The 54,740-nt window shown below is 58.9% G+C and carries 59 protein-coding genes (2 of these 59 only partly in view); 36 read left to right on the top strand and 23 right to left on the bottom strand.

Going from position 1 to position 54,740, the window contains the following annotated elements; all coding sequences use genetic code 11:
• Positions 1 to 411 carry the start of a formate-dependent phosphoribosylglycinamide formyltransferase gene (gene purT, locus ACJ8QI_RS10110; protein ID WP_442532439.1) on the bottom strand. It extends 768 nt beyond the left edge of the window, so 411 of the gene's 1,179 nt are visible here — the first part of the coding sequence; its start codon is at positions 409 to 411; its stop codon lies beyond the left edge, outside the window.
• A gap of 246 nt (positions 412 to 657) precedes the next feature.
• Here purT and cspE point away from each other — a divergent pair, with 246 nt between their 5' ends.
• From cspE to yebF, 5 genes are all read left to right on the top strand, one after another.
• Positions 658 to 867, top strand: coding sequence for a transcription antiterminator/RNA stability regulator CspE (gene cspE, locus ACJ8QI_RS10105; protein ID WP_004927572.1), 210 nt, complete (start codon positions 658 to 660; stop codon positions 865 to 867).
• Positions 868 to 1,013: 146 nt separating this feature from the next.
• Positions 1,014 to 2,396 (top strand): ATP-dependent RNA helicase DbpA, encoded by a 1,383-nt coding sequence (gene dbpA / locus ACJ8QI_RS10100; RefSeq protein ID WP_060423966.1) that lies wholly within the window; start codon positions 1,014 to 1,016, stop codon positions 2,394 to 2,396.
• An 88-nt stretch (positions 2,397 to 2,484) separates the two neighbouring features.
• On the top strand, positions 2,485 to 2,808 hold the full coding sequence (locus tag ACJ8QI_RS10095; protein ID WP_060423963.1) for a YebG family protein: 324 nt from the start codon (positions 2,485 to 2,487) through the stop codon (positions 2,806 to 2,808).
• Positions 2,809 to 2,847: 39 nt separating this feature from the next.
• Entirely contained in the window at positions 2,848 to 3,156 is a 309-nt protein-coding gene (gene yqfB, locus ACJ8QI_RS10090; RefSeq protein ID WP_060423960.1) for a N(4)-acetylcytidine aminohydrolase, read from the top strand.
• A gap of 70 nt (positions 3,157 to 3,226) precedes the next feature.
• A complete protein-coding gene (gene yebF / locus ACJ8QI_RS10085) occupies positions 3,227 to 3,586 on the top strand; it encodes a protein YebF (RefSeq protein ID WP_060423958.1) in 360 nt (119 codons plus the stop codon).
• A gap of 55 nt (positions 3,587 to 3,641) precedes the next feature.
• On the opposite strand, the gene ACJ8QI_RS10080 is transcribed toward yebF, so the two are convergent.
• The 5 genes from ACJ8QI_RS10080 to mdtH form a co-directional block, all read right to left on the bottom strand.
• On the bottom strand, positions 3,642 to 4,205 hold the full coding sequence (locus ACJ8QI_RS10080) for a lipoprotein (protein WP_004927555.1): 564 nt from the start codon (positions 4,203 to 4,205) through the stop codon (positions 3,642 to 3,644).
• A 152-nt stretch (positions 4,206 to 4,357) separates the two neighbouring features.
• Entirely contained in the window at positions 4,358 to 5,998 is a 1,641-nt protein-coding gene (locus tag ACJ8QI_RS10075; protein WP_070914702.1) for an ABC1 kinase family protein, read from the bottom strand.
• Between the two features lie 35 nt (positions 5,999 to 6,033).
• On the bottom strand, positions 6,034 to 6,681 hold the full coding sequence (gene grxB / locus ACJ8QI_RS10070; RefSeq protein WP_442532438.1) for a glutaredoxin 2: 648 nt from the start codon (positions 6,679 to 6,681) through the stop codon (positions 6,034 to 6,036).
• A 127-nt stretch (positions 6,682 to 6,808) separates the two neighbouring features.
• Positions 6,809 to 7,057 (bottom strand): hypothetical protein, encoded by a 249-nt coding sequence (locus tag ACJ8QI_RS10065; RefSeq protein ID WP_049202450.1) that lies wholly within the window; start codon positions 7,055 to 7,057, stop codon positions 6,809 to 6,811.
• Between the two features lie 72 nt (positions 7,058 to 7,129).
• Positions 7,130 to 8,335, bottom strand: a complete 1,206-nt coding sequence (gene mdtH, locus ACJ8QI_RS10060; protein WP_060423950.1) for a multidrug efflux MFS transporter MdtH — start codon at positions 8,333 to 8,335, stop codon at positions 7,130 to 7,132.
• Between the two features lie 345 nt (positions 8,336 to 8,680).
• On the opposite strand from mdtH, the gene rimJ reads away from it, so the two are divergent.
• From rimJ to murJ, 4 genes are all read left to right on the top strand, one after another.
• Entirely contained in the window at positions 8,681 to 9,265 is a 585-nt protein-coding gene (gene rimJ, locus ACJ8QI_RS10055) for a ribosomal protein S5-alanine N-acetyltransferase (protein ID WP_025159814.1), read from the top strand.
• A 9-nt stretch (positions 9,266 to 9,274) separates the two neighbouring features.
• A complete protein-coding gene (locus ACJ8QI_RS10050; protein ID WP_060439770.1) occupies positions 9,275 to 9,919 on the top strand; it encodes a YceH family protein in 645 nt (214 codons plus the stop codon).
• The gene (locus tag ACJ8QI_RS10045) at positions 9,912 to 10,832 is read left to right on the top strand and encodes a Gfo/Idh/MocA family protein (RefSeq protein ID WP_442532437.1); all 921 of its coding nucleotides are present in this window, start codon (positions 9,912 to 9,914) and stop codon (positions 10,830 to 10,832) included. The genes ACJ8QI_RS10050 and ACJ8QI_RS10045 overlap by 8 nt, the downstream gene beginning before the upstream one ends.
• 106 nt (positions 10,833 to 10,938) lie before the next feature.
• A complete protein-coding gene (gene murJ / locus ACJ8QI_RS10040; RefSeq protein WP_033647656.1) occupies positions 10,939 to 12,474 on the top strand; it encodes a murein biosynthesis integral membrane protein MurJ in 1,536 nt (511 codons plus the stop codon).
• Between the two features lie 62 nt (positions 12,475 to 12,536).
• On the opposite strand, the gene argS is transcribed toward murJ, so the two are convergent.
• The gene (argS, locus tag ACJ8QI_RS10035; RefSeq protein ID WP_060423941.1) at positions 12,537 to 14,267 is read right to left on the bottom strand and encodes an arginine--tRNA ligase; all 1,731 of its coding nucleotides are present in this window, start codon (positions 14,265 to 14,267) and stop codon (positions 12,537 to 12,539) included.
• An 825-nt stretch (positions 14,268 to 15,092) separates the two neighbouring features.
• On the opposite strand from argS, the gene ACJ8QI_RS10030 reads away from it, so the two are divergent.
• The gene (locus ACJ8QI_RS10030; protein ID WP_442532436.1) at positions 15,093 to 15,659 is read left to right on the top strand and encodes a VOC family protein; all 567 of its coding nucleotides are present in this window, start codon (positions 15,093 to 15,095) and stop codon (positions 15,657 to 15,659) included.
• Here the strand turns inward: ACJ8QI_RS10030 and ACJ8QI_RS10025 are convergent.
• Positions 15,656 to 16,804: a MalY/PatB family protein gene (locus tag ACJ8QI_RS10025; RefSeq protein WP_060423937.1), complete on the bottom strand. Its 1,149-nt coding sequence runs from the start codon at positions 16,802 to 16,804 to the stop codon at positions 15,656 to 15,658. The two genes, ACJ8QI_RS10030 and ACJ8QI_RS10025, sit on opposite strands and share 4 nt — an antisense overlap.
• 101 nt (positions 16,805 to 16,905) lie before the next feature.
• On the opposite strand from ACJ8QI_RS10025, the gene cutC reads away from it, so the two are divergent.
• The 3 genes from cutC (at position 16,906) to ACJ8QI_RS10010 (ending at position 20,402) form a co-directional block, all read left to right on the top strand.
• Positions 16,906 to 17,664 (top strand): copper homeostasis protein CutC, encoded by a 759-nt coding sequence (cutC, locus tag ACJ8QI_RS10020; protein WP_038877351.1) that lies wholly within the window; start codon positions 16,906 to 16,908, stop codon positions 17,662 to 17,664.
• Between the two features lie 429 nt (positions 17,665 to 18,093).
• Entirely contained in the window at positions 18,094 to 18,498 is a 405-nt protein-coding gene (locus ACJ8QI_RS10015; protein ID WP_442532435.1) for a hypothetical protein, read from the top strand.
• Positions 18,495 to 20,402, top strand: a complete 1,908-nt coding sequence (locus ACJ8QI_RS10010) for an FKBP-type peptidyl-prolyl cis-trans isomerase N-terminal domain-containing protein (protein ID WP_442532434.1) — start codon at positions 18,495 to 18,497, stop codon at positions 20,400 to 20,402. Before ACJ8QI_RS10015 ends, ACJ8QI_RS10010 begins: the two co-directional genes overlap by 4 nt.
• Positions 20,403 to 20,438: 36 nt before the next feature.
• Here ACJ8QI_RS10010 and cmoB read toward each other — a convergent pair whose 3' ends face one another.
• From cmoB to ACJ8QI_RS09985, 5 genes are all read right to left on the bottom strand, one after another.
• Entirely contained in the window at positions 20,439 to 21,410 is a 972-nt protein-coding gene (gene cmoB, locus ACJ8QI_RS10005; protein WP_060423921.1) for a tRNA 5-methoxyuridine(34)/uridine 5-oxyacetic acid(34) synthase CmoB, read from the bottom strand.
• Positions 21,407 to 22,150 (bottom strand): carboxy-S-adenosyl-L-methionine synthase CmoA, encoded by a 744-nt coding sequence (gene cmoA / locus ACJ8QI_RS10000; RefSeq protein WP_442532433.1) that lies wholly within the window; start codon positions 22,148 to 22,150, stop codon positions 21,407 to 21,409. Before cmoA ends, cmoB begins: the two co-directional genes overlap by 4 nt.
• Positions 22,151 to 22,252: 102 nt before the next feature.
• On the bottom strand, positions 22,253 to 22,648 hold the full coding sequence (locus tag ACJ8QI_RS09995; RefSeq protein ID WP_004932387.1) for an MAPEG family protein: 396 nt from the start codon (positions 22,646 to 22,648) through the stop codon (positions 22,253 to 22,255).
• A gap of 102 nt (positions 22,649 to 22,750) precedes the next feature.
• On the bottom strand, positions 22,751 to 23,566 hold the full coding sequence (locus tag ACJ8QI_RS09990; RefSeq protein WP_089186872.1) for a DUF72 domain-containing protein: 816 nt from the start codon (positions 23,564 to 23,566) through the stop codon (positions 22,751 to 22,753).
• 47 nt (positions 23,567 to 23,613) lie between these two features.
• A complete protein-coding gene (locus tag ACJ8QI_RS09985) occupies positions 23,614 to 24,192 on the bottom strand; it encodes a hydrolase (protein ID WP_060424110.1) in 579 nt (192 codons plus the stop codon).
• 214 nt (positions 24,193 to 24,406) lie between these two features.
• On the opposite strand from ACJ8QI_RS09985, the gene ACJ8QI_RS09980 reads away from it, so the two are divergent.
• The 7 genes from ACJ8QI_RS09980 (at position 24,407) to ruvB (ending at position 30,036) form a co-directional block, all read left to right on the top strand.
• Positions 24,407 to 24,637: an FmdB family zinc ribbon protein gene (locus ACJ8QI_RS09980; RefSeq protein ID WP_320204121.1), complete on the top strand. Its 231-nt coding sequence runs from the start codon at positions 24,407 to 24,409 to the stop codon at positions 24,635 to 24,637.
• A gap of 74 nt (positions 24,638 to 24,711) precedes the next feature.
• On the top strand, positions 24,712 to 26,496 hold the full coding sequence (aspS, locus tag ACJ8QI_RS09975; RefSeq protein WP_060423918.1) for an aspartate--tRNA ligase: 1,785 nt from the start codon (positions 24,712 to 24,714) through the stop codon (positions 26,494 to 26,496).
• Entirely contained in the window at positions 26,496 to 26,942 is a 447-nt protein-coding gene (nudB, locus tag ACJ8QI_RS09970) for a dihydroneopterin triphosphate diphosphatase (RefSeq protein ID WP_019452808.1), read from the top strand. The genes aspS and nudB overlap by 1 nt, the downstream gene beginning before the upstream one ends.
• 20 nt (positions 26,943 to 26,962) lie before the next feature.
• Positions 26,963 to 27,706, top strand: a complete 744-nt coding sequence (locus ACJ8QI_RS09965; RefSeq protein ID WP_033647638.1) for a YebC/PmpR family DNA-binding transcriptional regulator — start codon at positions 26,963 to 26,965, stop codon at positions 27,704 to 27,706.
• A gap of 57 nt (positions 27,707 to 27,763) precedes the next feature.
• Positions 27,764 to 28,285, top strand: a complete 522-nt coding sequence (gene ruvC / locus ACJ8QI_RS09960) for a crossover junction endodeoxyribonuclease RuvC (RefSeq protein ID WP_004932367.1) — start codon at positions 27,764 to 27,766, stop codon at positions 28,283 to 28,285.
• A gap of 112 nt (positions 28,286 to 28,397) precedes the next feature.
• Complete coding sequence (gene ruvA, locus ACJ8QI_RS09955; RefSeq protein WP_060423916.1) at positions 28,398 to 29,012, top strand: Holliday junction branch migration protein RuvA; 615 nt, start codon at positions 28,398 to 28,400, stop codon at positions 29,010 to 29,012.
• A 19-nt stretch (positions 29,013 to 29,031) separates the two neighbouring features.
• Positions 29,032 to 30,036: a Holliday junction branch migration DNA helicase RuvB gene (gene ruvB / locus ACJ8QI_RS09950; protein WP_038877130.1), complete on the top strand. Its 1,005-nt coding sequence runs from the start codon at positions 29,032 to 29,034 to the stop codon at positions 30,034 to 30,036.
• Between the two features lie 222 nt (positions 30,037 to 30,258).
• On the opposite strand, the gene znuB is transcribed toward ruvB, so the two are convergent.
• Together znuB and znuC are read right to left on the bottom strand one after the other, a co-directional pair.
• Positions 30,259 to 31,044, bottom strand: a complete 786-nt coding sequence (gene znuB / locus ACJ8QI_RS09945; protein ID WP_038877132.1) for a zinc ABC transporter permease subunit ZnuB — start codon at positions 31,042 to 31,044, stop codon at positions 30,259 to 30,261.
• Positions 31,041 to 31,799, bottom strand: coding sequence for a zinc ABC transporter ATP-binding protein ZnuC (gene znuC / locus ACJ8QI_RS09940; RefSeq protein WP_004932357.1), 759 nt, complete (start codon positions 31,797 to 31,799; stop codon positions 31,041 to 31,043). Before znuC ends, znuB begins: the two co-directional genes overlap by 4 nt.
• Positions 31,800 to 31,877: 78 nt before the next feature.
• Between znuC and znuA the strand changes: the two genes are divergently transcribed.
• The 3 genes from znuA (at position 31,878) to lpxM (ending at position 35,284) form a co-directional block, all read left to right on the top strand.
• The gene (znuA, locus tag ACJ8QI_RS09935) at positions 31,878 to 32,822 is read left to right on the top strand and encodes a zinc ABC transporter substrate-binding protein ZnuA (RefSeq protein ID WP_060424108.1); all 945 of its coding nucleotides are present in this window, start codon (positions 31,878 to 31,880) and stop codon (positions 32,820 to 32,822) included.
• A gap of 21 nt (positions 32,823 to 32,843) precedes the next feature.
• Complete coding sequence (gene mepM, locus ACJ8QI_RS09930) at positions 32,844 to 34,166, top strand: murein DD-endopeptidase MepM (RefSeq protein ID WP_038877136.1); 1,323 nt, start codon at positions 32,844 to 32,846, stop codon at positions 34,164 to 34,166.
• A gap of 149 nt (positions 34,167 to 34,315) precedes the next feature.
• Positions 34,316 to 35,284: a lauroyl-Kdo(2)-lipid IV(A) myristoyltransferase gene (lpxM, locus tag ACJ8QI_RS09925; protein ID WP_015378127.1), complete on the top strand. Its 969-nt coding sequence runs from the start codon at positions 34,316 to 34,318 to the stop codon at positions 35,282 to 35,284.
• 49 nt (positions 35,285 to 35,333) lie between these two features.
• On the opposite strand, the gene ACJ8QI_RS09920 is transcribed toward lpxM, so the two are convergent.
• From ACJ8QI_RS09920 to ACJ8QI_RS09910, 3 genes are all read right to left on the bottom strand, one after another.
• Positions 35,334 to 36,215, bottom strand: coding sequence for a leucine-rich repeat domain-containing protein (locus ACJ8QI_RS09920; protein WP_442532432.1), 882 nt, complete (start codon positions 36,213 to 36,215; stop codon positions 35,334 to 35,336).
• Positions 36,216 to 36,300: 85 nt separating this feature from the next.
• A complete protein-coding gene (gene pyk, locus ACJ8QI_RS09915) occupies positions 36,301 to 37,743 on the bottom strand; it encodes a pyruvate kinase (RefSeq protein WP_019452801.1) in 1,443 nt (480 codons plus the stop codon).
• Between the two features lie 190 nt (positions 37,744 to 37,933).
• Positions 37,934 to 38,806 carry a MurR/RpiR family transcriptional regulator gene (locus tag ACJ8QI_RS09910; RefSeq protein ID WP_038877144.1) on the bottom strand — a complete coding sequence of 291 codons (873 nt, stop codon included), beginning with the start codon at positions 38,804 to 38,806 and terminating at the stop codon, positions 37,934 to 37,936.
• A gap of 448 nt (positions 38,807 to 39,254) precedes the next feature.
• Here ACJ8QI_RS09910 and zwf point away from each other — a divergent pair, with 448 nt between their 5' ends.
• The 4 genes from zwf to mdtI all read left to right on the top strand — a co-directional run bounded on the left by zwf (position 39,255) and on the right by mdtI (position 42,763).
• Positions 39,255 to 40,730, top strand: coding sequence for a glucose-6-phosphate dehydrogenase (gene zwf / locus ACJ8QI_RS09905; protein ID WP_019452799.1), 1,476 nt, complete (start codon positions 39,255 to 39,257; stop codon positions 40,728 to 40,730).
• A gap of 154 nt (positions 40,731 to 40,884) precedes the next feature.
• A complete protein-coding gene (locus ACJ8QI_RS09900; RefSeq protein ID WP_060439782.1) occupies positions 40,885 to 41,526 on the top strand; it encodes a bifunctional 4-hydroxy-2-oxoglutarate aldolase/2-dehydro-3-deoxy-phosphogluconate aldolase in 642 nt (213 codons plus the stop codon).
• A 552-nt stretch (positions 41,527 to 42,078) separates the two neighbouring features.
• Positions 42,079 to 42,447, top strand: a complete 369-nt coding sequence (gene mdtJ, locus ACJ8QI_RS09895; RefSeq protein WP_004932327.1) for a multidrug/spermidine efflux SMR transporter subunit MdtJ — start codon at positions 42,079 to 42,081, stop codon at positions 42,445 to 42,447.
• Positions 42,434 to 42,763 carry a multidrug/spermidine efflux SMR transporter subunit MdtI gene (gene mdtI, locus ACJ8QI_RS09890; RefSeq protein WP_016927446.1) on the top strand — a complete coding sequence of 110 codons (330 nt, stop codon included), beginning with the start codon at positions 42,434 to 42,436 and terminating at the stop codon, positions 42,761 to 42,763. The genes mdtJ and mdtI overlap by 14 nt, the downstream gene beginning before the upstream one ends.
• Positions 42,764 to 42,826: 63 nt before the next feature.
• Here the strand turns inward: mdtI and ACJ8QI_RS09885 are convergent, their stop codons facing one another.
• Positions 42,827 to 43,171, bottom strand: coding sequence for a RidA family protein (locus ACJ8QI_RS09885; protein WP_015378124.1), 345 nt, complete (start codon positions 43,169 to 43,171; stop codon positions 42,827 to 42,829).
• Positions 43,172 to 43,304: 133 nt separating this feature from the next.
• On the opposite strand from ACJ8QI_RS09885, the gene ACJ8QI_RS09880 reads away from it, so the two are divergent.
• The 5 genes from ACJ8QI_RS09880 to rnd all read left to right on the top strand — a co-directional run bounded on the left by ACJ8QI_RS09880 (position 43,305) and on the right by rnd (position 49,794).
• Positions 43,305 to 45,221 carry an ATP-dependent DNA helicase gene (locus ACJ8QI_RS09880; protein WP_038877150.1) on the top strand — a complete coding sequence of 639 codons (1,917 nt, stop codon included), beginning with the start codon at positions 43,305 to 43,307 and terminating at the stop codon, positions 45,219 to 45,221.
• Between the two features lie 79 nt (positions 45,222 to 45,300).
• Entirely contained in the window at positions 45,301 to 46,002 is a 702-nt protein-coding gene (gene tsaB, locus ACJ8QI_RS09875; RefSeq protein WP_187322489.1) for a tRNA (adenosine(37)-N6)-threonylcarbamoyltransferase complex dimerization subunit type 1 TsaB, read from the top strand.
• Positions 46,003 to 46,102: 100 nt separating this feature from the next.
• Positions 46,103 to 46,693: a Slp family lipoprotein gene (locus ACJ8QI_RS09870; RefSeq protein WP_442532431.1), complete on the top strand. Its 591-nt coding sequence runs from the start codon at positions 46,103 to 46,105 to the stop codon at positions 46,691 to 46,693.
• A gap of 209 nt (positions 46,694 to 46,902) precedes the next feature.
• A complete protein-coding gene (gene fadD, locus ACJ8QI_RS09865; RefSeq protein WP_060439783.1) occupies positions 46,903 to 48,591 on the top strand; it encodes a long-chain-fatty-acid--CoA ligase FadD in 1,689 nt (562 codons plus the stop codon).
• Positions 48,592 to 48,672: 81 nt separating this feature from the next.
• Positions 48,673 to 49,794: a ribonuclease D gene (rnd, locus tag ACJ8QI_RS09860; protein WP_187322488.1), complete on the top strand. Its 1,122-nt coding sequence runs from the start codon at positions 48,673 to 48,675 to the stop codon at positions 49,792 to 49,794.
• Positions 49,795 to 50,031: 237 nt separating this feature from the next.
• Here the strand turns inward: rnd and minE are convergent, their stop codons facing one another.
• The 3 genes from minE to minC are packed head-to-tail and all read right to left on the bottom strand — an operon-like array spanning position 50,032 to position 51,838.
• Positions 50,032 to 50,301, bottom strand: a complete 270-nt coding sequence (gene minE / locus ACJ8QI_RS09855; protein ID WP_004932303.1) for a cell division topological specificity factor MinE — start codon at positions 50,299 to 50,301, stop codon at positions 50,032 to 50,034.
• A 3-nt stretch (positions 50,302 to 50,304) separates the two neighbouring features.
• Positions 50,305 to 51,117: a septum site-determining protein MinD gene (gene minD, locus ACJ8QI_RS09850; protein WP_004932300.1), complete on the bottom strand. Its 813-nt coding sequence runs from the start codon at positions 51,115 to 51,117 to the stop codon at positions 50,305 to 50,307.
• A 25-nt stretch (positions 51,118 to 51,142) separates the two neighbouring features.
• Positions 51,143 to 51,838 carry a septum site-determining protein MinC gene (gene minC / locus ACJ8QI_RS09845; protein WP_084827697.1) on the bottom strand — a complete coding sequence of 232 codons (696 nt, stop codon included), beginning with the start codon at positions 51,836 to 51,838 and terminating at the stop codon, positions 51,143 to 51,145.
• Positions 51,839 to 51,974: 136 nt separating this feature from the next.
• Between minC and ACJ8QI_RS09840 the strand changes: the two genes are divergently transcribed.
• From ACJ8QI_RS09840 to ACJ8QI_RS09825, 4 genes are all read left to right on the top strand, one after another.
• Positions 51,975 to 52,247 carry a YcgL domain-containing protein gene (locus ACJ8QI_RS09840; RefSeq protein WP_004932294.1) on the top strand — a complete coding sequence of 91 codons (273 nt, stop codon included), beginning with the start codon at positions 51,975 to 51,977 and terminating at the stop codon, positions 52,245 to 52,247.
• A gap of 28 nt (positions 52,248 to 52,275) precedes the next feature.
• Positions 52,276 to 53,298 (top strand): lytic murein transglycosylase, encoded by a 1,023-nt coding sequence (locus tag ACJ8QI_RS09835; RefSeq protein ID WP_149571103.1) that lies wholly within the window; start codon positions 52,276 to 52,278, stop codon positions 53,296 to 53,298.
• Between the two features lie 58 nt (positions 53,299 to 53,356).
• Entirely contained in the window at positions 53,357 to 54,013 is a 657-nt protein-coding gene (locus ACJ8QI_RS09830) for a fumarylacetoacetate hydrolase family protein (protein ID WP_004932286.1), read from the top strand.
• A gap of 121 nt (positions 54,014 to 54,134) precedes the next feature.
• A complete protein-coding gene (locus ACJ8QI_RS09825) occupies positions 54,135 to 54,581 on the top strand; it encodes a YcgN family cysteine cluster protein (protein WP_442532430.1) in 447 nt (148 codons plus the stop codon).
• A 104-nt stretch (positions 54,582 to 54,685) separates the two neighbouring features.
• On the opposite strand, the gene ACJ8QI_RS09820 is transcribed toward ACJ8QI_RS09825, so the two are convergent.
• A protein-coding gene (locus ACJ8QI_RS09820; RefSeq protein ID WP_060423885.1) for an aspartyl/asparaginyl beta-hydroxylase domain-containing protein crosses the window boundary here: on the bottom strand, positions 54,686 to 54,740 show its 3' portion. It continues 707 nt past the right edge of the window; the window shows 55 of its 762 coding nt (coding positions 708-762); its start codon lies beyond the right edge, outside the window; it ends in the stop codon at positions 54,686 to 54,688.

Here is a 54,740-nt window from a genome sequence, read left to right as displayed (position 1 = left end):
GCTGTCGGCAAAGCGATAGCTGGAGGTGGGCAGGCCAAGCTCTTCCGCCGCCAGGCGGCGGATGCCTTCACGGTTCATCGTCAGGCGGGTGGCTTCGGCGCAGGGCACTACGCGGTGGCCCTGGCGTTCAAGTTCGACCAGCATGGCGGTGGCGATCGCTTCGATTTCGGGAACGATATAGTCCGGCCGCTCTTGTTCGATAACGGCTTTCAGCGCGTCACCGTCCAGCATATTGATGACGTGGCTGCGGTGCGCCACATGCATGGCGGGGGCGTCGGGATAGCGATCGACGGCGATCACTTCCAGACCGAGGCGCTGGCATTCAATGGCGGCTTCTTTACCCAGCTCCCCGGAGCCGAGCAACATAACGCGGGTGGCGGAAGGGCGCAGGGCGGTTCCAATCGTTAACATAGTTTCGTACCTGGATCGGTGAAAGTAAGCGGATTGATGATCGGCGGGCAGTATATACGAAAACGATTGCGTGCGCAGCCGCCGCGCCAAGTTTGTTGCTAACTGACTGTTTTTATAACAAGCAGAAATATTTGCCCTGCATGGGCGATTGTGCGTTAATAAGCGACGGCGAAAGAAGGCCTACATATAGCAAGGTTTTCGCGTCTCGTGCCGTCAAGGCAGGTTTATCAAGTAAAGGAAACACAAATGAGCAAGATCACTGGTCACGTTAAATGGTTCAACGAAAGCAAAGGTTTCGGCTTCATCACGCCTGCCGACGGCTCTAAAGACGTTTTCGTTCATTTTTCCGCTATCGTTAGCGATGGTTTCAAGACCCTGGCTGAAGGCCAGCAGGTTGAGTTCTCCATCCAGGACAGCCAACGTGGCCCAGCCGCAGCCAACGTCGTTGCTATTTAACGACTGAGCCGCCAAGAAACCCGCCGCCGGCGGGTTTTTTTATGCCCGCTGCCCGTAACGCCGCCCATCTCTGTTATCATTACCGCTGATTCGGCGCCAGCCTGCGGGCGCGCCGCCATTCCATTCGTCATATAAGAGTTATCGCCGTGAGCACAGTTTCTTTTTCTTCCCTGCCGCTGCCAGCCGAACAGTTGGCCAACCTCAACGAACTGGGGTACGCCAAAATGACGCCGGTGCAGGCCGCCGCGTTGCCCGCCATCCTGCAAGGGCGAGACGTGCGCGCCAAGGCGAAAACCGGTAGCGGTAAAACGGCGGCGTTCGGCATTGGTTTGCTGAATAACATCGTCGTTGCTCAGGTTGCCACGCAGGCGCTGGTGCTCTGTCCCACCCGCGAGCTGGCCGATCAGGTGAGCAAAGAACTGCGCCGCCTGGCGCGCTTCACGCAGAACATCAAAATCCTGACGCTGTGCGGCGGCCAACCGATGGGGCCACAGCTCGATTCGCTGGTGCACGCGCCGCATATCGTGGTGGGAACGCCGGGCCGCATCCAGGAACACCTGCGCAAGAAAACGCTGCTGCTGGACGAGCTGAAGGTGCTGGTGCTGGATGAGGCCGACCGTATGCTGGACATGGGCTTCGCCGACGACATCGACGATGTGATCAGCTACACGCCGCCGCAGCGTCAGACGCTGCTGTTTTCCGCTACCTACCCGGCGGGTATCGAACGCATCAGCGAGCGCGTTCAGCGTCAGCCGCTGAGCGTCGAAGTGGACGATGACGAAGCGCAGACCGCCATCGAACAACGTTTCTATGAGACCACGCGCGATCAGCGGCCGGCGCTGCTGGTGTCGGCCATTCGTTATCATCAACCCGCGTCCTGCGTGGTGTTCTGCAATACCAAACGCGATTGCCAAACGGTGCTTGAGGCCCTGGAGGCCCGTGGTATCAGCGCACTGGCGCTGCATGGCGATCTGGAGCAGCGCGACCGCGACCAGGTGTTGGTGCGTTTTGCCAACCGCAGTTGCCGGGTGTTGGTAGCGACCGACGTCGCCGCTCGCGGGCTGGATATCAAAGAGCTGGAGCTGGTGGTTAACTACGAACTGGCGTTCGATCCTGAAGTGCATGTGCACCGTATCGGTCGTACCGGCCGCGCCGGCATGAGCGGGCTGGCGATCAGCCTGTGCACGCCGCAGGAAATGGCGCGGGCGCACGCGATTGAAGACTACCTGCAGATGACCATTGCCTGGGCGCCGGTGTCCGAGCTGAGCGGGGCCGCCAACGGTTCGCTGGAGGCGGAGATGGTGACGCTGTGCATCGATGGCGGCCGTAAGGCGAAGATCCGCCCCGGCGATATCCTTGGCGCGCTGACCGGCGATGCCGGACTGACGGCGGCGGAAGTGGGCAAGATCGACATGTTCCCGGTGCATGCCTACGTCGCGATCCGTAAAGCCAGCGCGCGCAAGGCGCTGCAGCAGCTGCAACAGGGCAAAATCAAAGGCAAGAGCTGCAAGGTGCGGCTGCTGAAATAAGCCGAAGGCGGGTGGCGGTTTGCCTTCCCGCCGCTATCTATTTATACTGTATATAATTACAGTTATTTGAGTATTTGAGGACGCACGCATGGCGGTTGAAGTTAAATATGTGGTGGTGAGAAACGGTGAGGAAAAAATGACTTTCGCGAGCAAGAAAGAAGCCGACGCCTACGACAAAATGCTGGATTTGGCGGATAACCTCGGAGAGTGGCTGCAACAGGCGCCGCTGAACCTGGACGACGAACAGCGCGAAGGGCTGAGCTTCTTCCTGGCAGAGAATAAGGACGCACTGGGTCTGATTCTGCGCGGCGCATCACCGGCGGAAACCGGCAAAAAACCGACGGAAGCGAAAGCGAAAAAAACGGTCTCTAACTCAAAAGAGGGATCTGCGTCAGAAAAGCAAGCGGCATAATGACTTATGTTGCGGTGTTGTGATGAAAAAGGATCTAAAATGAGCCGTGAAATAACTTTCTTCAGCCGCTTTGAGCAAGACATTCTGGCCGGGCGCAAAACCATCACCATTCGGGATGCCAGTGAGTCGCACTTCGAACCGGGCGAGGTATTGCGCGTAAGCCGCAATGAAGACGGCGTATTTTTCTGCTTTATCGAAGTGCTGTCGGTAACGCCGGTGCGCCTGGATGCGCTGACCGAACGCCACGCACAGCAGGAGAACATGTCGCTGAGCGAGCTGAAGCAGGTGATCAAGGAAATCTATCCGGGCCTGGATGCGCTGTTTGTCATCGAGTTCGTCAAACGGTAACTCTTTGCCGAAACCCTGTTGTGAGCCAGGGATGGGCGCCCGGATAGCGCTAATCACAACGGGAGGACATATGAAAAAAACGGGTTTGGCTATCGCCTTGTTGGCCATGATGGGAGCATCGACTGCGGTGTGGGCGCAGGATCAAGAGCAACGCACCGCCAAGGTGGGGCAGTGTGCCGGTCTGCAGCCGGCGGATATTGCCGCTCAGGTCAAGCGTGATTTCTTGCAGAACCGCATCACGCGCTGGGAGGCGGACAAAAAGCTGCTGGGCACCGCAACCCCGATCGCCTGGGTCAGCCCGGATGCCATCACCGGCAAGGATCAGGTGTGGCAGGTGCCGCTGACGGTGCGGGGTACCAAGATGGATAAAACCTACAACGTGACGCTCAACTGCAACACCGGCGAGATTGCCTACAGCGCGCCGCAGTAATACTTTCCCGCAATAAAAGCCCGCCGCTCGGCGGGCTTGATACATCAAGACGCGGTCAGTCGCTAAACGGGATCACTAACTCACCCGGTTTCACTTCCAATCCCTTCGCCAGTTTTTTCGCCAGCGCTTCGGTTTTGCTGTTGTCAGGATTCAGCACATAAGCCGGCTTTTGGTCGAAGTAAGATTTCAGCGACTGGTTCAGGTATGGCGTCAGCGCTTTCATTACCGTCTGCATTTTTTCCGGCTGCACGCTGTAATCGGTCAACTCCATATCCTTCAGGTAAATGGCGCCCTGTGCACGGTCGTAAACCGGCTGTGCTTTCAGCGTCAGCTTCAGGTCCGCCGCCTGCGGGCCGAGAATCGACGTGATGTTGACTTTGGCGTCGCCGGAAAGGGTGACTTTACCCGGCTCGCTGCGGCCGATCTGGCTTTGCAGCTGCGTCAGCACGATGTTGGCGTCCACCAGGCCGGGCACGCCGATCTGCTTCTGATAATCATTGTGTTTCTGCAGGTAATCATTCACTTCCTGCTCGCTCAGGGTGTATTGGGTCAGTTGATTGCAACCGGCCAATACGCCGGCGAACAGCAGGGCGGCTGCGCCCATCAGGATCTTCTTCATTAATGCCTCATTGCGACTGCTGGCGAAAAGTGCTGCAGATAATTGATTAATCATTATAAACGTTCCGCCTGCGCGTGAAAACGGCAGGTGGCGATGTGCAGAGGATAGTGCGCGCAAAAGCGGGCAAGACCTATCGGATAACGCCGAAAGCGTCAGCGCCGCAGCCGCAGCGCCAAGAGAATCACGCCGGCCAGGCAGGCTGCGCCCCCCAACAGCGGGAACAGCGGAATGCCCCACAGTCGCAGCGACGAATGCATCAGATAAGGCGCCAGCCCCAGGGCAAAAGCGGCGGTGACGATGGCGATGGCCAGGGTGACGGCGGCGCGTTCCAGCGCTTTGCTCAGCTGGCCGAGGTTACTGACGTTGATATCGGCATTGAGCCGCCCGCGTTTTAGGCGGCGAACCAATAGCCGCAGCGTTTGCGGCAGCTCTTCTCCGGCATCGAGCGTTTCCCCGCCCAAGGCCAACAGCCGCTGGCGCACGGCGTCGGGGGCGTAGCGCTGCAGCACCGTTTGTTGCAGCATCGGCTTGAGCGTGGCCACGATGTCGAAGTTTGGATCCAGACGATGCAGCACGCCGTCGGCGGTGATTAATGCCTTGAACAGTAGCACCAGATCGGGCGGCAGCGCCAGCTGGTGTTCGCGCGCCATCACCAGCAGGTCGGTCAAGGCTTTACCCAGCGTCAGGGTGGTGGCGGCCTGTTTGTCGAGAAAGTTTTGTGCCGCCAACTCCAGATCCATCAGGTCCAACGGTTCGCTGTCCGACCAGGCGATCAGCGTGTTGACGATGCCTTCGGACTGGCGATCGGCGATGGCCTGCAGCAGCAGGAGCAACTGGTTGCGCCGCCGCTCGGACAGCTGGCCCACCATGCCGAAGTCGATAAAACCGACGCGGTCACCGCTCAGTGCCATGACGTTGCCGGGGTGCGGATCGGCGTGATACAGTCGATGCTCCAGCACCATGCTCATAAAGGCGCGGGCGCCGCGTTGCGCCAGCAGCGGGCCGTCAAAGCCTGCCGCCGCCAGCTGTTCAGGGCTTTCCGGCGCGGTGCCGGGCAAGTATTCCTGCACTAACAGGCGGGGAGAAGAGTATTGCCAATAGATTTTTGGCACCACCACGTCGGGTTGACGCGCGAACATCCCGGCAACGCGGTCGCAGTTATGCCCTTCGTGGGTCAAGTCCAGCTCGTGATTGAGCGCCGTTGCCAACGCTCGGACCATCTGCCGCGGCCGATAGCGCGCCAGCGCCGGGCTCTGCTGCTCCACGGTCTCCGCCAGCGAGGCCAGCAGCCGCAGATCGGCGTGGATGGTTTTCGCCAGACCGGGCCGCAGCACTTTTACCACCACTTGCTCGCCGCTGTGCAAGCGTGCGCGGTAGATTTGCGCCATTGACGCCGCGGCCAGCGGCGTGCGATCGAATTCGGCAAACCGCTGTTCCGGCTCGCCCCCCAGATCGGCGATGATTTGCGGCGCCAGCGTTTCCCATGGCAACACCGCCGCCTGGCTGTGCAGGCGATCCAGTTCGTCGGTCCAGGCCGGGTCCAGCAGATCAGAGCGCGTGGCCAGGATCTGACCGAATTTGACGAAGGTGGGGCCCAGCGCTTCGAGCGCTTCGCGCAGCCGCTCAGGCAGGGTTTGTGCATCCTGCGGGGCAGATTCACCGCGGGCGCCGCGCAACAAGGCTCCCAGGCCCAGCAGGCGCAGAACGTCTTGCAGACCATAACGAATCAGAACGGAGGTTATTTCCTTCAGCCGCGCCCGGTCGCGAGCGGTGGCGAGCACCATTTTCAACATCAGTACGCCATGTCCTTATTTGTCATTCTCGAACGTTATTGTTCCATATCCAGCAGCAACGGCACCTCGCTGCGCTGCGCCATGTGGTTGCGGTAGGCTTCCACGTTGTCCGGCAGCGCAACCCCGGCGACGATCGATAACGAGCGCAACAGCGGGAACAGGTGAATGTCGTCCTCGGACAGCTCGCCGTTTACCGCGTCGGCGGAGACGATCAGCGGCGACAGCGCTTGCAGGTCGGCTTCCAGTTCGGCGATCAGATCGGCACTGTTGGCGAGATGTTCGGCAAAATCACCGATAGCCGCCTGTTTTTTATCGATAAAGTAACGGCGGGCGCTGTCGGTGGCGAACTCTTCGAAATCGGCATGCGCAATACGCGGCAGCAGCAATTTGGCGCTGTAACTGCCGACCCGCTGCAGCCACTCGGCAATGGCCGGGTTGGTGCTACCGGTCAGCACCGGCTTGCCGTCCAGGCTATCGACATAGCGCACGATATCCAGGCTTTCCGGCATCGCTTCGCCGTCGTCTTTGATCAGAATTGGCACCATTTTTGTGCCAATCAGGTTGAATGGGGTCGTCTCGTCGTCGTTGAGCAAGGTGACCAGCCGAATCGGCTGGCGCTTCAGGCCGAAAATCATACGGGCTTTAACGCAGAAGGGGCAATGATCGTAAATGAACAGTTTCATGCTTGCTCCGGGTTGTCAGGTTTTAACAGCAATAGTTACCACAGCTTACCGAGGCTGTCTTGAAGCGCGTGTGTTGGATGGTGCGTTATTGCGACATTGCCCGCGCAACAGGCGCGGGCGAGGGGCGTTATTTCTTGGCCGGTACCGAATTGAGCACATCGATCAGGTGAATGCGGGCCTGTTCCAGATCGACCTGATCGCGCTCGTTGGCGGCGGAGACGACCTGCAGCTGTTTGATGATATCGCTTTTCAGCGCGCTGTCGCCGGCGATGATGTGGGCCAGCGCTTTTTCCACCAGGGTGGAGCGCGCATAAATCATGCGCAGGTTCAGTATCATATGTTCGAGCAGTTGCGGTAACTTCGCTTCTTCAATCATGCCGACGGGCTCCTGTGGGGTTTTTACTAACAGGATAGCAGCTGTTGCCGATTCGGCCGGATTTCTATGGCGTTAACCGCCGCGCAGCATCATCGACGCGTTGCGCCGCGGGCTGAATTGCCAGTACAGCGCCAGCAGCGTGGCAAAACCGACGGCCCCGAGCAGCAACCAGGGCAGTTCCGGCATATTCATCGCCCGTCCGGTATCGTACATCCAGCCGCCGCCGGTATAGCCCAATGCGCCGCCCAGCGCCAAACCGAGGCGGCTGAAGCCCATGTAGCTGCCGCGCGCACGCGGATCGGCCAGCGAAGCGCTCAGCGTTTCGCGCGCCGGCTCGGCGATGATCGAGCCCAGATAGAAGCAGCAGATCAGCGTGAAGACCCCCTGCAGGCTGGTGGCGAGACCGATCGGCAGCAGGCTGAGCGTCATCAGCAGCAGACCCGCCATCAGGCGCTGTTCAAGCCGGAAGTGTTTTTCACCCCAACGCGCCAACGGATAGAGCAGCGACAGCGACAGCGCCGCTTCGATCGCGTACATCCATTTCACCGCCGCCGGTGAACCGGCAATTTCGTTGACCACGATAGGCATCATCAGCATCACCTGCACCGCCAGCATGTAGTAACCGGTCAGCGTCAGGACATAGGTGAGGAAGCGGCGATCGCGCAGAACCCGCAACAGGCCTTCTTTCATCGGCACGCGTACGGTGGAGATGCGATAAGCCGGCAGTAACCAGGCATTCCAACCGGCAGCCAGCACGAAGATCGCCGCCCCGACCCAGCAGACAAAGTGAAAGTCGTACTGCAGCAGCCAACTGCCGATCAGCGCGCCGACCACCGCGCCGGCGCTGTCCTGCATCATTAGCAGCGAGAAAAAGCGGCCGCGCTCGTGCGGACGGGTCAGTTTGATCACCAAAGCGGTGCGCGGCGGATCGAATAACGTGCCGCCGAGGGCGGAAAGTGCGCAGGAGAACCACAGGATCCAGGGCTCATCGGCCATCGCCATGGTGGCGAACCCGGCGGCGCGCAGCAACATGCCGGTGACGATCATCGGCTTGGCGCCGAAACGATCGGCAATGGCGCCGCCAAAGATGCCGAGCCCTTGTTGCAACAGCTGGCGCAAACCCAGCGCGATGCCGACGATCAGCGCCGCCCAGCCCAGCTGATCGACGAAGCGGATCGAAATAAGCGGAAAGACGACAAAGAAGCCTAACACCACCAGCAGGTTATCGAGCAACAGAAAATATTTACCCAAGCTGCGCGCTTGCGACACCAGAGACATGCTTCACCATGAGCAATTAAGAAAGAAGGGGAGACAGCCGTTCCATTCTCTACCCAATTCCCGTACGGCAACAGGGGCGGCATAGATAATATTTTTTTATCGTCAAGGTGTTACCTGAGCTGCAAAATTGGCGGAAAAACGCCGTAAAACGCGTATTCGGCGATTTACTGAGCGGCCGGGATTTTACCTCGGGGGCGGGCTACGGTTATATTGAATGCAGGGAAGCGCAGTTCTGCGGCGCTATTGGCAAAATAAAACCATGGCGAAAGATCGGCACAGGATAATGATCCGCTCGGCTTCCTAATAAATACTTCTTATCGAACCGTTTTGACTGCGGGGGAAATGATGTTCGGCTATCGCTCTGCATCGCCAAAAGTACGTCTTACAACCGACCGGATGGTGGTCCGTTTAGTGCATGAACGGGATGCCTATCGCCTGGCGGATTATTATGCTGAGAACCGGACCTTTCTCAAACCCTGGGAGCCGGTGCGCGACGAAAGCCACTGTTATCCTTCCGGCTGGCAGGCGCGCCTGGGCATGATCACCGAAATGCAAAAGCAGGGCAGCGCCTACTATTTTATCCTGCTCGATCCGGAAGAGCAGGAAGTGCGCGGCGTGGCGAACTTCAGCAACGTGCTGCGCGGTTCGTTTCACGCCTGTTTCCTCGGTTATTCGCTGGGGGAGAAATGGCAGGGGCAAGGGTTGATGTTCGAAGCCTTGCAGTCCGCTATCCGCTATATGCTGCGCCAACAGCGCATGCACCGCATCATGGCCAACTATATGCCTCACAACCAGCGCAGCGGCGCACTGCTGACGCGTCTGGGATTCGAACGTGAAGGTTACGCCAAGGATTACCTGCTGATCGACGGCAAGTGGCAAGACCACGTTTTGACGGCATACACCAATAAAGAGTGGTTACCCCCACGTTGAGGCCAAACGATGAAATATGAATTGAACGCCAAAGAGGCGCGGGTCATCGGCTGCCTGTTGGAAAAACAGGTCACGACCCCTGACCAATACCCGCTTTCGCTTAACGCCATTACCCTGGCGTGCAACCAAAAAACCAACCGCGAGCCGGTAATGGATCTGAGCGAAAGTGAAGTGCAGCAACTGCTCGATCTGTTGCTGCGCAAACATTTCCTGCGCACCCTCAGCGGGTTCGGCAACCGGGTAGTCAAGTATGAACAGCGGTTTTGCAACTCCGAGTTCGGCCAACTGAAACTCTCGCCCGCCGAACTGGCGGTGATCGCCACCTTATTGCTGCGCGGCGCGCAAACGCCGGGCGAGCTGCGCACCCGCACCAACCGGATGCACGAGTTCAACGATGTCAGCGAGGTCGAACAGGTGCTGCAGCAGCTGGCTACGCGCGAAGATGGCCCGTTCGTGGTGCGCCTGGCGCGTGAGCCGGGCAAACGCGAAAGCCGGTTCATGCATCTGTTCAGCGGCCAGATTGATGAAGTGCCGGCGGCGCTTGAGTCTGAGGTCGACGGCGACCTGAGCGCCAGGGTCAGCGCATTGGAAAACGAAGTATCGGAATTGAAACGGCTGGTGCAACATCTGTTGGCGAGGGAAGCGAATGACTAAATTGCGTGTGGGCGTGGTGGGATTGGGCAGTATTGCGCAGAAGGCTTACCTGCCAATCCTCGGCCAGGCGGCGGATTGGACGCTGGTGGGCGGTTTTTCGCCCAATCAGCAAAAAGCGCAGCCGCTGTGCAACAGCTACCGCATGGCCTGTTTCTCCCGTCTGGACAGCCTGGCCGAACAGTGCGACGCGGTTTTTGTCCACAGCAGCACCGCCAGCCATTTTTCCGTGATAGGCGAGCTGCTGAACCGCGGCGTGCACGTTTACGTCGATAAGCCGCTGGCGGAAACGCTGGAGCAGGGCGAGCAGTTGCTCGAGTTGGCCGAGCGGCGAGGCAAAACGCTGATGGTGGGGTTCAACCGCCGTTTCGCGCCGCTTTACCGGCAGCTCAAACAGCAAATGAACCAGCCGGCTTCCATTCGTATGGACAAGCATCGGACGGACAGCGTCGGCCCGCACGATCTGCGTTTTACCCTGTTGGATGACTATCTGCACGTGGTGGACACCGCGCTGTGGCTGGCGGGCGGGCACGAGCAACTGCTGAGCGGCCGTTTGCAGGCCAACGCCGCCGGTGAAATGCTGTATGCCGAACACCACTTCGCCTGCGGCGACACGCAGGTGACGACCAGCATGCATCGCCGGGGCGGCAGCCAGCGTGAAAGCGTGCAGGCGGTGACCGACGGTGCGCTGTATCAGTTGACCGACATGCGCCACTGGCGGCGTGAAGATGCGCAGGGCGAGTTGGAACAGCCGGTGCCGGGCTGGCAAAGCACGCTGGTGCAACGCGGCTTCGACGGGGCGGTGCGGCATTTCCTCAGCGCCGTCGCCAACCAGAGCGCGCCGGAAACCGGCGGCGAACAGGCGCTGGTCGCCCAGCGGATGGTCGAGCGTTTGCTGCGGGATAACTCTATGTAACATATGGCGGTAGCTATTCTTTTCCGGATGCGTAAACTGAGCCGATTGTTTCACTGACGCCTGCTGTTGCAGGCGTTGATATTTACGGTACCTATCAGACAACCACATGAACCTACTCAAATCCTTGGCTGCCGTCAGCTCGATGACGATGTTTTCGCGGGTGTTGGGCTTTGCCCGCGATGCAATCGTCGCGCGCGTGTTCGGGGCCGGCATGGCAACGGACGCCTTCTTCGTGGCGTTCAAACTCCCTAATCTGTTACGCCGTATCTTTGCCGAAGGGGCATTTTCGCAGGCCTTCGTGCCGATCCTGGCCGAATACAAGAGCCAGCAGGGTGAAGAAGCGACGCGCACTTTTATCGCCTATGTCTCCGGGCTGTTGACGCTGGTGCTGGCGGTGGTGACGGTGCTGGGGATGCTGGCCGCGCCCTGGGTGATCTATATCACTGCGCCGGGCTTTACCGATACGCCCGACAAGTTTGCCCTGACGTCGGCGCTGTTGCGCATCACATTCCCCTATATTCTGTTGATCTCACTGGCGTCGCTGGTGGGGGCGATCCTCAATACCTGGAACCGCTTCTCGATCCCGGCCTTTGCGCCAACGCTGCTTAACGTCAGCATGATCGGCTTCGCGCTGTTCGCGGCCCCGTATTTCAATCCGCCGGTGCTGGCGCTGGCCTGGGCGGTGGTGGTGGGCGGCGTGCTGCAGCTGGGGTATCAGCTGCCGCACCTGCGCAAGATCGGCATGCTGGTATTGCCGCGCCTCAAGCTGGGCGATGCCGGGGTCTGGCGCGTGATGCGCCAGATGGGGCCGGCGATCCTCGGGGTGTCGGTCAGCCAAATCTCGCTGATCATCAACACCATTTTCGCTTCGTTCCTGGTGTCCGGCTCGGTGTCCTGGATGTACTACGCCGACCGCCTGATGGAGTTTCCTTCCGGCGTGCTGGGCGTGGCCTTGGGCACCATCCTGCTGCCGTCGCTGGCCAAAAGCTTCTCGAGCGGCAACCACGACGAGTATTCGCGCCTGATGGATTGGGGGCTGCGCCTGTGCTTCCTGCTGGCGTTGCCGAGCGCCATTGCGCTCGGCATTTTGGCCAAGCCGCTGACCGTTTCGCTGTTCCAGTATGGCAAATTCAGCGCCTTTGACGCGGCGATGACGCAGCGTGCGCTGGTGGCTTACTCGGTAGGGCTGATGGGGCTGATCGTGGTTAAAGTGCTGGCGCCGGGCTTCTATTCGCGGCAGGACATCAAAACGCCGGTCAAGATCGCCATCATTACGCTGATTATGACGCAGGTGATGAACCTGGCGTTTATTGGCCCGCTGAAGCATGCCGGCCTGGCGCTGTCGATCGGTTTGGCGGCATGTCTGAACGCCTCGCTGCTGTATTGGCAACTGCGCAAGCAGAAGATTTTCCAGCCACAGCCGGGGTGGGCGCTATTCCTCACCAAGCTGGTGATCGCCGTGCTGGTGATGTCGGCCGTGTTGATTGGCGCGATGTGGCTGATGCCTGCCTGGGATCAGGGCAACATGCTGGAGCGTTTGCTGCGCTTGGCTGCGGTGGTGGTGGCCGGTGTGGTGGCGTACTTTGGCGTGCTGGCCGGGTTGGGCTTCCGCCCGCGTGATTTTGCGCGCCGGGTCGCCTGAGCCAAAGGCAAGCGTAAAAAAAGGTCGCCTGGGCGACCTTTTTGCTTTCTGGGCGGCGCAGTTTACATGCGTTCGACGGTTTCGATGCCCAGCGTATCCAGACCAGTTTTCAGCGTTTTTGAGGTCAGCAGCGCCAGCTTCAGGCGGCTCTGACGCACTTCTTCGCTGTCGGCGTTCAGGATCTGGCAGTGCTCGTAGAAACCGGAGAACAGGCCGGCCAGATCGTACAGGTAGCTGCACATGACGTGAGGCGTGCCTTCACGCGCGACGGTGGTGAGCACTTCTTCGAACTGCAGCAGGCGGGTGGCCAGCGCAATTTCGCGCTCTTCGGTCAGCGTCAGCGGCAGCGTCAGGCTGGTTTCGTCGATGCCGGCGCGTTTGAATACCGATGCCACACGGGTATAGGCGTATTGCATATAAGGCGCGGTATTGCCTTCGAAGGCCAGCATGTTATCCCAGTCGAAGACATAGTCGGTGGTGCGGCTTTTCGACAGATCGGCGTATTTCACCGCGCCGATGCCGACCACGCGGGCCACGGTTTTCATTTCGTCTTCCGGCATATCCGGGTTTTTGCCGGCGATCAGCTGTTCGGCGCGTTCGATGGCCTCATCCAGCAGGTCGGAGAGCTTCACCGTACCGCCCGAGCGGGTTTTGAACGGCTTGCCGTCTTTGCCCAGCATCATGCCGAACATGTGGTGTTCCAGCGAGACGGACTCCGGCACGTAACCGGCCTTGCGCACGATGGTCCAGGCCTGCATCAGGTGCTGATGCTGACGGGAGTCGATGTAATACAGGACGCGATTGGCACCCAGGGTTTCGTAGCGATACTTGGCGCAGGCGATGTCGGTGGTGGTGTAGAGGTAGCCGCCATCCTTTTTCTGGATGATGACGCCCATCGGATCGCCGTCCTTGTTCTGGTATTCATCAAGGAACACCACGGTAGCGCCTTCGCTTTCCACCGCCAGCCCTTTGGCTTTCAGGTCGGCGACGATGCCCGGCAGCATCGCGTTATACAGGCTTTCGCCCATCACGTCGTCTTCGGTCAGCGTGACGTTCAGGCGGTTATAGGTCAGCTGGTTTTGCGCCATGGTGATGTCGACCAGCTTGCGCCACATTTTCAGACAGTACTGATCGCCGCCCTGCAGCTTCACGACGTAAGCGCGCGCGCGTTCGGCGAACTCGGCATCTTCGTCGTAATGCTTCTTGGCTTCGCGGTAGAACTGTTCCAGATCGGACAGGCCCATGTCGCTGGCGTTTTCATTCTGCATTTTTTCCAGGTAGGCAATCAGCATGCCGAACTGGGTGCCCCAGTCGCCGACGTGGTTGGCGCGGATCACTTTATGGCCCAGAAACTCCTGGGTACGTGCCGCGGCGTCGCCGATGATGGTGGAGCGCAGGTGGCCGACGTGCATCTCTTTCGCCACGTTCGGCGCGGAGTAGTCGATAACGATAGTTTGCGGCTCAACCGGTGCGATGCCCAGTTTCGGTGCGTTCAGCACCCGATCGGCCTGGCGCGCGACCCAGTCGCTGTTCAGGAAAATGTTGATAAAGCCGGGGCCGGCGATTTCCACTTTAGCGGCGACGTCGCCGAGATCCAGCAGTTGCACCACTTTTTCCGCCAGTTGACGGGGTGGCATGCCCAGCTTTTTGGCGACGGACATCACGCCATTGGCCTGGTAATCACCAAACTGCGCCTTGGCGGATGGGCGGACCTGCGCTTCGCAATCGGCTGGCGCGCCAGCGGCGATCAGCGCCTGGCTGACTTTATCTGAAAGAAGAACCTGAATATTCACCGGGTTACCTTAATGACGAACGAGGGGCTGAAGCCAACCCCTGTGGGATTCAACGGTGGCGGGCGCGATGGGCGGCCTCCACAAAACAGCCTGCAATTGTAACCGATCTGACGGAGCCCGTCAGCAGTTGGCGCGGCCGCAGCGATGAAACTGTTGTCGGGTGCGGCGCGTTGATGGCCGGAAGGTGAAAGCAGAATGACCTGACAGAATGTACGAAGGGGAGAGTTGCAAAGCTAGCGCTTTTTATTGCGACGACCGGCATCCAGCGTGTTGCCGCTGCGTGATTTGAAATGACGGTAGATGGCGTATACGGCGATAATTATCAACACCAAGGATATCGTCAGCAATAACATAATGATCATCTCGAATTTAAATTTCCTCCAAAGTAGCCGAGTTATCTTGGTGAATCAATTGTTCGGGGTTAAATTAAGATAATCCTTAGTTTTTCATCAATTAATTTTGTTTATTTTCTTCTTTTACAATGGGTTGTGATTGTTTTTTGTGTGGGTTTGATAAGTGGATCAGGGTTGATTAAACCAGACTATTCAATCGGATTGGCCAATGGGCTGCAGAGGGTTTTGTGCAAAATAACTTAAATCATAGCGTCATGAAGAAAAGGTATAATGGATTGCGAAGATTCTTATTTTTTATTTATCTGTTGATTTAATAAGCTGTCATCTTAATAAAAAGCTGGTTTTTATTCTCCCGGTCCGCAACCAAAAATCATTCTGAACGGCTGCTGAAAAACCTCGCAATGCTGGCGAGCGCTGTCGCCACCGTGTAAATTACGGCGTTTCACATGCGTTCCGTTGTTTTGAGGTTTCTATGACCCCCCCCTTGCAGGCCATTGCCGAGCTGGACGACCTGGTGCTCGACCTGCCGCGTTTCGAGCAGGCATTGCATCAATTTGCCGCCAAATTGCGGCTTGATCTGACCGCGTTTACCGCCGATCACATCTCTCTACGCTGTCATCAGAACGCCACTGCCGAACGCTGGCGCCAGGGGCTGATGCAGTGCGGGACTCTGCTGTCCGAGTCGATGATCAACGGGCGACCTATCTGTCTGTTCGATTTGTCGCAGCCGCTGGCCGTGGGGCCGTGGCAGATAGACTGCGTCGAGCTGCCGTATCCCGGGGAGAAACGCTATCCGCACGAAGGTTGGGAACACGTCGAATTAGTGCTCAGTGGCGATCCGCAGACGCTGTACGCCCGGGCGTTGAGCCACCTTGCCGATGAAGCGCTGCTGGCGCCGGGGATCAAACTGAAGCAAAGCTCGCCAAAAGGCGAGGGCGAGCGGCTACCGAACCCGACGCTGGCCATCACCGACGGAACGGTGACGATAAAGTTTCATCCTTATTCCATTCGAGATATCGTCGCCAGCGAACAAGGTTAGCCAGGCAGTGCCGCACAGGCTCGCGCCATGCGATCGAGCGCTTCATCGAGCAGGGCCCACCGGCAACCAAAGTTAAGCCGCACAAAGCGCCGATCGCCGAAATCCAAACCGGCGCTTAATCCTACGCCCGCGCGTTCGAAGAACTGATGCGGGTTGTCCACCGGTAAAGCGCTGCAATCTATCCACGCCAGGTAGGTGGCTTCGATTGGCAAAACCGTCAACCCCGGCATGGCGTTGATGCGCTCGATCAGCCGATCGCGATTGGCACGTAGATAAATCAGCTGCTCGTCCAGCCAGGGCTGCCCGTATTGATAAGCCGCCTGCGCTGCCACCAGCGCCAGCAGATTGACCTCCGGCACGATGCCGCTGCGCGCGCGTTTCAGCCTTTGTCGCAGCGCTTCGTTGGGAACGATCGCCAGTGAAGCGCCCAGCCCGGCAAGATTAAACGTTTTTGACGGCGACATCAGCGTCACGCTGCGTTGGGCCGCATCGTCATTCAGGGTAGCGAAAGGGGTATGCCGCACGCCGGGTTCAAGCAGCAGCTCGCAGTGGATTTCATCGGAACAGACGATTAAATCGTGCTCGCGAGCGAACTGATGGTGCTGCAACAGCTCATCCCGGCGATAAACGGTGCCACCGGGATTCTGCGGGTTGCACAGCAACAGGAGCTTCTCGTTGCCGCTAAGCCGATCACGCATCGCGGGGAAGTCCAACACCCAGCGTTGGCCTACCGCCGTTAGCGGCACCGAGAGGTGTTTACGCCCGGCGAATTTGGCCGCTTTGCGGAACGGCGGATAAATGGGAGAGGGGGCCAGCGTGCTCTGGTGTTCTTCGGTGCAGGCTCGCACGCACAGGTTCAGGCCGCACACCAGCCCAGGCAGGAAAATGATCCATTCAGGCTTGATGTGCCAGCCGTAGCGCTCTACCATGCGGCGGGTAAAAACCTCAATAAGATCAGGGGATGGGTGAGTGTAGCCGAATACGCCGTGCGCCACGCGACGCTGCAAGGCTTCGATCACCGCCGGCGGTGAGGTGAAATCGCTGTCGGCGACCCAAAGCGGAATAATGTCGCGGTCGCGATATTTATCCCACTTAACGCTGTCACTGTGACTGCGGTCTACCCATTGATCAAAATTGAATGCCATAGTTACAACCCTGAGCCGGTTTATGCCTAAGCATGAGCCTACGTGAGAAATGAAGAAATGAACAATTGCCGCCGTATGTTGGCCGTTATCTGGGGGTGACAATGATAAAACTGGAAGTTTGTTGCTTTAGCGTCGACTGCGCGCTGACGGCCGAACGGGCAGGCGCCGATCGTATCGAGTTGTGCGCCAGCCAGAGCGAGGGGGGATTGACGCCGAGTTATGGCACGCTGCGTCTGGCGCGCGAGCGGGTGGCGATCCCGGTGCATCCGATCGTTCGTCCTCGCGGTGGCGATTTCTGCTACGGCGCGGTGGATTTCGAGGTGATCAAACAGGATCTCCGCCAGATCCGCGAGATGGGGTTCCCCGGCGTAGTGGTCGGCATGCTGGACGAAGAAGGGCACATCGATCTGCCGCGCATGCGCGAAGTGATGAAGCTGTGCGAGGGCATGGCGGTGACGTTCCATCGCGCGTTCGACATGTGCCAAAACCCGATGGTGGCGTTGGAACAACTGACCGAGCTGGGCGTAGCGCGCATTCTAACCTCCGGCCAACAGCAGAGCGCCGAACTGGGCCTGCCGCTGCTGCGAGATTTGCGCCAGGCCAGTCACGGCCCGGTGATCATGGCGGGTGCCGGCGTGCGCCTCAGCAATCTGCACAAGTTTGTCGACATCGGTCTGCATGAACTGCACAGCTCTTCCGGCCATCTGGTACCGTCGACCATGCGTTACCGCAAGGCGGGCGTCACCATGTGCTCCGATAACGAGTTTGACGAATTTAGCCATTATTGCGTGGATGGCGAAATGGTGGAGGCGATGAAAAACGCGCTGGCCTTGGTTGATCCCCTGGCGCAAAGCGCATAATCACGCAGCTAACCGCGTTTGAAAACCGGTTTCCGGGCCGTAAGACCCCTTTGCGTGTCACTGAGCCCTCGGCGATCGCGCAAGTACCAGGCCCCGGCGTTTTGCCGGGGCTTTTTTTATGTCTTGCAAAGACGCGGTGTCCGTTTCAAGGCGGTTTCTCGGTCGAACTGCCCCCATCTCTTCTTGCGATCGCCATGCCCTGCTGATAAGTTTGTGAGTTAAAATCCTTTAAATATCATAATATTAAATGATTTTTTTGGTATGTATTGCCGTGGTGAATGGTTTGCGTTCTGCCGCTCGTCACCGCGCCGGTATTTTTACCTGTTCATCGCCTGCCTTATGGCCGGAACATCACAGCATCAATTGGGGAGAGCCGTCGGCGCAGCCGCAGGGCGCGTTAACGGCGGACTAAACAAGGAGATAACGATAATGACCCGAACGGTACACTGTTTGAGCGCGGCGCTTTTACTGACGTTGGCCCTGACCGGCTGCCAGACCGCCAAGCGACCTGTTTCTACATTAAGCCAGCCGCCCAGCGCAGAAGAAATTGCGGAACAAGACAAACGGCAGCGTGAGGCCGAGCGCATGCAGCAGTGCCAGCGCGAGTTGGATGCCATGCGCGGCATGGATAACGAAAAATACGAAAAATTCAAACGCGAATTCGATACCTTGATGGGCGGCGCCGCGCAGTATGCCGGGGTACGCCAGCGGGTCAACACGGGCACGCAGGAAACCGTCGACGCCCTGTATCGTTATCGCACCAGCCGTCTTTGCGCGGACATCAGTTCTGCCATGATGACCGGCCTGGCTGAGCGCGGAGAACGCGCCCAATGACCCCTCGTGCAAGAAAGGCCTTACTGAGCCTGATGATACCGCTGGCGTTTGCGCCGGCGGTGGCCGGGGCGGATGACGACGTGCCGGCATTATTGCAGTTTGCCGAGCGTTACCAGCGGCAGGACGCGCCGGCAGCCGAGACTGTGGTTACCCCATCCCAGGAAAGCCAAAAGCCGGCGTCCCGGCCGGTTCAAGCTCGTGAAACGAGCTCACAGAGAAAGCAACTGGCTCAGTTGCAAAAGACGCTGCGCGAGAAAGAGACTCGCTTGGAGCAACAGCAAGCCGCTCTTCAATCCCTGCAACAGGAGTTGACCGCGTTGCGGGTTGCGTCGTCCCTGACCGCTGCCGATAAACCGATACCGGCGCCTGATTTGAGCGCGTTGAGCGACTTCGCCAGCGGCGTACGACAGGCGCTGAACCTGACGCCGCAGGAGCGCAAGGCTCAGGCGCAGATCGCCGAAGCGCAGGCGGCGTTAGCGCGGCAAAAGCAGCAAACCGAGGAGCGCGACCGGCGCATTGCCTTGCTGGAACAACGGCTGGCGGCGTTGCCTGAACAGGCGGATAAGGCTTGGCAGGAGAAACTGGCGGCGGCCCAGACCACCAACGATAAAGCGCGCCAGCGTTATGAGCAGGATAAAAAAGCGGCCGCCGCTGAGCTGGAACAGCAGAAGGCCGAGGCTGCCAGGCTGACGGGCGAACTGCAGCAGCAGCTGGCGCAGCTGCAAAAAGAGCAGGAGGGCCAACGGCAGCAGGGTGGGCAGCAAGAGAAAAGCCTGAAGACAGCGCTGGCGCAGCAAAAGGCCGAAGCCGCCAAGGCGGCGGGTGAACTTCAGCAGCAGCTGGCGCAGCTGCAGAAAGAACGTGATGGTCAACGCCAACAGGCCGAGCAGCAAGAGAAAAACCTGAAGATTGCGCTGGAACAGCAAAAGGCCGAAGCCGCCAAGGCGGCGGGTGAACTTCAGCAGCAGCTGGCGCAGCTACAGAAAGAGCGTGATGGTCAACGCCAACAGGCCGAGCAGCAAGAGAAAAGCCTGAAGACGGCGCTGGCGCAGCTGCAGGAAAAAAACAAGACGCAAACCGAACAAGCTAAAGCGTTGGAACAACGTTTGGCGGTGGTAACGGCGGAAAGCGCGCAGGCTGCGCAGCAGCGGGATAAAGCGACACTGCAGGCGGATAAAACGGCAACGGAGCTGGCGGCCGCCCATCAGGCGCAGCAAGCTTTGCAAGACGAGCTGAGCGGGCTGAGATCGCGGGCCAAATGGCTGCCGGATGCGCAGGCGCTCAAGAAAAAGCCGGAACAGCAGAGCTATGCTGCCGGTGTCGCTTTGGGACGCGATATTCAAACGATGCTGGCGGAGCGTAAAAATTGGGGCATCAATCCCGATAAAACCGTGCTGCTGGCGGGCGTGATCGATACCTTCAACGGCCATTACCAACTAAGCGATGCACAGTTGACCCGCGCGCTGTCGGAGTCGGAAAAAGCGGTGAACGACGCCAGAAACCAGGCGGCGAAGGTGCAGACCAGCAAGGGCGAGGCGTTCGTCACCGAGTTTAAAAAGAAGAAAGGCACGCAGAAGTCGCCTGCCGGTTTCTGGTATCGCATCGATTATGTGGGTGATGAAGCCATTAAGGAAAACGCACGGGTAGACATTGTGGTGAAAGAGAGCTTAACCGACGGCAGCGTGATTCAGGATATGGATCGCAGTGGGAAGGTGATGTCACAGCCACTCTCTGCCTATCCGCCGTTGTTCCGCGAGGCGATCGGCCATCTGAAAAATCATGGCTCTCTGACAATGGTGGTGCCGCCGGCGTTGGCGTACGGAGAAACGGGCTATGCGCCGCAGATCCCGCCGAACGCGACCATGGTGTATGAGCTGCGGATTGTCGATGTCGACAACGGGTAAATTCGGGCCGGCTCAGGCCGGCCCGATTAGCGAACGCTAGGGTTTTTTGGCGGTCAGCACGGCGCGCAGGGGCGCCGGATAGCCTTCGATCGTTTTGCTGCGATCGTTCGGATCGAGGAATTCGGCCAGTGACTCGCTGGTCATCCAGTCGGTGCGGCGCTGCTCTTCGAGGCTGGTGACGCACATATCGGCGATCTTCACGTCGACGAAACCGCACTTCTCCAGCCAGCATTTCAGCGCTTCGGCGGAAGGAATGAAATACACGTTGCGCATCTGTGCATAACGATCGCCCGGCACCAGCACCTGGTGGCGATCGCCTTCCACCACCAGCGTTTCCAGCACCAGCTCCCCTTCAGCCACCAGCTGATTTTTCAGCTGATAGAGATGATCGAGCGGCGAGCGGCGGTGATATAGCACCCCCATTGAGAACACGGTGTCGAACGCCGCCAGATCCGGCAACTGCTCGATGCCGAGCGGCAGCAGGTGGGCGCGTTGATCGCCACCCAACAGCTTGCGCACCGCTTCGAACTGGCACAGGAACAGCTGCATCGGATCGATGCCTACGGCAAAGTGTGCGCCGGCGCCGATCATGCGCCACAGGTGATAGCCGCTGCCGCAGCCGACGTCGAGAATGGTGCGGCCGGCCAGCGGAGAAATGTGCGGCAGCACGCGATCCCACTTCCAGTCGGAATGCCATTCGGTATCGATATCGATGCCATACAGCGAGAACGGCCCTTTACGCCATGGCATCAGGGTGCGCAGCATTTTCTCGATGCCCTCGAGCTGGCCCGGCGACAGGCCGGGCTCCATCTCGGCGCGCACGCCGTGCAGCAGATCGAGGCGGGTTGGGGTCAGCGTCGGCAAATGTTCTACCGAGTTAAACCACTGTTTGAATTTGCCGTGCAGCGATTCGCGTTGCCAGGCGCTGAGCTGCGCAGGCAGGGTGTCCAGCCAATGGCTGAGGGGGCTTTTGGCGATGCGCTGATAGAAATCACCGAACTCGATCATTGCGCATCCCCCGCTTTCAGGGCGATCAGCGAACCGAAGTTGAAGCATTGGAACCACACTTCGGCATGCTCGAACCCGGCTTGATGCAGGCGCGCCTTATGTGCCTCTACCGAGTCGGTCAGCATCACGTTTTCCAGCATGCTGCGTTTTTGGCTGATCTCCAGCTCGCTGTACCCATTGGCGCGTTTGAAATCGTGATGCATGTTGAACAGCAGTTCGCCGACTTCGGCGTCTTCAAAGCTGAACTTCTCCGACAGCACCAGTGCGCCGCCCGGGCGCAGGCCGCGATAAACTTTCTCCAGCAGGCGCAGGCGATCGGCCGGTTCGAGGAACTGCAGCGTAAAGTTCAGCACCACCATCGAGGCGTTCTCGATGTCGATGTCGCGAATGTCGGCTTCGATGACGTCAACCGGCGTGTCGGCGCGGAAGGCGTCAATATGGCGGCGACAACGTTCCACCATCGCCGGCGAATTGTCGACGGCGACGATATTGCAGCCGGGCACCTTGATATTCCGCCGCATCGACAGCGTTGCCGCGCCCAGCGAGCAGCCCAGGTCATACACCCGGCTGTCGGGTTGCACAAAGCGTTCGGCCAGCATGCCGATCATCGAGATGATGTTGGAATAGCCGGGAACGGAGCGTTGGATCATGTCGGGGAACACTTCGGCAACGCGTTCGTCGAAGGTCCAGTCGCCCAATTTGGCGATGGGGGCGGAGAAAAGGGTATCGCGGTTTGGCATAGCGGCAAATCAGTTCAGAATTCGAAGCTGCGTAGTCTAACAGAAAAGCGTAAAAAAGCGGAGCGGAAGCAGGCGGCGCGGCCGCCTGATGATAAAACGGGATCAATGCAGACTGAAAATCAGATCCCAGGGCAGATAGAAGATATTTGCCAGAACCATCAACAGCAAAGAGATATAGGTCGCGGCCATGCCTGAACGGCGCCAGCGAACCTCGCGGTTGCGCAAACCGTAGTAATGCACCAGCCGCCCGGCCATCAGCATTAGGCCGCAGAGGTGAATCATCCAGATTTCCGCGCCGTTCATCTCCATGATCACCAGCAATACGGCAGCGATCGGAATGTATTCAACGGCGTTGCCATGCACGCGGATGGCGGTCTGCAATTCGTAGAACCCGCCGTCGCCGTAGGCTACGCGGTACTGCATCCTTAATCTGACTACGTCATAAGAGAGTTTGATCAACAACAATGCGCCGAGCACCACATAAAGCGCGCTTACCATTTTTAACTCCGTTCCCTAACCAAAACTGGCAGCCAGCATCATAGCCGTCATTGTATTCACTGTCGCGGGGAAATATTTGATGTTATTAGTCAGATTAATAGGTCAAAACAGTGCATCCTGTTCCGGCCAGTCCGGCGGCGCAGGCAAATCGGGGATCGCCAGGCGTAGCTGCTGCCAAATTTTTTGCGCCTGCTGGGGCGAATCGCCGTTGTCCGGCGTATGAATAAACAGATAAGGCTGATGCTGTTGCTGCCACAGCGGCAGTTTTTGCTGCCAGGCTTCGAACCAGCGCAGGTTGTCGGCCAGCTGATCGCCGCCGATAAAGCGCACCAGCGGCTGGTCGGCGGTGACCAGGGCATGCACCGGCAGCTTCGGTTTTTTCTGCTGCGCATCGCGCACGGCGGCGGTATGGGGGGCGGCGTGATGCACCGGGCGGCTGTCGAGGATCACCCGATTGATGCCGCGCTGGTGCAACCCCTGATTCAGCGCACGCTCTGCCTCGCCCTTGGCGAAAAACGCCGGATGACGCACTTCAACACCGTAGGTGAATTCCTTCGGCAGGCTTTCGAAGAATTGCCACATGCGCGGCAGCTCGTCAGGGCCGAAGGCGGCGGGCAACTGCAGCCACAGTTGGCCGATGCGCTGATGCACTGGGCTCAGGCAGTGGTAAAACGCCTGCAGCTCGGCGGCGCAGTTACGCAGGGCAGCCTTGTGGCTGATGTCCGACGGGAATTTGAAGCAGAAGCGAAAATCGTCGCCGGTCATGTCGCGCCAGCGCTGCACGATTTCCAGCTTCGGCAGCGCGTAGAAGGTGGTGTTACCCTCTACGCAGTTGAAGTAGCGGCTGTAATCCGCCAAGTCACGCAGCCCGATGCGGTTCCAGGCCACATGTTGCCACTGCGGCAATCCGATGTAGATCACGGCGTCGTCTTCCTTTACTGAGATCATCAGGCTACAACTTAACGTTACCGCTCGAGCGCGGCAAGAATTTCGCCGGTGTCGCGCACCCGCGCCAGACGTGGGAAGATGTGTTCGAACGCGAAGCGGTGCATTTCCGCGTTCTGCGCGCTGCAGACGTCTTCGGCGATCACCAGTTCATAGCCGTGTTCCCAGGCGGCGCGCGCGGTGGACTCTACGCCAATATTGGTGGAGATGCCGCCCAGCACCACGGATTTGATGCCGCGGCGGCGCAGCTGTAAATCCAGATCGGTGCCGTAGAAGGCGCCCCATTGGCGTTTGGTGACCAGAATATCGCTGTCATTGACCGCCAGCGGTGCGGGGAACTCCCACCAACTGACCGGCAAGCCGCCGGCGGGCGCGGGAGCCGGTTTGTCCACCGGCTGTTTCAGCGCTTCGGCGAAGGTGTCGGACCAGCCGACGCGCACCAGCAGCACCGGCGCGCCCAGCAGACGAAAACGCGCGGCCAGCAGGGCGGCGTTCGCCACTACCTGGTCGGCGCTGTGCGGGCCGCCGGCGTAGGGCAGAATGCCGTTTTGCAAATCGATCAGCACCAGAGCGGTGGTTTGGGCGTCAAGTTTCAGCATGGATTTCATCTCGTTGCGAAGTGGATAAAAACTGTTCGGCGCGCCAGGCGAGCAGCGTACGGCGCAAACCGGGGGAGAATCAGGCTACGTGAAAAAACTGTCGCAGGTTAATGGGAAATTTGTTAATCGATGTGTTGATTCGAACGAAAACGCGCCATTTAGTGCAGTAACAATGCTGTGTTCGCACTTATCGGGCGGATGAATTTCCTTTATAATGACTCCCTTTTTTCAACACTCTTTAATCCAACGACCTATGCCGATTTATGAATATGCATGTGGTGCTTGCAACCATCGGTTAGAGAAATTGCAAAAATTTTCCGATGCGCCGCTGGCAGACTGCCCGGCGTGTGGGCAGCCCGCGTTGACCAAGTTGATCTCGTCCTCCGGTTTCCAGCTTAAGGGTACCGGCTGGTATGCGACGGATTTTAAACCGGGTAACAAGTAGAATTTATCAGATAACAGCCGCGCGACAGGGGCGCAGTAGCCCGGCGCGGCATCGGCTGTGTAAAAGGATAGCGTATGCGTACTGAATATTGCGGGCAGTTGAATCTGTCCCACGTGGGCCAGGAAGTCACTCTGTGTGGTTGGGTCAATCGTCGTCGCGATCTCGGCGGCCTGATCTTTATTGATATGCGCGACCGCGAAGGCATCGTGCAGGTGTTCTTCGATCCGGACCAGAAAGTGGCGTTCGACAAGGCCTACGACCTGCGCAATGAGTTCTGCATCCAGATCGTCGGCACCGTGCGTGCGCGTCCGGACAGCCAGATCAATAAAGATATGGCCACCGGCGAAGTGGAAGTGTTCGCCCACGCGCTGGAAATCATCAACCGCTCCGAGCCGCTGCCGCTGGACTCCAACCAAGTCAACAGCGAAGAAGCGCGCCTGAAATACCGCTACCTGGACCTGCGTCGCCCGGAAATGGCCGAGCGTCTGAAGACCCGCGCCAAAATCACCAGCTTCGTTCGCCGCTTCATGGACAGCCACGGCTTCCTCGATATCGAAACGCCGATGCTGACCAAGGCGACGCCGGAAGGCGCCCGCGATTACCTGGTGCCGAGCCGCGTGCACAAGGGCAAATTCTACGCGCTGCCGCAGTCCCCACAGCTGTTCAAACAGCTGCTGATGATGTCCGGCTTCGATCGTTACTACCAGATCGTCAAATGCTTCCGTGACGAAGACCTGCGTGCGGACCGTCAGCCTGAATTCACCCAGATCGACGTCGAAACCTCCTTCATGACCGCCGATCAGGTACGTGAAGTGATGGAGAAACTGGCGCGCGAACTGTGGCTGGACGTGAAGGGCGTGGATCTGGGCGATTTCCCGGTCATGACTTTCGCCGAAGCGATGCGTCGCTTTGGCTCTGACAAGCCGGACCTGCGTAACCCGCTGGAGCTGGTGGACGTGGCTGACCTGGTCAAAGACGTCGAGTTTAAAGTCTTCTCCGGCCCGGCCAACGACGCCAAAGGCCGCGTGGCGGCGATCCGCGTACCGGGCGGCGCACAGCTGACCCGCAAGCAGATCGACGAGTACGGCGCTTTCGTCAACATCTACGGCGCCAAAGGCCTGGCGTGGCTGAAAGTCAACGACCGCGCCGCCGGCATGGAAGGCGTGCAGAGCCCGATCGCCAAATTCCTCAGCGCGGACGTGCTGGAAGCGGTCCTGGCGCGCACCGATGCGCAGACCGGCGATATCCTGTTCTTCGGCGCCGACAGCTTCAAGATTGTCACCGATGCGATGGGCGCGCTGCGTCTGAAGCTGGGTCGCGATCTGGCGCTGACCCAACTCGACAGCTGGGCACCGCTGTGGGTGGTTGACTTCCCGATGTTCGAAGAAGACGAAGAGGGCGGCCTGGCGGCCATGCACCACCCGTTCACTTCGCCGCGCGACATGAGCCCGGAAGAGCTGGCGGCAGCGCCGGTCAACGCCATCGCCAACGCCTATGACATGGTGATCAACGGTTACGAAGTGGGCGGCGGTTCGGTGCGTATTCACCGCAGCGAAATGCAGCAAACGGTGTTCAGTATTCTGGGCATCAATGAACACGAACAGCGCGAGAAGTTCGGCTTCCTGCTGGACGCGTTGAAGTACGGTACGCCGCCGCACGCCGGCCTGGCTTTCGGCCTGGATCGTCTGGTGATGCTGTTGACCGGCACCGACAACATCCGCGACGTCATCGCCTTCCCGAAAACCACCGCGGCGGCCTGTCTGATGACCGACGCACCGAGCTTCGCCAACCCGGCGTCGCTGCAGGAGCTGGCGATCAGCGTGGTAAAGAAAGCCGGTGCGGAACAAGAGAGCGAGTGATGAGTTACAAGCGCCCTGAATCTATCCTGGTAGTGATTTACGCGAAATCCAGTGGTCGGGTGCTGATGTTACAGCGGCGCGACGATACCGAGTTCTGGCAGTCGGTCACCGGCAGCCTGGAACAGGATGAGTCGCCGCCGCATGCCGCGCAGCGTGAAGTCATGGAAGAAGTCGGCATCGATATCGAAGCAGAGCACCTGCCGTTGTTCGATTGCCAGCGCTGCGTGGAGTTTGAACTCTTTGTCCATTTGCGACATCGCTATGCGCCGGGAACCACGCGCAATAAAGAGCACTGGTTCTGTCTGGCGTTGCCCGAGGAGCGCGATCCGGTGATTACCGAGCATCACGCTTACCAATGGCTTGAGGCGGCCGAGGCCGTGAAGTTAACCAAGTCATGGAGCAATCAGCAGGCGATTGAAGAGTTCGTGATCAATTCAGTCCAGTAGTTTTTTTCGGAGATTTTTTTATGGCAGGTCATAGTAAGTGGGCCAACACAAAGCACCGTAAAGCGGCGCAGGACGCCAAGCGCGGTAAAATTTTCACCAAGATTATTCGTGAGCTGGTCACGGCCGCCAAGCTGGGCGGCGGCGATCCGGATTCCAACCCGCGTCTGCGCGCGGCGATGGACAAGGCGCTGTCGAACAACATGACGCGCGACACCATGAACCGTGCCATCGCGCGCGGGGTGGGCGGCGATGATGATACCAACATGGAAACCATCATCTATGAAGGTTACGGCCCTGGCGGCACCGCCGTGATGATCGAATGCCTGAGCGACAACCGCAACCGCACCGTGGCGGAAGTGCGCCACGCCTTCACCAAATGCGGCGGCAACCTCGGCACCGACGGTTCCGTGGCTTACCTGTTCACCAAGAAGGGCGTGATCACCTACGCACCGGGCCTGGATGAAGACACCGTGATGGAAGCGGCGCTGGAAGCCGGTGCGGAAGACATCGTGACCTATGACGATGGCGCGATCGACGTGTTCACCGCCTGGGAAAGCCTGGGCGCGGTGAAAGACGCGCTGACCGCGGCGGGCTTCGAAGCCGAAGCGGCGGAAGTGTCGATGATCCCATCGACCAAGGCCGACATGGACGCGGAAACCGCGCCTAAGCTGTTGCGCCTGATCGATATGCTGGAAGACTGCGACGACGTGCAGGAAGTTTACCATAACGGTGAAATCTCCGACGAAGTGGCGGCGACGCTGTAATCCGGTAAAACGGGCGCCGCCGTTCGGCGGCGCCGTGCATGCAAGGTGGATGTAGATATGGCGATCATACTCGGTATCGATCCCGGCTCACGCGTCACCGGCTATGGCCTTATCCGCCAGCAGGGGCGTCAGTTGAGCTATATCGCCAGCGGCTGCATCCGCACGGTGGTGGACGACATGCCGACGCGGCTGAAGCTGATTTACGCCGGCGTCAGTGAGATCATCACCCAGTTTCAGCCCGATTTCTTCGCCATCGAACAGGTGTTTATGGCCAAGAACCCGGATTCGGCGCTTAAGCTCGGCCAGGCGCGCGGCGTCGCGATCGTGGCGGCGGTGAATCAGAATCTGGAAGTGTTCGAGTATGCGGCGCGGCAGGTCAAACAGACCGTGGTCGGCACCGGCGCGGCCGAAAAGGCGCAGGTACAGCACATGGTGCGCTCGCTGCTCAAACTCTCGGCCAACCCGCAGGCGGACGCCGCCGATGCCCTGGCCATCGCCATCACCCACTGCCACCTCAGCCAGAACGTGCTGCGGATGAGCGAAGGGCGGTTGAACCTGGCGCGCGGGCGTTTGCGCTGACGCAAAGCGATGATTGCTCAGGCTGGATATTCATCCAGCCTTTTTTATGTTATAAGCTTTACCAGCAACGGCATGGCAGGGCGCCATGCCCGGTCATTCTGCAGGAGGGTAAATGATAGGTCGTCTCAGAGGAAATATTCTGGAAAAGCAGCCGCCGCTGGTGTTACTGGAGGCGAACGGCGTGGGCTATGAGGTACACATGCCGATGACCTGCTTTTACGAGCTGCCGGAACTGGGGCAAGAGGCCATCGTGTTTACCCACTTCGTGGTGCGTGAAGACGCGCAGCTGCTGTACGGTTTCAACGACAAGCAGGAGCGCGCGCTGTTCCGCGAGCTGATCAAGGTCAACGGCGTCGGGCCCAAGCTGGCGCTGGCGATCCTGTCGGGCATGTCCGCGCAGCAGTTCGTCAGCGCGGTGGAGCGCGAAGAGATCACTGCACTGGTCAAGCTGCCGGGCGTGGGCAAAAAAACCGCCGAGCGCCTGGTGGTAGAGATGAAAGACCGTTTCAAAGGGCTTAACGGCGACCTGTTCAACAGCAGCAGCGAGATCAGCCTGCCGTCTGCCACCGACAAAGCGCCGGATGTGGACGCGGAAGCCGAGGCCGTTTCGGCGCTGGTGGCGCTGGGCTATAAGCCGCAGGAAGCCAGCCGTATGGTCAGCAAGATTGCCAAGCCGGGCGCCGACTGCGAAACCCTGATCCGCGACGCGCTGCGCGCCGCCCTGTAAGGCCGAAAAGGGGTAGATAATGATTGAAGCCGATCGCCTGATTTCCGCCGAACCGATCAACGAAGAAGAGATCCTCGATCGCGCCATTCGTCCCAAGCTGCTGACCGAATACGTCGGCCAGCCGCACGTGCGCGAGCAGATGGAGATCTTCATTCAGGCGGCCAAGCAGCGCGGCGACGCGCTCGACCATCTGCTGATCTTTGGCCCGCCAGGGTTGGGGAAAACCACCCTGGCCAACATCGTGGCCAACGAAATGGGCGTGAATTTGCGCACCACTTCCGGCCCGGTGCTGGAGAAGGCGGGCGATTTGGCGGCGATGCTGACCAACCTCGAACCGCACGACGTCTTGTTCATCGACGAAATTCACCGCTTGTCACCGGTGGTGGAAGAAGTGCTGTATCCGGCGATGGAAGACTACCAGCTGGATATCATGATCGGCGAAGGGCCGGCGGCGCGTTCGATTAAGCTCGATTTGCCGCCGTTCACGCTGGTGGGTGCCACCACCCGCGCCGGCTCGCTGACCTCGCCGCTGCGCGATCGCTTCGGCATTGTCCAGCGGCTGGAGTTTTATCAGGTGGCGGATTTGCAGCACATCGTCTCGCGCAGCGCCGGGTGCCTGGGGTTGGAACTGTCCGACGAGGGTGCCCATGAAGTGGCCCGCCGTGCGCGGGGGACGCCACGTATCGCCAACCGCCTGTTGCGCCGGGTGCGCGACTTCGCCGAAGTGCGCGCCAACGGGGTGATCAGCGGTTCGGTGGCGGCGCAGGCGCTCGATATGCTCAACGTCGATGCCGAAGGCTTCGACTATATGGATCGCAAACTGCTGCTGGCGATTATCGACAAGTTCACCGGTGGTCCGGTCGGGCTGGACAACCTGGCGGCGGCGATCGGCGAAGAGCGCGAAACCATTGAGGACGTGATCGAGCCGTTCCTGATCCAGCAGGGCTTTATCCAGCGCACGCCGCGCGGCCGCCTGGCGACGCAGCATGCCTACCGGCATTTCGGGCTCGAGCGCGAAGCATAAGTTTTCCACCCATCATAAAAAAGGGCCGCATCTGCGGCCCTTGACGTTAATATTGAACTTGATGACGTTATCGGATTAATAGAAGGCGCATATAAAAAATAAGGAAAATCAATTCATTGATTTTCGGCTGCTCACCACAGAGGAGGAAAAACCGCGTTTTTTCTTCCTCTGTCAGCAGTAGAAAGGGCCGCATCTGCGGCCCTTGTCATATCCCGGCTTTAATCAGGCCTGCTGTTTTTTGAACAGGCTCAGCGTGAACAGCACGGCGGCGCAGAGCACCACCGAAGGGCCGGCCGGCGTATCGTAAAACGCCGAGAAGGTCAGGCCGCCGGTGACGGCCACCATGCCGAGCAGTACCGCGACGCCGGCCATCTGTTCCGGCGTGCGCGCGAAGCGGCGAGCGGTGGCGGCCGGAATGATCAGCAGTGAGGTGATGATCAGCGCGCCGACGAATTTCATCGCCAGACCGATAGTCAAGGCGGTGACCAGCATCAACACGGTGCGTGCGCGCACCAGGTTAACGCCGTCGACGTGCGCCAGCTCCGGGCTGATGGTCATCGACAGCAGATCGCGCCACTGCCACCATAGCACCAGCAGCACCACGGCGACGCCGCCGGCGATCATCAGGATATCGCTCAGCGTGACCGACAGCAGATCGCCGAACAGGTAGGCCATCAGATCGACCCGCACGTTAGACATCAACGCCACCACCACCAGCCCGAGCGACAGGGCGCTGTGGGCCAGAATGCCGAGCAGGGTATCCACTGAAAGCTGCGGGCGGCGTTCCAGCCACACCAGGGCCAGAGCCAGCAGCAGCGTAATGGCGATCACCGCATAGAAGGGATTGATGTCCAGCAGCAGACCAAAGGCGACGCCGAGCAGCGAGGCGTGCGCCAGGGTATCGCCAAAGTAGGACATGCGACGCCAGACCACGAAGGAACCCAGCGGCCCGGCGGCGCCAGCCAACAACACGCCAGCCAGCCAGCCGGGAAGTAACAGTTCAATCATGCTTCGCGGCTCCCGGTTTTCTTCAAGACAATTCTTCCCTGCAGGTCGTGACGGTGGTTGTGATGGTGGCGATACACCGCCAGTTGCTCTGCGCCGCGGTTGCCGAACATGGCGATGAATTCGGGATGCATCGACACCACCTCCGGTGCCCCGGAGCAGCAGATGTGCTGATTGAGGCACAAGACCTCGTCGGTTTTCGCCATCACCAGATGCAGATCGTGCGAGACCATCAGCACGGCGCAGCCCAGCTCTTTACGTAGCTGATCGATGAGATCGTACAGCGCCAGCTGGCCGTTGACGTCCACCCCTTGCGTGGGTTCGTCCAGCACCAGCAACTGCGGTTTGTTCAGCAGCGCTCGCGCCAGCAGCACGCGTTGGTTTTCGCCCCCGGAGAGCTTTTGCATCGGCTGGTCGAGCAGGTGAGCGGCGTGCACGCGCTTGAGCGCCGGCAGAATGTCGGCTTTCTTTACGCCGGGCTTGAGACGCATAAAGCGGCTGACGGTCAACGGCAGGGTGGCGTCGAGGTGCAGCTTTTGCGGCACGTAGCCAATGCGCAGATCGGGCTCACGCTCCAGCGTGCCGGCGGTCGGTTTGACCAATCCCAGCACCACGCGCACCAACGTAGACTTGCCCGCGCCGTTCGGGCCCAGCAGCGTGAGAATACGGCCGGGTTGCAGGCTGAGGGAAATGTTCGACAGCACCTTGCGGCTGCCGAAGGCGACGGAGATATTTTTTAGCGTTATCAGTGTAGACATCTCGAGATTACAGGTTGCAGAACGAAGCGAATGTTATAATATCACGCCTTGTTGATGAAAACGATGGGATTACTGATGATGGCAAAGAAAAATAAATGGCTGCAGCGCACGCTGCTGGCCAGCGCACTGTTGATGGCCGGCCCGCTGAGCAGCGCTTCCGCTGCGGTGGTGACCTCGATTCGTCCGCTAGGCTTTATCGCATCGGCCATCGCCGACGGCGTGACGCCGACCGAGGTGTTGCTGCCGGACGGCGCTTCACCGCACGATTTTGCGCTGCGCCCTTCCGATATCCAGCGTTTGCGCTCTGCGGACCTGGTGCTGTGGGTTGGGCCGGACATGGAGGCGTTCCTGAACAAGGCGCTGGTGCCGATCTCGGCAACCCGCAAACTGGCCATCAGCGAACTGCCGGCGGTGAAGCCGTTGCTGATGAAAGGCGAAGATGACGACGATCATGATCATGCAGGCGAAGCGCATAACCATGCCGATGACGATCATGGGCATCATCACGGCGAGTACAATATGCACGTTTGGCTGTCGCCGGAGATAGCAAAAGTGACCGCGATCGCGATTCACGACAGATTGTTGGAACTTATGCCGCAAAATAAGGACAAATTAGACGCAAACCTGCGCCAGTTCGAGAATCTGCTGACGCAAACTGACAAAAATGTTGGTAACATGCTTACGCCTGTGCAAGGTAAGGGTTATTTTGTTTTTCATGATGCTTACGGCTACTTTGAGAAACACTACGGTTTGAGTCCGCTGGGCCATTTCACCGTCAATCCCGAAATTCAGCCTGGAGCACAGCGCCTACACCAAATTCGAACACAGTTGGTTGAGCAGAAAGCGGTATGCGTTTTTGCTGAGCCACAATTCAGGCCGGCCGTAATCAATGCCGTCGCCAAGGGTACCAAAGTGCGTTCCGGAACGCTGGACCCGCTGGGCATCGGCATCGCGCTGGGGAAGGACAGCTACGGGAAATTCCTGACTCAGCTGTCAAACCAGTACGTGAGCTGCCTGAAGTAAAGCTTATGAGGATAATATCGAGTGCAGCAGATAGTCCGAACTATCGCTCTGGCGTATAACAACCTGCCACGGCCCCACCGCGTCATGCTGGGGTCGCTGACAGTCGTCACATTGGCCGTCGCTGTTTGGCGGCCTTTTGTTTACCACCCAGAACACAACCCCATTGCCAAGAGCGTCGAGTTAGAATCCAGCCAGATGCGGTCATTGCTCCCTGAAGCCAGTGAACCGATTGATGCCGACCAACCCACCCCCGATGACGAAATCCCGCAGGATGAGCTGGATCAAAAAGATGCCGGCGACGATGGCGTGCATGAATATGTGGTTTCCACCGGCGACACCCTCGGCAGCATTCTGACGCAGTACGGCATCGATATGTCGGATGTCACCTTGTTGGCTTCGCAAAACCGCGATCTGCGTAATCTGAAGATCGGCCAACAGCTGTCGTGGACCGTCAATGATGCGGGCGATCTGCAGCAGTTGACCTGGGAAGTTTCCCGCCGCGAAACCCGCACCTATGACCGCGTCGGCAATAGCTTCAAAGAGTCGAAAGAGGCGCAGCAGGGTGAATGGCGCAACAACGTGATCAGCGGCCGGGTCAACGGCAGCTTCGTCAGCAGCGCCGGCGACGCCGGGCTGAGCCGTAACGAAATCAATGCGGTGATCAAGGCGCTGCAGTGGCAGCTCGATTTCCGCAAGCTGCGCAAAGGCGACCAGTTCTCCGTGCTGATGTCGCGCGAGCATTTCGACGGTAAGAAATCGCAAAGCCAGCTGTTGGGCGTGCGTCTGCGCACCGGCGGCAAAGATTACTATGCGATCCGCGCCGAAGACGGCAAATTCTACGATCGCCAGGGCTCTGGCCTGGCGCGCGGCTTCATGCGTTTCCCGACCATGAAACAGTTCCGCATCTCCTCCAACTTCAACCCGCGTCGCGTGAACCCGGTGACCGGCCGCGTGGCGCCGCACAAGGGCGTCGATTTTGCCATGCCGGTCGGCACGCCGGTGCTGGCGGTCGGCGACGGTGAGGTGGTGATCGCCAAACGCAGCGGCGCGGCGGGCAACTATGTGGCGATCCGTCACGGTCGCCAGTACACCACGCGCTATATGCACCTGAAAAAACTGCTGGTGAAACCGGGCCAGAAGGTGAAACGCGGCGATCGCATTGCGCTTTCCGGCAACACCGGGCGCTCCACCGGGCCGCACCTGCACTTTGAACTGTGGACCGGCCAACAGGCGGTGAACCCGCTGACGGCCAAGCTGCCGCGTTCCGAAGGGCTGAGCGGCAAAGACCGCAGCGATTATCTGGCGCAGGTGAAGGAAGTGGTTCCTCAGCTGCAGCTGGATTAATACCCCCTTTTTCCGGCGCTTCGGCGCCGTCAATTTCATCGGCCTGATTGCGGGCCGATGCTGTTTTATCTGGGCGGTTCGCGGTTGTTAATTGCAAAATCGGTGATGGCAATTATGATTAGCCGAATCGCTAAGCAAAGAGCATGTGCATGCAAAACGAGAAGAAATCGAACGTAGAGTTCATCCCGCAGTTTCAGAAAGCCTTTTTATATCCGCGCTACTGGGGCGTGTGGTTGGGAACCGGCCTGATGGCCGGCATTTCGCTGGTGCCTGCGCGCCTGCGCGATCCGGTGCTGGGGGCGGTCGGCAAACTGGCCGGCAAGCTGGCGAAGGGCGCACGCCGTCGTGCCCGCATCAATTTGCTTTATTGCTTGCCGGAGCTGCCGGAAAGCGAACGTGAGCACATCATCGACCAGATGTTCGCCTGCGCGCCGCAGTCGATGGTGCTGATGGCGGAACTGGCCTGCACCAAGCCGGAGAAAGTGCTCAAGCGCGTGCGTTGGCACGGTGAAGAGGTGCTGGACAAGATCCGGGCGGAAGGGCGCAACGTCATTTTCCTGGTGCCTCACGGCTGGGCGGTGGATGTGCCGGCGATGCTGATGGCCGCGCGCGGCCAACCGATGGCCGCGATGTTCCACAATCAGCGTAATCAGCTTATCGACTACCTGTGGAATGCCGTGCGGCGTAAATTCGGTGGCCGCATGCACGCGCGCAACGACGGCATCAAACCGTTTATCAGTTCGGTGCGGCAGGGTTATTGGGGCTACTACCTGCCCGATCAGGATCATGGCGCGGAGCACAGCGAGTTCGTCGATTTCTTCGCGACCTATAAGGCGACGCTGCCGGCGGTAGGCCGGTTGATGAAAGTGTGTCGTGCGGCGATCGTGCCTTTATTCCCGGTGTACGACGGCAAAACCAGCATGCTGGACATTTATATCCGCGAGCCGATGGATGACCTGGCCGAAGCCGACGATCCGCGCATTGCCCGCCGCATGAACGAAGAGGTGGAAAATCTGGTGGGCCCGAACCCGGAGCAGTACACCTGGATCCTCAAACTGCTGAAGACGCGCAAGGAAGGGGAGATTGAACCTTACTCGCGCGACGATCTGTATCGTTAATCCTGTCTACCGCTAACGCCGGCCGGGCCACAACCCGGCCGGCGTCTCTTCAGATGTGCACCATACAGCCGCGAGCCCGCAGGATGTCGACGACTTTAGGCGTGCGGGTGAAATCATTCCAGCGCAGGTCCAGCTTGCGCAGGCGGCTCAGTTCGCCGAGGCTTTCCGGTAGGTCGCTCAGGCGGTTGGCGCGCAGGTCCAGACTTCTCAGCGCCGTCAGCTCGCCGATATTTTCCGGCAGACGCGTCAGCTGATTGAAACGCAGGTTCAGCTCGCTCAACCGCGGCAGCCGGCAGAAGGCCAGCGGCAGCTCGGCGATGGCATTGTTAGCCGCATCGAGTATCTCCAGCTCACCGAGCTGAGCCATTTCCGCCGGCAGCGAAGTCAGGGCATTTTTCATGATATGCAGTTCGCGCAGCGCGCGCAGTTGCCCGATCTCGGCGGACAGGCTGCCGATGCGGTTGTTGTATAAACGCAGCTCCTGCAATGCCGCAAGCCTCGGTATTGCCTGTGGTAAAGCGGTTAAATGGTTGTCGGTCGCGTTGAGGTAAACCAGCTGCTGCAGCTGCGCCAGCGAGCGCGGCAGCTCGCTAAAGCCGTTATCGCTCAGATAGAGGTATTTCAACCGATGCAGCTGCCCCAGTTCTTCGGGGAGTTCGCTTGCGCGATTGTGGCCAAAATCGAACATCTCGAGCTGTTGCAGCTGGCCAATCTCCGGCGGCAGGCGGTCGAGCCGATTACAGGAGATATTCAGCACCCGCAGATTTCGATGCTGGAAGATCGAGGCGGGGAAGGCCGTCAGCTGATTGTCGTACAGGCTAATCTTGCGCAGCGCGTGGCCGGCTAACGGCGACTCGTCGAGCTGCGTCAGGCCGTGGCCGTCGAGATCGAGCTCATCACCGCTCGCTGCGGGAGTGTGTTGGTGGAGCATGGCGTTCTCCGTCTTTTATGGCGGTGTCAGGGCAAAAAAAATGCCGGCCAACGTGAGCCGGCCGGCATTTCGTCTGCGGCGTGGATTACTCGACGCGCAGGATACGGCTGGTATTGGTGGTGCCGACGGTTTCCATCACGTCGCCCTGGGTGACGATCACCAGATCGCCGGAGACCAGGAAGCCTTTGTCGCGCAGGCGATTGACGGCTTCATTGGCGGCGATCACGCCGTCTTTGTGGCTGTCGAAATACACAGGCGTCACGCCGCGATACAGCGCGGTCAGGTTCAGCGTGTGTTCATGACGCGACATGGCGAAAATCGGCAGGCCGGAGCTGATGCGCGACATCATCAGCGCGGTGCGGCCGGACTCGGTCATGGCGATCAGCGCGGTAACGCCTTTCAGGTGGTTAGCGGCATACATCGAAGACATGGCAATCGCTTCTTCGATGTTGTCGAACTGCACGTCCAGGCGGTGTTTGGAGACGTTGATGCTTGGGATCTTCTCGGCGCCCAGACAAACGCGCGCCATCGCCGCCACGGTTTCCGCCGGGTATTGGCCAGCGGCGGTTTCCGCCGACAGCATGACGGCGTCGGTGCCGTCCAGCACGGCGTTGGCCACGTCCATAACTTCGGCGCGAGTCGGCATCGGGTTGGTGATCATCGACTCCATCATCTGGGTCGCGGTGATCACCGCGCGGTTCAGGGTACGGGCGCGGCGGATCAGTTTCTTCTGAATGCCGACCAGTTCCGGATCGCCGATTTCAACGCCGAGGTCGCCACGGGCAACCATGACCACGTCGGAGGCCAGAATGATGTCGTCCATCGCTTCGTCGCTGCAGACCGCTTCGGCGCGCTCAACCTTGGACACGATCTTGGCGTTGCAGCCGGCGTCGCGCGCCAGGCGGCGAGCATAGTTCAGGTCTTCACCGGTACGCGGGAAGGAGACCGCCAGGTAATCGACGCCAATCTTGGCGGCGGTCACGATGTCTGCCTTGTCTTTCTCGGTCAGCGCTTCGGCCGACAGGCCACCGCCGAGTTTGTTGATGCCCTTGTTGTTGGACAGCGGGCCGCCGACGGTGACTTCGGTAAACACTTTCATGCCCTGAACTTCGAGCACTTTCAGCTGAACGCGGCCGTCGTCGAGCAGCAGGACATCGCCCGGCACCACGTCGGCAGGCAGGCCTTTATAGTCGATACCGACTTTTTCTTTATCGCCTTCGCCTTTTGACAGGTTGGCGTCCAGCAGGAATTTATCGCCCACGTTGAGGAAGATTTTGCCTTCCTTGAAGGTGGATACGCGGATTTTCGGCCCTTGCAGATCGCCGAGGATAGCGACGTGACGTCCCAGTTTGGCGGCGATTTCACGCACTTTGTCAGCGCGAGCCTGGTGGTCTTCCGGGCTGCCGTGGGAGAAGTTAAGCCGAACTACGTTGGCGCCGGCGGCAATGATCTTTTCCAGATTATTGTCGCGGTCTGTAGCCGGACCCAGGGTGGTAACGATTTTGGTTCTTCTGAGCCGTCTGGACATGTATTACTCCGTTGACTGGTGAAGCAAATATTGGTGTTGCGATAAACGTCGGATAACGAAACCAGGCGTGAAATGTAATTTTACAACACTGATATTTCACCCGGGTTACCCGCATGAGCATATTAACAGGGTACAGCCTCTGATGCCGTCATTCAAATGTCTGTTGAACGGCGATTTTTTCTTCGTCAGGTCACGAGTCAAAACTGTTGGGAATGACCACCCCTTTATCAAAGCGCGATTCTTTGAGCGCTTCTTTGACCCGCTTCAAGTTATCTCTGAATTTAGCCCCTCTGCGCAAGGTAAATCCGGTGGCGAGCACGTCAATGAGCGTTAATTGCGCGATCCGCGACACCATCGGCATGTAAACGTCGGTGTCTTCGGGCACATCGAGCAGCAAAGGAAGGGTCGCCGCCTGAGCGAGCGGGGTGTCGCGCGAGGTGATAGCCAATACCGTGGCGTCGTTTTCTCGCGCCAGGTGGGCCATCTCCACCAGATTTTTGGTGCGGCCGGTGTGTGAGATCAACACCACCACGTCGCCTTCGCCGGAGTTCATGCAGCTCATGCGTTGCATGACGATGTCATCGAAGTAGACCACCGGGATATTGAAGCGGAAAAATTTGTTCATCGCGTCGTGCGCCACCGCCGCGGAGGCGCCCAGGCCGAAGAAAGAGATCTTTTTTGCCTGGGTGAGCAGGTCAACCGCACGATTGATTGCGGCAATATCCAAATTTGCCTTTACTGTATCCAGGCTGGCCATGACCGATTCGAAGATCTTGCTGGTATAGGAATCGACGCTGTCGTCTTCCTCAACGTTACGGTTTACGTAGGGCGTGCCGTTAGCCAGGCTTTGGGCGAGGTGCAGTTTGAAATCGGGAAAGCCTTTGGTATCAAGGCGGCGGCAAAAGCGGTTGACGGTAGGTTCGCTGACGTCGGCCATGCGCGCCAGCGTGGCAATGCTGGAGTGAATGGCCGTCTGTGGGGAGGCCAGGATCACCTCGGCGACTTTCCTTTCAGATTTGCTCAGGAGTTCCAGATGGCTCTGGATTTTGTCCAGCGTATTCATATAACGAGAGTCACTCATGGTTTTATCCCTGTGGCTTTCAAGCAACAGCGCCGAATTTCGCCCGTGTTCGCCGCGCACGCAGACGCCAAACGAGCGGCTGTAACCTGGAATCGATAGGGTATGTCGATTTCAAACAAAGGAGAAATCAATGCCGGTTTAGTGAAAATATACTACGTGCTGGTAACCGTTGGCAGTCTCGACAGGGCGTATGCAGGCTTTTTTCACCAGAATATGACCTGTGTCTAACTTTCATAATGGTAACAGAGCGTCAAAAAAGACGAAAAATTACAGTTTTGCCCGCCTGTGCGGGCTCTGGCGCGCATTGGCGCTACCACTGGAATCTTGAGGTCTTTTTTCCTGCTTCTGCACCGGGTTTGCTGGCCGTAGTCAAACAGAGTACATTAGTAATGTAAGAAAATTACAAATATCCTGCAACGAGGAGATGAACATGGCGGTAACCTCTACAGCCCAGGCGTGTGACCTGGTTATTTTCGGCGCGAAAGGTGATTTGGCGCGCCGTAAGCTGCTGCCTTCCCTGTACCAGTTAGAGAAAGCCGGACACATCCACCCGGATACGCGGATCATCGGCGTCGGCCGCGCGGAGTGGGATAAAAAAGCGTATACCGAAGTGGTCAAGGAAGCGCTTGGCACCTTCATGAAAGAAAAACTGGATGACGAACTCTGGGCCACGCTGAGCGCACGCCTGGACTTCTGCAATCTGGACGTCAACGACAGCAAGAACTTTACCAAACTGGGTAAAATGCTGGATCAGAAACACCGCACCACCATCAACTACTTCGCCATGCCGCCAAGCACCTTCGGCGCCATCTGCAAAGGGTTGGGCGAAGCCAAGCTGAATCATGAGCCGGCGCGCGTGGTAATGGAAAAACCGTTGGGCACCGATCTGGCGTCCTCCCGCGTGATCAACGATCAGGTGGCGGAGTACTTCAACGAATCCCAGGTTTACCGTATCGACCACTATCTCGGCAAAGAAACGGTGCTGAACCTGTTGGCGCTGCGTTTCGCCAACTCGCTGTTCGCCTCCAACTGGGATAACCGCACCATCGATTCGGTGCAGATCACCGTGGCGGAAGAGGTGGGTATCGAAGGGCGTTGGGGTTACTTCGACCAGGCCGGCCAGATGCGCGACATGATCCAGAACCACCTGCTGCAGATCCTGACCATGATCGCCATGTCGCCGCCGGCGGATCTGACCACCGACCGTATCCGCGACGAAAAGGTGAAGGTGCTGCGCTCGCTGCGCCGTATCGATCAGACCAATGTACGGGAAACCACCGTGCGCGGTCAGTACACCGCCGGTTTCGTCCAGGGCAAGAAAGTGCCGGGTTATCTGGAAGAGGAAGGGGCGAACAAGAGCAGCAGCACCGAAACCTTCGTCTCCATCCGCGTGGATATCGACAACTGGCAGTGGGCCGGGGTGCCGTTCTACCTGCGTACCGGTAAACGTCTGCCGACCAAATGCTCGGAAGTGGTGGTGTACTTCAAAAACCCGCCGCTTAACCTGTTCAGCGATTCTTACCAGCAGCTGCCGCAGAACAAGCTGACCATCCGCCTGCAGCCGGACGAAGGCATCGAAATTCAGGTGCTGAACAAGGTGCCGGGGCTGGATCACAAGCACCGTCTGCAGACCACCAAGCTGGACCTGAGCTTCTCGGAAACCTTCAACCAGGAGCACGTGGCGGACGCCTACGAGCGCCTGCTGCTGGAGACCATGCGCGGCATTCAGGCGCTGTTTGTGCGCCGCGATGAAGTGGAAGAAGCCTGGAAGTGGGTCGACTCCATCATGGACGCATGGAAAGCCGACAACGAGGCGCCTAAGCCTTATCAGGCGGGCACCTGGGGGCCGGTGGCCTCGGTGGCGATGATCACCCGCGACGGCCGTTCCTGGAACGAGTTCGAGTAATGCGCAATGCCGGCAGCCTGTCTGCCGGCTTTTTTTTGCCTGCGATCTGCGCGTGGGCCACATCACTTACGGTACGGCCGGACGTCCGCGCATTTGCGCGGAGCCCTGTGGCAGGGGCGTGCCATTGTTAACCGCGAGTAATGGAGAAATAACGATGAAAAACTGGAAAACCAGCGCCGAGCAGATCCTGACGGCGGGGCCGGTGGTGCCTGTTATCGTGATCAACAAGCTGGAGCAGGCGGTGCCGCTGGCGAAAGCGCTGGTTGCCGGCGGCGTGCGGGTGCTGGAGGTGACGCTGCGCACCGCCTGCGGGCTGGAGGCTATCCGCGCTATTGCCAACGAGGTGCCGGAGGCCATCATCGGCGCCGGTACGGTGATCAATCCGCAGCAGCTGCGGGAGGTGACCGAGGCGGGGGCGCAGTTCGCCATCAGCCCGGGGCTGACCGAAGCCTTGCTGCAGGCGGCGACGGCGGGGCCTATCCCGCTGATCCCGGGCATCAGCACCGTTTCCGAGCTGATGCAGGGTATGGATCACGGCCTGCGCGAATTCAAATTCTTCCCGGCGGAAGCCAACGGCGGCGTGAAGGCGCTGCAGGCTATCGGCGGCCCGTTCCCGCAGGTGCGTTTTTGCCCGACCGGTGGCATTACGCCAAACAACTACCGCGATTATTTGGCGTTGAAGAGCGTGCTTTGCATCGGCGGTTCCTGGCTGGTGCCGGCGGATGCGCTCGAAAACGGCGACTATGCGCGCATCACTGAACTGGCGCGCAGCGCCGTCAGCGGGGCTGCGTTGTAACCCGCACCGCGCCTGGGATTGGCGCATATTTGCGCACCCGCGAATATCGCAAGGCTCGACGCTTCGTTGAGCCTTTTTTAATTTTTATCGTGATTAACTTTCTTATTTTTAACCCGTTTTTTTCTGCTTTTTTATGAAAACGGCAGTTTGCTTTCTCATTTTGGCTGTGGTAAAAATATCTCAGTCGAAAATTTTACTTTTATGAGGATATTGGGCAAATCGCACGGTGTGCGGCTGATAATAGAGAACTATTATGATGACTATTAACGGAACTACCCTCAGAACCTCTACTTGCCAACTCTTCCTGTCTGCGATCCTTGCCAGTGAGCATCACTGGTGCAGCGAGCTATAGCGTCTTTCTCCCTTAACCGGTGCAGGTGGCGGGCTTAGGCCTTCGCGCTACCGTTCAGCCGGGCAAACATTCTTTTTGCGTTTGGGTCAGTTTATCCCCAGGGATCTCTGCGTCTTGCGCGCCGCAATACGGCCGTTCGACGAGATAAATCGGGATAAATATGCCTTGGCGCGCGTTATTCGCCGTTTGGGAGAAAAATTATGATTTATTGGATCTTTTTAGGTTTGGCCATCATGACCGAAATCATCGGCACCTTGTCGATGAAATACGCCAGCGTCAATGGCGGCATGATCGGGCACATCGTGATGTACGTGATGATCACCGCGTCTTATGTGTTGCTGTCGGTGGCGGTAAAACGCGTGGCGCTGGGCGTGGCCTATGCGCTGTGGGAAGGCATCGGCATTCTGTTCATTACCCTGTTCAGCGTGCTGTGGTTCGACGAGCCGATCTCGGCGCTGAAGGTGCTGGGCCTGGCTACGCTGATCGCCGGCATCATGCTGGTGAAATCCGGCACCCGCAAAGAGCGAAAACAGGTCAGCCCGCGAGGTGACAACCATGCAACAGTTTGAGTTGTACCACATTGGGTTCCTGGGACTGGCGATCGTGCTGGAAATCATCGCCAACATCTTCCTGAAGATGTCGGACGGCTTCCGTAAAATTTGGCTGGGGCTGTTGTCGCTGCTGTCGGTACTCGGTGCGTTCAGCGCCCTGGCGCAGGCGGTGAAGGGCATCGATCTGTCGATCGCTTATGCGCTGTGGGGCGGTTTCGGTATCGCCGCCACCATCGCCGCAGGCTGGATCATGTTCGGCCAGCGGCTGAACGCCAAAGGCTGGATTGGCCTGGCGCTGCTGCTGACGGGGATGGTGATCCTCAAACTGTCCTGATAGCCGGCAATAAAAAAACCGCAGGCGTAGCCGTCTGCGGTTTTTTTTCGTCTGCGCTCAGGCTTACAGCGCGGCGATGATTTTGATTTCCACCTTGTACTTCGGATTCATCAGCTGCGCCTGCACCGTGCAGCGCACCGGCGCGCTGCCGGCGACCACCCAGGCGTCCCAGGCGGCGTTCATCGCGGCGAAGTCGGCGGTGTTGGCCAGGAAGATGGTGGCATCCAGAATACGGCTTTTATCCGAACCGACGCGCGCCAGCAGCACGTCGATGGCGGCGAGGGCGTTGGCGGTCTGCGCGGTCGCGTCGTCGTCCAGGTTTTCCGGCACGCTGGTGTAGTAAACGGTCTCGTTGTGCACTACGGCCTCGGACCAGCGCTGATCGGGATCAATTCTTTCGATATTCATTTGCTTATCTCCATATCATAGTCGTGCTAAGGGTAGCACAGCCGGTCATGAAAATGCGCGGCGATAAAGTGGGTGGTAGCCGGGCGGCAGGCTTGGCATAATCACCGCTGAATGACACCGGCAGAGAGACAGCGTGACAGACGATTTTGCAACAGACGGCGCCTTGGCGCAGGCTATCAAGGGATTCAAACCGCGTGAGCCGCAGCGGCAGATGGCGCAAGCCGTTACCGAGGCGATCAATTTCAAGCAGGAGCTGGTGGTCGAAGCCGGCACCGGTACCGGCAAGACCTTCGCTTATTTGGCGCCGGCGCTGCGCGCCGATCGTAAAGTGATCATCTCGACCGGTTCGAAAGCGTTGCAGGATCAGCTGTATGCGCGCGATCTGCCTACCGTCGCCAAGGCGTTGAAGTACAAAGGCAAGCTGGCGCTGCTGAAGGGGCGCTCCAACTACCTGTGTCTGGAACGGCTGGAGCAGCAGTCGATGGCCGGCGGCGAACTGGCGGGGCAGACGCTGATCGATCTGGTGCAGCTGCGCAAGTGGTCGTCGCAGACCAAAGAGGGCGACATCAGCACCTGCAGCGAAGTGGCGGAAGACAGCTTCGTCTGGCCATTGGTGACCAGCACCAATGACAACTGCCTGGGCAGCGACTGCCCGCTGTATCAGGATTGCTTCGTGGTCAAGGCGCGTCGCCGCGCGATGGATGCGGATGTGGTGGTGGTGAACCATCACCTGTTCCTGGCGGATATGGTGGTGAAAGAGGGCGGTTTCGCCGAGCTGATCCCGGAAGCCGAGGTGATGATTTTCGACGAGGCGCACCAAATCCCCGACATCGCCAGCCAGTATTTCGGCCAGCAGCTCACCAGCCGCCAACTGTTGGATCTGGCGAAGGACATCACCATCGCCTACCGCACCGAGGTACGCGACGCCGCTCAACTGCAAAAAAGCGCCGACCGTCTCAGCCTGAGCACGCAAGATTTTCGTCTGAATCTGGGCGAGCCGGGTTTTCGCGGCAATCTGCGCGACGTGCTCGGCGAACCCAACGTGCAGCGCGCCCTGTTGCTGCTCGATGATGCGCTGGAGCTGTGTTATGACGTGATGAAGCTATCGCTGGGGCGTTCGGCGCTGCTGGACGCCGCCTTTGAACGCGCCACGCTGTACCGCGCGCGGCTCAAGCGGCTGAAGGCGGTGACGGAGCCGGGCTACAGCTATTGGTATGAATGCAACTCGCGCCACTTCGTGCTGGCGCTGACGCCGCTGACGGTGGCCGATCGGTTCCGCGAAATGCTGGACGACAAGCCGGGCAGTTGGATCTTTACCTCGGCCACGCTGTCGGTCAACGACCAGCTGGGTCATTTCACCGAGCGGCTTGGGCTGACCAAGGCCAAAACGCTGCTGTTGCCGAGCCCGTTCGACTATGCCAAACAGGCGTTGCTGTGCGTGCCGCGCTTTTTGCCTTCGCCGAATCAGCCCGGCGGGGCCCGCCAGCTGGCGCGCATGCTGCGGCCATTAATCGAAGCCAACAACGGCCGCTGCTTCTTCTTATGCACCTCGCACCAGATGATGCGCGAGTTGGCGGAAGAGTTCCGCGCCACCATGACGCTGCCGGTGCTGTTGCAAGGGGAAACCAGCAAAGGGCAGCTGCTGGCGCAGTTCGTCGCCGCCGGTAACGCGCTGCTGGTGGCGACCAGCAGCTTCTGGGAGGGGGTGGACGTGCGCGGCGATGCGCTGTCCTGCGTCATCATCGATAAACTGCCGTTTACTTCACCGGACGATCCGCTGCTGAAGGCGCGCATTGAAGATTGCCGCCTGCGCGGCGGTGACCCGTTCAATGACGTGCAGTTGCCGGATGCGGTCATCACCCTGAAACAGGGCGTCGGCCGCTTGATCCGCGACACCGACGACCGCGGCGTGCTGGTGATTTGCGATAACCGTCTGGTAATGCGGCCTTATGGCGAGGTGTTTCTCAACAGCCTGCCGCCCACGCCGCGCACCCGCGATCTGAAGCAGGCCATCGCCTTCCTGCAGGCCGCCGATGCGTCGGCCACGTGAAAGATGAAGGGCTTACGGGGCTGTGCTACAATGCGCGCCCTGTATGAAAAACCCAGTTTTATTCCCGCCAGAGGTTGGCATGTCCACGCGAATTTTAGCGATCGATACCGCGACGGAAGCCTGTTCCGTCGCCGTCTGGAATCAAGGCGAAATCCACGCCTTGTTTGAGCTGTGCCCACGCGAGCATACGCAACGAATTTTACCTATGGTGCAGCAGGTGCTGGCGGAATCCGGTCTGGCACTCAACCAGCTCGATGCGCTGGCCTTCGGTCGCGGCCCCGGCAGCTTTACCGGGGTGCGCATCGGCATCGGCATCGCTCAGGGCCTGGCGCTGGGTGCCGATCTGCCGATGATTGGCGTTTCTACGCTGCAAACCATGGCGCAGGGCGCCTGGCGCGTCAGCGGCGCGGAGCGCGTGCTGGCGGCGATCGATGCGCGTATGGGGGAAGTCTACTGGGGGCAGTTCGAACGCCAGGTGGACGGCAGCTGGTTGGAAAGCGAAGGCGAGGCCGTGCTGTCGCCGGCGCAGGCGCTGGAGCGTGCGCAGCGCCTGCAGGGCGAATGGGCCTACGTCGGCACCGGCTGGCAAACCTATCCCGACCTGGTCAACGGTTCAACCCTGAGCGTACGCGACGGCCAAATGCTGTTGCCGCAGGCGCAAGACATGCTGCCGCTGGCGCTATACGCCTGGCAACAGGGGTTGGCGGTGGCGGTGGAAAACGCCGAGCCCACCTATCTGCGCAATGAAGTGACCTGGAAAAAACTGCCGGGCCGCGAGTAATCGCGGCGTATTGTGCTGTTGTTGATGCCGGGCGACGAAAGCCTGCAACTTGAACGATGAAACGCGGTCAAAGTTACAGGCATTTCAGGAGATTGCGACCATGTTAATCCGCACTGCAAGTAAAAAGCTGTCGCTGCTGGCCGTCGCCTGCGGCGCGCTGGTTCTTACCGGGTGCGTCACCGTACCGGATGCGATCAAAGGCTCCAGCCCCTCGCCGGTGACTCAGCTTTCCTCGGTACAAAATGCACCGAACCTGTTTACCGGCGCGGAAGCCCGCTTCGGCGGCACCGTGGTCAACGTCGCCAACGAGCAAGGGCGCACGGTGCTGGAGATTGCGGCGGTGCCGCTCGACAGCGGTGCGCGGCCGATACTGGGCGAACCGTCGCGCGGCCGCTTGCTGGCCACGGTAAACGGCTTCCTCGAACCGGTTGATTTCAAAGGCCAGTTGGTGACCGTCGTCGGCCCTATTACCGGGCTGAAAGAGGGGCGGATCGGCATGACGCCGTATCGCTTCGTGACGATGAACGTGAGCGGTTTCAAACGCTGGCATCTGGTGCAGCAGGTGGTGATGCCGCCGGCGCCGATGGGCCCCTGGGGCTGGCGTGGTGGCCCGTGGGGACCCGGTTGGGGGGCAGGCTATGGCTGGTACAACCCTGGCCCGGCACAGGTGCAAACCATCGTAACCGAGTAGCATACGCTTGATGTGAACAAATTTGACAGGGCGGCTCAGGCCGCCTTTTTGTTTTTTGGGATAAGGAATATCCGACAATTAGTGACGTACATCGCAACCTGAATAATGTTTAAAACCCGAACTGGTCTGCTGAGTTAAAATATTGTTATGGTTAGGCTGCGAGTTTGAGGGCTGCGATGATAATTAGTAATGATTTCAGGAGTAATACCTTGGATAAGGTCTGGTTAAAACGGTATCCGGCAGATGTGCCCGCAGAGATTGATGCCGATCGCTATTCGTCGTTGATCGAAATGTTTGAGCATGCCGTGCAGCGCTATGCCGATCAGCCCGCCTTTATCAACATGGGTGAGGTGATGACCTTCCGCAAACTGGAAGAACGCAGCCGCGCTTTCGCGGCTTACCTGCAAAATGAACTGGGCCTGAAGAAGGGCGACCGCGTCGCGCTGATGATGCCAAACCTGTTGCAATACCCCATCGCGCTGTTCGGCATTCTGCGCGCCGGCATGGTGGTGGTCAACGTCAACCCGCTGTATACCCCGCGCGAGCTGGAGCACCAGTTGAACGACAGCGGTGCCAGCGCCATCGTCATCGTCTCCAACTTTGCCCATACGCTGGAAAAAGTGGTGTTCAACACCCAGGTCAAACACGTGATCCTGACGCGCATGGGCGATCAGCTTTCGGCCGCCAAAGGCACGCTGGTCAACTTCGTGGTCAAGTACGTTAAGCGCCTGGTACCGAAATACAACCTGCCGGACGCCATTTCATTCCGCAGCGCGCTGCAGCGCGGCCGGCGTCTGCAATATGTGAAACCGGACATCATTAATGCCGATCTGGCCTTCCTGCAATACACCGGTGGCACCACCGGGGTGGCAAAGGGCGCGATGCTGACGCACCGCAACATGCAGGCCAACCTCGAGCAGGCCAAAGCCGCCTATTCGCCGCTGTTCCGTGAAGGGCAGGAACTGGTGGTGACGGCGTTGCCGCTCTACCATATTTTCGCGCTGACGGTGAACTGCCTGCTGTTTATCGACCTGGGCGGGCGCAATTTGCTGATCACCAACCCGCGCGATATTCCGGGGCTGGTGAAAGAACTCGGCAAATATCCGTTCACCGCCATGAGCGGGGTCAATACCTTGTTCAACGCGTTGCTGAACAACGAAGATTTCCACAAGCTCGATTTCTCTACGCTGCGTTTCTCGGTCGGCGGCGGCATGTCGGTGCAAAAAGCGGTGGCCGAGAAGTGGGAGAAAACCACCGGCAAACACCTGCTGGAAGGCTATGGCCTGACGGAGTGCGCGCCGCTGGTGGCCGGTAACCCCTACGATCTGAAACACTACAGCGGCAGTATCGGTTTGCCGGTGCCGTCGACGGACATTCGGCTGGTGGACGACAACGGTCACGATGTGCCGCCGGGTGAACCCGGCGAACTGTGGGTCAAAGGGCCGCAAGTTATGTTAGGCTATTGGCAGCGCCCGGAAGCCACCGATGAAGTGCTGAAAGACGGCTGGCTGGCGACCGGTGATGTGGTGACCGTAGACGAACAAGGATTTGTGCGCATCGTCGATCGTAAGAAAGACATGATCCTGGTCTCCGGTTTCAACGTTTACCCGAACGAAATCGAGGACGTGGTCAGCCAGCATCCGAAGGTGCTGGAATGTGCGGCGATCGGCGTGCCCAGCGAAGTCTCCGGCGAAACGGTGAAGATCTGCGTGGTGAAGAAAGACGCTTCGCTGACCAAGGAAGAGCTGTTGACCCATTGCCGTCGCCACCTGACCGGGTATAAAGTGCCTAAAATTGTTGAGTTCCGCGATGAGCTGCCGAAGTCGAACGTCGGCAAGATTTTGCGGCGAGAACTGCGTGATGAGCAAAAAACACCGAAGCCGGCCGATGCCGCCTAGGTGTCGCTCTCGCGCCTGACTATCAACAACGCCGGTGAATGCCGGCGTTGTTGTGTTTGAATCCTACAAGAGAATGATGTTTTGAATTATCAGTTGATCACTACCGATGCCGGATTGCAGCAGGTCTGCGAGCAGGCGAGAAAGCATGCCCAGATTGCGCTGGACACCGAGTTTGTCAGAACGCGCACCTACTATCCGCAGCTGGGCCTGATCCAGCTCTACGACGGTGAACAACTCTCCCTCATCGATCCTCTGCCGATCAAGCAATGGCAGCCGTTTGTCGAGCTGCTGGCCGACACCGCCGTGGTGAAATTCCTGCATGCCGGCAGTGAAGATCTCGAAGTGTTTCTCAACGCCTTTAAAACGCTGCCGACGCCGATGGTCGATACCCAGATCCTGGCGGCCTTTACCGGCCGGCCGCTCTCCTGTGGCTTCGCGACGCTGGTGGCGGAGTACATGAAGGTTGAACTGGACAAGAGCGAGTCGCGCACCGACTGGCTGGCGCGTCCGCTGACTGAAAGGCAGTGTGTGTACGCGGCTGCCGACGTGTTCTATCTGCTGCCGATGGCCAAACAGCTGGTGCAGGAGACGGAAGAGGCCGGTTGGACCGCGGCGGCCAATAACGAGTGTCTGCTGCTGTGCCAGCGCCGTAGCGAGACGCTGGCACCAGCATTGGCCTACCGCGAAATCAGCAACGCCTGGCAGCTGCGCCCGCGTCAGCTCGGTTGTCTGCAGAAGCTGGCGGAATGGCGGCTGCGCCAGGCGCGCGAGCGCGATCTGGCGGTGAACTTCGTGGTGCGTGAGGAAAACCTGTGGCAGGTGGCGCGCTATATGCCGTCTTCGCTGGGAGAACTGGATTCGCTGGGCCTGAGCGGGCCGGAGATCCGTTATCACGGTAAAACGCTGCTGGCGCTGGTGGCGGAAGCCGAAGCGCTGGAAGAATCCGAGTTGCCGGCGCCGTTGGCTAACCTTATCGATCAGCCGGGCTACAAGAAGGTGTTCAAAGACATCAAGGCGGCGATCGCTGCCGTCAGCGAGCAAAGCGGGTTGAGCAGCGAACTGCTGGCATCCCGTCGCCAAATTAACCAATTGCTGAACTGGCATTGGAAACTGAAGGACGTCGAAAGTCGCCCTGAATTAATCAGCGGCTGGCGCGGCGATCTATTAATGGCACCGCTGCAGGACATCCTGAAAGATTATTAATCGCTGATTATCACCAGGGCAGGGTAGGGAAACTCTGCTCGGGTGAATATAGGCAGGAAATAATGCGTTGAAGGTAAATCTGGCCAGAATTTACTTTAAACGAGGCGGCGGCAAAGTTAATTGGGAATTGTCCCAAAGGGAAAAATCACTTTTTTGCTGCCGATAAAGCTTAATAACTGGATGCACATACAGTTACCCCCTGCATAAAATATACAGGGGGTAATTAATGCGTCGCAATCATTTAGCTGCTTCTTCCGATTCCGGTAATGTCACGTTAAGTTCAAGTACCGAAATATCGTCCCCTTTCTGCTCGAATTGCACGTGCAGCATTTCAGGATCGATCTGAATGTATTTGCAAATAACCGCCAGAATATCGCGTTTCAGATCAGGCAGATACGGGGGCTCACTGTCCCCGCGACGACGCTCTGCGACGATAATCTGCAGCCGTTCCTTGGCTATATTGGCTGTCTGTTTTTTGCGGGACAGAAAGAAGTCTAATAAGGCCATGGTTTATCCCCCAAAAAGGCGTTTCAGGAAACCCTTCTTCTCTTCTTCAATGAAGCGGAATGGGCGTTCTTCCCCCAACAAGCGGCAAACGGTATCGTCGTACGCCTTACCGGCGTCTGACTCGGCATCCAGAATGACAGGCTCACCCTGGTTGGAAGCGCGCAGCACGGACTGGTCTTCCGGAATCACACCCACCAGTGGAATGCGCAGGATTTCCAGCACGTCTTCCATGCTCAGCATGTCGCCACGGCTGACGCGGCCCGGGTTGTAACGGGTCAGCAGCAGGTGTTCCTTGATTGGCGATTCGCCTTTCTCGGCGCGGCGTGACTTGGAAGAGAGGATGCCCAGGATACGGTCGGAGTCGCGTACCGAAGACACTTCCGGGTTGGTGGTGATGATAGCTTCGTCGGCGAAGTACAGCGCCATCAGCGCACCGGTTTCGATACCGGCCGGTGAATCGCACACCACGAAGTCAAAATCCATCTCGCCGAGATCGTTGAGAACTTTTTCAACGCCTTCGCGGGTCAACGCGTCTTTGTCGCGCGTCTGCGAAGCAGGCAGGATATAGAGGTTTTCAGTGCGTTTGTCTTTGATCAACGCCTGATTCAGCGTGGCATCGCCCTGAATCACGTTCACGAAATCATACACTACCCGACGTTCGCAGCCCATGATCAGGTCAAGATTACGCAGGCCGATATCGAAATCGATCACGACGGTTTTCTTGCCTTTCTGGGCCAGGCCGGTAGCGATGGCCGCGCTCGAAGTGGTCTTGCCAACGCCCCCTTTACCCGATGTAACAACAATAATGCGTGCCATGAAATGGATTCCTTGTCAAAAGGGCTTAGTTTAAAGGTTGTATGGTTAAAGCGTTATCCAGCAGGCTGAGTCGTACGGCCTGCCCGACGTAATCGGACGGGATTTGGTCGCTCAACCAGTACTGCCCTGCGATAGAGACTAGCTCAGCCGCCAGGTGGGTGCAAAAAATCTGACATTGCGTGTCGCCTGACGCGCCTGCCAGTGCGCGACCGCGCATCATGCCGTAGACATGAATGTTGCCGTCGGCAATCAATTCGGCGCCGGCGCTGACGCTGTTGGTCACGATAAGATCGCAGTTGCGGGCGTAAATCTGTTGGCCGGAACGGACAGGCGTGCTGATGATACGCGTTTTGGCGGGGGCGTTATCCGCCACCACGGGCGCAGGCACAGGCTCCGGCGCCGCCATCTTCTGGCCTTTGCCTTCGCTCAGCAGCGGCAGCCCGGCACGGGCTATCGCGCGCTTTTGACGTTCATCTCTGCAACCGCTGATACCCACAACGCGCAGACCTGCTGCCGCGACAGCCTGTTGAAGTTCTTTCCAGTTCGCATCGCCATCCAGCGTTGCGACGTTGATAACAACAGGGGCGTTTTTCAGAAAAGCGGGCGCTTGCTCAACTTTTTCCTGTAACGCCTGACGTATTACCTCAGGCTGCGAATTATGCAAATGAACAACCGATAGGGTAAAACTGCTGCCTTTTAGCTCAATTGGCGATTGTGACATCTATCCTGACTCAGTCTCAGCAACTTTAAATCCCCGGAATACCACTCGGGGTGCGATATTCCGATGTACTATAAGCATGTTATAGTCAGAGTTATATCCAGGCAAGACGCTCCCTCAATTAAATAGAGTTAAAAAAATGCTTTGTGTGATCTATAGAAGCCCGAAACGCGATCAAACTTATCTTTATGTCGAAAAAAAAGACGATTTCTCTCGTGTGCCGGAAGAGCTGATGAAAAGTTTCGGCGTGCCGCAATTCGCCATGATGCTTTCGCTCGATGAGCGCAAGAAATTGGCCTCGGCGGATATCGAAAAGGTGAAGCAGGCGTTGAAAGACGAAGGCTATTACCTGCAGTTCCCGCCGCCGGTAGAAAACCTGCTCAATCAGCATCTGGCGGGCGACAAGGCCTGAGACGGCGGCCACGGCCAGGGGAGGCGCGATGACACGTTCGGCGAGAAGAACCGTATTGGCCGCCTGGCTGGCGCTGGGCGGTGTGCTGATACCGGGCGCGCCGCAGGCGGCACAGGAGGTGACACTGGCGGCGAGCGGCCGGGATCCGGCGCAGTTTCCGGCGTATGTCGAGCAACTCAAGCGCCAGGCGCGGGAGCAGGGCATCAGCCAGAGCACCCTTGACCGTGCTTTTGCGCAAATACATTTCGTCGATCGGGTGATCAAGGCCGATCGCAATCAGCCGGAGCAGAAGGTCACCCTGGATGACTACCTGCGGCGTGTAATGTCGCCCGCCAAGGTGCGCCAGGGGCGCGAACTGTACCGGCAGCGCCAGGCGCAATGGACGCGCGCCAGCGAGCGCTATCGGGTGCCGGGGCGCTATATCATCGCGCTGTGGGGCATGGAAAGCGCCTACGGTAAGATTCAGGGGCGGGAAGACGTGGTGTCCGCGCTGGCGACGCTGGCGTTTGAAGGGCGCCGCGAGGCCTTTTTCAGCCAGGAGCTGATGGCGGCGTTGCAGATAGTCGAGCAGGGGCACGTCGGCGATACGCCCCTGAAAGGCTCCTGGGCCGGCGCAATGGGGCAATGCCAGTTTATGCCGAGCTCTTTCTTGCGCTACGCGGCGGACGGCGACGGTGACGGGCGCATCGATATCTGGAACAACATTGATGATGTCTTCGCGTCTACGGCCAGTTATTTGTCCAAAGAAGGCTGGCAGGCCGGCATCGGCTGGGGGCGCGAGGTCAAATTGCCCGCCGGTTTCAATCGGGCCGAGCTGGGGTTGAAAGACGCGCAGGCGCGCAGCGTCAACGCCTGGCAACAACGCGGGGTGCGTCGTGCGGATGGCAGTGCCTTGCCGCATGCCGTTCAGCGCGGTTGGATCATCGCGCCGGATGATCTGCAGGGGCGGACGTTCCTGGTCTATGATAATTTTCGCACCCTCATGCACTGGAATCGCTCTTACTATTTCGCCCTCGCCGTGGGTATGATGGCGGACGCGATCGGGCATTGATCCGGCACACCAATAATCGGCTTGGCGCGCCAAGCCTCTACAGTTTGGGAGAAGCGGTATGTATCAACATAGAGACTGGCAGGGTTCGCTGCTCGATTTCCCGGTGAACAAGGTGGTCTGCGTCGGCAGTAACTACGCCGATCACATCAAGGAAATGGGCAGCGCGGTTTCCGTCGAGCCGGTGGTGTTCATCAAACCGGAAACGGCGCTGTGCGATATTCGCCAGCCGGTGGCCATCCCCAAAGAGTTCGGTGCGGTGCATCATGAGGTGGAGCTGGCGGTACTGATCGGCACGCCGTTGAAACAGGCCAACGAAGACCGCGTTGCGCGGGCGATCGCCGGCTACGGTGTGGCGCTCGATCTGACGCTGCGCGATCTGCAGGCGGGCTTTAAAAAAGCCGGTCAGCCGTGGGAAAAGGCCAAGGCCTTCGACGGTTCCTGCCCGATGTCGGGGTTTATCCCGGTGGCGGAGTTCGGCGATCCGCAAAATGCCGAGCTGTCGCTGACCGTCAACGATCAACTGCGCCAGCAGGGCAATACGCGCGACATGATCACGCCGATCCTGCCGCTTATCAGCTACATGAGCCGTTTCTTCACGCTGCGCGCCGGCGACATCATTCTGACCGGCACGCCGCAGGGCGTGGGCCCGATGGCCTCCGGCGACATGCTGAAAATCAGCCTGAACGGCAAAACGCTCAGCACCCGCGTGATCTGATCTCTCTTGCCGCCGGCGCCGTCGGCGGCAAAGCTTGCATCTTGTGGCTAAAATGTCTATATAGTCCCCCCTCGAACCTGTGCGCAGGTGACTTATCCATTTACCGAAACCGGACGCTAACATGTCACAACTCGCTTTTTGGCAACAGAAAACGCTGGCGGAAATGTCAGAACAAGAGTGGGAATCGCTGTGCGACGGGTGCGGGCAATGCTGTTTGAATAAGCTGATCGACGAAGATACCGACGAGATTTATTTTACCAACGTAGCCTGCAACCAGCTCAACATCAAATCCTGCCAATGTCGTAACTATGAGCGGCGCTTCGAGCTGGAAGAGGACTGCATCAAACTGACGCGCGAGAACCTCAAGACCTTCGATTGGTTGCCGCCGACCTGCGCCTATCGCCTGATCGGTGAAGGCAAACCGCTGTTCCCTTGGCACCCGCTGCTGAGTGGCTCCAAGGCGGCGATGCACGGCGAGCGCATCACGGTGCGGCATATCGCGGTGCGCGAGAGCGAAGTCGTGGACTGGCAGGATCATATCCTCAACAAGCCGGACTGGGCCAGGTAACGTCACCCCTTGGGCAGCAAGAGGGCGGCGTATTCAGACATTCCGCCCTCTGCGCTATCTGGCGCGCTACCGACGGGCGTGGGGGTTATGGCATAACCGCCACTTCACGCTTTTTTATCGCGGCGATGCCAGTTAGCCAGATTTTTCAGCGGCTGCTTC

This window comes from Serratia sp. CY84636 (assembly GCF_052166245.1).
GTDB lineage: Bacteria > Pseudomonadota > Gammaproteobacteria > Enterobacterales > Enterobacteriaceae > Serratia > Serratia nevei.
The sequence above is the reverse complement of the archived record's forward strand: the minus strand, read 5'-3'. Positions and strand labels throughout refer to the sequence as shown.

Excerpts from the sequence above, each read along its gene's own strand:
- ACJ8QI_RS10095 (WP_060423963.1), top strand. The coding sequence starts at position 2,485 with ATGGCGGTTGAAGTTAAATATGTGGTGGTGAGAAACGGTGAGGAAAAA.
- cutC (WP_038877351.1), top strand. The coding sequence starts at position 16,906 with ATGATAAAACTGGAAGTTTGTTGCTTTAGCGTCGACTGCGCGCTGACG.
- mdtJ (WP_004932327.1), top strand. The coding sequence starts at position 42,079 with ATGATTTATTGGATCTTTTTAGGTTTGGCCATCATGACCGAAATCATC.
- ruvC (WP_004932367.1), top strand. The coding sequence starts at position 27,764 with ATGGCGATCATACTCGGTATCGATCCCGGCTCACGCGTCACCGGCTAT.
- ACJ8QI_RS09835 (WP_149571103.1), top strand. The coding sequence starts at position 52,276 with ATGACACGTTCGGCGAGAAGAACCGTATTGGCCGCCTGGCTGGCGCTG.
- zwf (WP_019452799.1), top strand. The coding sequence starts at position 39,255 with ATGGCGGTAACCTCTACAGCCCAGGCGTGTGACCTGGTTATTTTCGGC.
- yqfB (WP_060423960.1), top strand. The coding sequence starts at position 2,848 with ATGAGCCGTGAAATAACTTTCTTCAGCCGCTTTGAGCAAGACATTCTG.
- ACJ8QI_RS10080 (WP_004927555.1), bottom strand. The coding sequence starts at position 4,205 with ATGAAGAAGATCCTGATGGGCGCAGCCGCCCTGCTGTTCGCCGGCGTA.
- nudB (WP_019452808.1), top strand. The coding sequence starts at position 26,496 with ATGAGTTACAAGCGCCCTGAATCTATCCTGGTAGTGATTTACGCGAAA.
- ACJ8QI_RS09910 (WP_038877144.1), bottom strand. The coding sequence starts at position 38,806 with ATGAATACGCTGGACAAAATCCAGAGCCATCTGGAACTCCTGAGCAAA.
- ACJ8QI_RS09920 (WP_442532432.1), bottom strand. The coding sequence starts at position 36,215 with ATGCTCCACCAACACACTCCCGCAGCGAGCGGTGATGAGCTCGATCTC.
- ACJ8QI_RS09980 (WP_320204121.1), top strand. The coding sequence starts at position 24,407 with ATGACTCCCTTTTTTCAACACTCTTTAATCCAACGACCTATGCCGATT.
- aspS (WP_060423918.1), top strand. The coding sequence starts at position 24,712 with ATGCGTACTGAATATTGCGGGCAGTTGAATCTGTCCCACGTGGGCCAG.
- minE (WP_004932303.1), bottom strand. The coding sequence starts at position 50,301 with ATGGCCTTATTAGACTTCTTTCTGTCCCGCAAAAAACAGACAGCCAAT.
- ruvB (WP_038877130.1), top strand. The coding sequence starts at position 29,032 with ATGATTGAAGCCGATCGCCTGATTTCCGCCGAACCGATCAACGAAGAA.
- ACJ8QI_RS10045 (WP_442532437.1), top strand. The coding sequence starts at position 9,912 with ATGACTAAATTGCGTGTGGGCGTGGTGGGATTGGGCAGTATTGCGCAG.
- ACJ8QI_RS09995 (WP_004932387.1), bottom strand. The coding sequence starts at position 22,648 with ATGGTAAGCGCGCTTTATGTGGTGCTCGGCGCATTGTTGTTGATCAAA.
- ACJ8QI_RS10025 (WP_060423937.1), bottom strand. The coding sequence starts at position 16,804 with ATGGCATTCAATTTTGATCAATGGGTAGACCGCAGTCACAGTGACAGC.
- znuB (WP_038877132.1), bottom strand. The coding sequence starts at position 31,044 with ATGATTGAACTGTTACTTCCCGGCTGGCTGGCTGGCGTGTTGTTGGCT.
- cspE (WP_004927572.1), top strand. The coding sequence starts at position 658 with ATGAGCAAGATCACTGGTCACGTTAAATGGTTCAACGAAAGCAAAGGT.
- mdtI (WP_016927446.1), top strand. The coding sequence starts at position 42,434 with ATGCAACAGTTTGAGTTGTACCACATTGGGTTCCTGGGACTGGCGATC.
- ACJ8QI_RS09825 (WP_442532430.1), top strand. The coding sequence starts at position 54,135 with ATGTCACAACTCGCTTTTTGGCAACAGAAAACGCTGGCGGAAATGTCA.
- ACJ8QI_RS09870 (WP_442532431.1), top strand. The coding sequence starts at position 46,103 with ATGTTAATCCGCACTGCAAGTAAAAAGCTGTCGCTGCTGGCCGTCGCC.
- ACJ8QI_RS10030 (WP_442532436.1), top strand. The coding sequence starts at position 15,093 with ATGACCCCCCCCTTGCAGGCCATTGCCGAGCTGGACGACCTGGTGCTC.
- ACJ8QI_RS09965 (WP_033647638.1), top strand. The coding sequence starts at position 26,963 with ATGGCAGGTCATAGTAAGTGGGCCAACACAAAGCACCGTAAAGCGGCG.
- lpxM (WP_015378127.1), top strand. The coding sequence starts at position 34,316 with ATGCAAAACGAGAAGAAATCGAACGTAGAGTTCATCCCGCAGTTTCAG.
- ACJ8QI_RS10075 (WP_070914702.1), bottom strand. The coding sequence starts at position 5,998 with ATGTTGAAAATGGTGCTCGCCACCGCTCGCGACCGGGCGCGGCTGAAG.
- ACJ8QI_RS10010 (WP_442532434.1), top strand. The coding sequence starts at position 18,495 with ATGACCCCTCGTGCAAGAAAGGCCTTACTGAGCCTGATGATACCGCTG.
- tsaB (WP_187322489.1), top strand. The coding sequence starts at position 45,301 with ATGTCCACGCGAATTTTAGCGATCGATACCGCGACGGAAGCCTGTTCC.
- mdtH (WP_060423950.1), bottom strand. The coding sequence starts at position 8,335 with ATGTCTCTGGTGTCGCAAGCGCGCAGCTTGGGTAAATATTTTCTGTTG.
- ACJ8QI_RS10065 (WP_049202450.1), bottom strand. The coding sequence starts at position 7,057 with ATGATTGAAGAAGCGAAGTTACCGCAACTGCTCGAACATATGATACTG.
- ACJ8QI_RS09840 (WP_004932294.1), top strand. The coding sequence starts at position 51,975 with ATGCTTTGTGTGATCTATAGAAGCCCGAAACGCGATCAAACTTATCTT.
- znuC (WP_004932357.1), bottom strand. The coding sequence starts at position 31,799 with ATGTCTACACTGATAACGCTAAAAAATATCTCCGTCGCCTTCGGCAGC.
- minD (WP_004932300.1), bottom strand. The coding sequence starts at position 51,117 with ATGGCACGCATTATTGTTGTTACATCGGGTAAAGGGGGCGTTGGCAAG.
- cmoB (WP_060423921.1), bottom strand. The coding sequence starts at position 21,410 with ATGATCGAGTTCGGTGATTTCTATCAGCGCATCGCCAAAAGCCCCCTC.
- pyk (WP_019452801.1), bottom strand. The coding sequence starts at position 37,743 with ATGTCCAGACGGCTCAGAAGAACCAAAATCGTTACCACCCTGGGTCCG.
- minC (WP_084827697.1), bottom strand. The coding sequence starts at position 51,838 with ATGTCACAATCGCCAATTGAGCTAAAAGGCAGCAGTTTTACCCTATCG.
- ACJ8QI_RS09830 (WP_004932286.1), top strand. The coding sequence starts at position 53,357 with ATGTATCAACATAGAGACTGGCAGGGTTCGCTGCTCGATTTCCCGGTG.
- ruvA (WP_060423916.1), top strand. The coding sequence starts at position 28,398 with ATGATAGGTCGTCTCAGAGGAAATATTCTGGAAAAGCAGCCGCCGCTG.
- ACJ8QI_RS09985 (WP_060424110.1), bottom strand. The coding sequence starts at position 24,192 with ATGCTGAAACTTGACGCCCAAACCACCGCTCTGGTGCTGATCGATTTG.
- ACJ8QI_RS10015 (WP_442532435.1), top strand. The coding sequence starts at position 18,094 with ATGACCCGAACGGTACACTGTTTGAGCGCGGCGCTTTTACTGACGTTG.
- znuA (WP_060424108.1), top strand. The coding sequence starts at position 31,878 with ATGGCAAAGAAAAATAAATGGCTGCAGCGCACGCTGCTGGCCAGCGCA.
- rimJ (WP_025159814.1), top strand. The coding sequence starts at position 8,681 with ATGTTCGGCTATCGCTCTGCATCGCCAAAAGTACGTCTTACAACCGAC.
- ACJ8QI_RS09900 (WP_060439782.1), top strand. The coding sequence starts at position 40,885 with ATGAAAAACTGGAAAACCAGCGCCGAGCAGATCCTGACGGCGGGGCCG.
- cmoA (WP_442532433.1), bottom strand. The coding sequence starts at position 22,150 with ATGCCAAACCGCGATACCCTTTTCTCCGCCCCCATCGCCAAATTGGGC.
- ACJ8QI_RS09885 (WP_015378124.1), bottom strand. The coding sequence starts at position 43,171 with ATGAATATCGAAAGAATTGATCCCGATCAGCGCTGGTCCGAGGCCGTA.
- yebF (WP_060423958.1), top strand. The coding sequence starts at position 3,227 with ATGAAAAAAACGGGTTTGGCTATCGCCTTGTTGGCCATGATGGGAGCA.
- ACJ8QI_RS10050 (WP_060439770.1), top strand. The coding sequence starts at position 9,275 with ATGAAATATGAATTGAACGCCAAAGAGGCGCGGGTCATCGGCTGCCTG.
- grxB (WP_442532438.1), bottom strand. The coding sequence starts at position 6,681 with ATGAAACTGTTCATTTACGATCATTGCCCCTTCTGCGTTAAAGCCCGT.
- murJ (WP_033647656.1), top strand. The coding sequence starts at position 10,939 with ATGAACCTACTCAAATCCTTGGCTGCCGTCAGCTCGATGACGATGTTT.